Below are 55,035 nucleotides of genomic sequence, written 5' to 3' on the forward strand. Positions count from 1 at the left end.
ACGCCCGGCCTGGACCAGCTTCCAGATCGCCACCGTCTCCTTCGGGAAGGCGACGACAAGGCCGGCGACCCAGCCATGGGCACCCATCAGCAGGCTTTCGAGTGCCAGGTTATCTACGCCGGTGAAGCAGTCGAAGCGTTCGCCGAAGCGGGTCAGAACGTCGGTCACGCGGCGGATGTCGTCGGTCGATTCCTTCATCGCGACGACGAGTTCGTTTCTGGCCAGTTCATCGAACATCGAAAGCGTCACGTCGACGCCGTAGGCGACCGGGTTGTTGTAGACCATGATCGGCAGGCCTCCAGCGGCAGCGACCGCCTGGATATGGGCGAGCGTCTCCGCCGGCGCGGATTTATAAGGCACGCCCGGCAGAACCATGAAGCCGTCGGCCCCGGCCTTGGCTGCTGCCCTCGCCGCCGCTTCGCCGCGGCGCGTGGCGCTTTCGCAGATCGTCATCAGCACCGGCTTGCCGCCGGCGACCGACTTGGCGATCTTCAATATCTCGATTTTTTCCTCCGGTTCCAACGTCATGTTCTCGCCGAGCGAGCCGCAGACGATCATGCCGTCGACGCCTGCCTCGAACTGCAGCGCGAAGCAGCGCTCCATCTCGGCCTTGTCGAGACCACCTTCAGTCGTGAATTTCGTCGTTACTGCCGGAAATACGCCGCGCCACATGAGAAGCCTCCTTCGATCTGATATATCAGCCAACTTGCCATGATTTCGGAACTGTGTCAATCTCTGATATATCACAAGCGCAGGGACATTCATGCCGTCGCAGTCGCAGGCCCATCTCGCCTATCTGGCGCTCGAGCGCCTCATCGTCACCTTGAAGCTGAAGCCGGGAACGCTCGTCACCGAACGGCAGTTGCTCGAACTCGCCAATCACGGCCGCACACCGGTCCGGGAGGCGATCCAGAAACTCGCTTGGCAGGGCCTGATCGAGGTCCGCCCGAGGGTCGGTCTTGAGATCAGCCGCATCCGACCGGACGATCGGATCCATGTGATGCAGACGCGTCAACAGCTCGAACCGGTGGCGGCCGCGCTTGTTGCCGAACATGCAAGCGCCGATGCCCGCCGAGAGATGAGCGACTGCAGGCGGCAGATGCTGGACTGCGCCGCTCACGGCGATCTCGAGGGCTTTCTGGTGGCAGACAAGATGTTCGACGAGGTGATGGAAGAGGCCTGCCCGAACCGCTTCCTGACGGCGGCCCTGTCGCCGCTCCAGACCCATGCGCGCCGCATCTGGTTCGCATCGGCATCGCCGGAAAAGATGAAAGGCTCGGTGGAGCGCCACGTGAAGGTCATGCACGCGATCGAAGCGGCGGATGCTGCCGGTGCTTCCGCGTCCATGTCGCAGCTGATGGATTATTTGGCTGAGGGTTAGGCAGCATCAACTTTGCCGAGCCGTCAAAGAAAAGGAGGTGCACCGCTGGATGCACCTCCTTTTCAGATCAGATCGATTGCTCGGCGTGTCAGCCGACGAAGGCGCGCTCGATGACGAATTCGGCCGGCTTGTTGTTGGCGCCTTCCGTCAGACCGGCCGCTTCGAGGATTTCCTTGGTATCCTTCAGCATGGCGGTCGAGCCGCAGATCATGCCGCGGTCGATCGCCGGGTCGAGCGGCGGCAGGCCGAGATCGGCGAAGAACTTGCCGTTCGTCATCAGGTCGGTGATCCGGCCCCTGAAGGGATAATCCTCGCGCGTCACGGTCGCATAGTGGCGCAGCTTGTCACCGACGATCTCGTTCAAGAACTCGTGGTTGCGGATTTCCTCGACGAGATCGAAGCCGTATTTCAGCTCGGCCACGTCGCGGCAGGTATGGGTGAGGATGACTTCCTCGAATTTCTCGTAGGTTTCCGGGTCGCGGATCAGGCTCGCGAAGGGCGCAATGCCCGTACCGGTCGAGAACATGTAGAGCCTCCGGCCGGGCACGAGCGCGTCGAGCACCAGCGTGCCCGTAGGCTTCTTGCGCATCAGCACCTGGTCACCCGGCTTGATCGTCTGCAGATGCGAGGTCAGCGGACCGTCCGGCACCTTGATCGAGAAGAACTCCAGTTCCTCGTCCCAGGCGGGGCTCGCGATCGAATAGGCACGATAGACGGGCTTGTCGCCGACCATCAGGCCGATCATCGCGAACTCGCCGGAGCGGAAGCGAAACTCCTGCGGACGCGTCATGCGGAAGCGGAAGAGCCGGTCCGTGTAATGCTCGACGCTGGTCACCGTCTCGGCGAATACACCCGCCGGTACCTGTACAGCGAAATCTTCCTTTTTTGCCGGCGCATTCATTGTTGCTTCAGTCCTGTAATGGTGAGGCTTTTTATCAACTACGAGCGGATATTCCAAGCCTTGGCAAATTGAAAGGAATTCCCTTCCAAATATAGGCTCTTTCTGGGGTTGCGGCTTGCTTCACACTGTCGCGGGCCGCGTTTTTTAAGAGACGCGACGCCAGCTGTAGGATTTGGCGCCTGCCGACGGTTTTGCCGTCGGCTGGTAGTGATTGGCGATACCCGGCAGGCGCCCTTCCGAGAGCCTCTTGATCGCCGTTGCATTGGTGACCGCGAAACTGTCGATGCCACAACGCAGCATTAGCGGGATCTGGTCGATCAGCACGTCGCCGACGGCGCGGACTTCGCCTTCGAAGCCCAGCCGGCTGCGCAGCAGCGAAGCGTGGCTGAAAGCGCGGCCGTCATTGAAGGCCGGGAAGGCCAGCGCCACCAGGGCGATCTGGCTGAGGTGGGGCGCCAGACGCGTCACGTCGTCCGCAGGAGCGACCAGGACACCCAGGCCCGACGCGCCGGCCGCCGCCTGTTCCAGGAAGGCGTCGAGGCCGAGGACTGCCTTCTCGTTCGAGCCGGCCTTCGTCTCTTCGGTTTCGACGACCCAGGGATCATCGTTCAAGAAGCCGCTCTCATTCCAGATTTTCGTCATCTTCTCAAATCCTTGTGCGGCTTCGTTCACGCGGCTTCCTGGGCGCCGCCGCCGTAAAGGGCATCCTTGAAAGGCTGCGGCCCGACGCGGCGATAGGCTTCAAGGAAGGTTTCCGACTTGTCGCGGCGGAGGCCGAGATAGGTGTCGACGATCGTCTCCACCGCATCCGTCACCTTCTCCGGCTCGAAGCCGCGGCCGATGATCTCGCCGATCGAGGTGTTCTCGTCGCCGGAGCCGCCAAGCGTGATCTGATAGAGTTCCGCGCCCTTCTTCTCTACGCCGAGCAGGCCGATATGGCCGACATGATGGTGGCCGCAGGCATTGATGCAGCCGGAAATCTTGATCTTCAGCTCGCCGATTTCGGCCTGCCGCTCGGTCGAACCGAAGCGGCTGGAAATCTCCTGCGCGACCGGGATCGAGCGCGCATTGGCGAGCGCGCAGTAGTCGAGGCCGGGACAGGCAATGATATCGGTGATCAGCCCCGCATTGGCGGTGGCGAGACCGGCGGCGACCAGCGCCCGATAGACCGGCTCCAGATCGGCGAGCGCCACATGCGGTAGGATCAGGTTCTGCTCATGGCTGACGCGGATTTCATCGAAGGCGTATTCCTCGGCGATGTCGGCCACCACTTCCATCTGGCTGTCGGTCGCATCGCCCGGAATGCCACCGATCGGCTTCAGCGAAATCGTCACCATGCCGTAGTCCGGATGCTTGTGCGGCTGGACGTTCTGATGGACCCACTGAGCGAAAGCCCCATCGGCCTTCTTCCAGCGAGCGAGGTTTTCCCAGCCTTCGGCCCGGTTCGGCAGTGCAGGCGGCGCAAAATAGGAGGCGATCGCCTGGATGTCAGCGTCGGGCAGCTTCAGTTCGGTGTCCTTGAGGCTGGCGAACTCGACCTCGACCTGACGCGCCAGTTCCTCCGCGCCGGTCTCGTGCACGAGGATCTTGATGCGCGCCTTGTACTTGTTGTCGCGGCGGCCATAGAGGTTGTAAACGCGCATGATCGCCGTCGTATAGGAAAGCAGATCCTCTTCCGGCAGGAAGTCGCGGATCTTCTTGGCGATCATCGGGGTGCGGCCCTGGCCGCCGCCGACATAGACGGCAAAGCCGAGCTTGCCGTTCTCATCCTTCTTCAGGTGCAGGCCGATGTCATGAACCTGGATCGCGGCGCGATCGCGCTCGGCGCCGGTAACGGCGATCTTGAACTTGCGCGGCAGGAACGAGAATTCCGGATGGACGCTCGACCATTGGCGAAGAATCTCCGCAAAGGGGCGCGGGTCGGCAACTTCGTCGGCCGCGGCACCGGCGAAATGATCCGCCGTGACGTTGCGAATGCAGTTGCCGGAAGTCTGCAGCGCGTGCATTTCGACGCTCGCCAAGTCCTTGAGGATGTCCGGCGTGTCGGAAAGGCGCGGCCAGTTGTACTGGATGTTCTGGCGCGTGGTGAAATGCCCGTAGCCGCGGTCGTATTTGCGCGCGATATGGGCGAGCATGCGCATCTGACGGCTCGACAGCGTCCCATAGGGGATGGCGACGCGAAGCATATAGGCGTGAAGCTGCAGATAGACGCCGTTCATCAGGCGCAGCGGCTTGAAGGCATCCTCGGCCAATTCACCGGACAGCCGCCGCTGGACCTGATCGCGGAACTGCTCGACGCGTGCGGAAACGAAGGCGTGGTCGAATTCGTCGTAACGGTACATGAAAGCTCAGGTCCTCAGGCAGCAAAATTCTTGGGGCCGGAAAGCCCGTGATAACCGGCGGCATAGGAAATTGACGGGCCCTCGGCCCGGATCCGCTCGCGCATGCGCAGCGGCCGGAGTATGCCGTCGACCTCTTCCACGTCAACGACATTGACGTCGACGACCTTGTTGTCGGCGAAGGCGGTCTTGCCGGTCGCCTCGAGGGCGGCGACAGCCTCGGCGTGGCGGGCGACAAAAGCATCCTGCAGCGACTCCCCCCAGTTGCCGGAGGCGTCGAGCCAGACGGAGATCCCGTCCGCCAAGCGATTTGCCGTCAAAACCTTGCTCACCATCACGTCGTCCTCAATTCAAAATGTGTTCGGCGCGATGCGCGCCAGAAGCGCTCGGCCCGGCGCCCTTGCGCCGGCCGGCAGCGAGCGGCTCCGACCGGTCGAAATTCGCGCCGGCGACCGCGTCGCCGATGATCACCATGACCGGGCCGTCGAGTTCCGTGCGGTTCTCGAGATCCGGCAGCTCCCGGAGGATGCCGTGCAGCAGGCGCCGCTCGGGGCGGCTAGCATTCTCGATGACGGCGACGGTCGTTTCCGCCGGCAGCCCCGCCTGCATCAGCCGGCCCGCCACCGAAGCGGCGACCGAGCGGCCCATATAGACCGCAATCGTCGCGCCGGAAACGGCAAGCCGCGCCCAGTCGGGAAGCACGTCACCAGCTAGATCATGGCCGGTGGTGAAGACCAGCGACGATGCAACGCCGCGAAGCGTCAGCGGCAGCTCGAAATCCGCTGCGGCGGCAAAGGCCGACGTGATGCCGGGGACGATCTCATAGCTGACGCCAGCCTCGCGCATTGCCGCCATCTCTTCGCCGGCCCGGCCGAAGATTAGCGGATCGCCGGATTTCAGCCGCACGACGCGCTTGCCCTCCTTGGCGAGCTTCACGAGCAGATGATTGATCTCGTCCTGCGACTTGGTGTGGCAGCCCTTGCGCTTGCCGACCGAAAGCCGCTCGGCATCGCGGCGGCCCATGTCGACGATCGCCTGCGGCACCAGGGCATCATAGACGATGGCGTCCGCTTCCATCATCACCCGCTGCGCCCTCAGCGTCAGCAGATCCTCGGCACCCGGACCGGCGCCGACCAGCCAGACATGGCCGGAAACACGCTCGGCCGCGTCGAGCAGCCGGGAGGCCTCGCGGCGGGCGGAAGCGAGATCGCCGAGCGCGACATGATCCGCCACCGGACCTGAGAAGAATCGCCGCCAGAAGACGCGCCGCGCCACGCCGCGCGGGATGAGGCGATCGACCGCCTCGCGGTAGCTCGCGGCTAGCGTCGCCACGATCCCAAGCGAGGGCGACAGCAACTGGTCGATCTGGGCGCGAATCATCTGCGCCAGAACGGGCCCCGCCCCTTCCGTGCCGATGGCGACGGCGACGGGGGCACGGTTGACCAGCGCCGGCGTCAGGAAATCGCAATAGTCGGGCTGGTCGACGGCATTGGCCGGGACCTTGCGCTCGCGTGCCGCGGTCACGATCACCCGGTCGGCAGCCGCATCGCCGGTCGCCGCAAAGACCAGTGCGGCGCCTTCGACCTGATGATCGGCAAAGGCTTCGCGAACCGTCTCGATCCCCTTGTCCTCCAGGAAAGCCGCAAAAGCCGGCTCCGGATGATCCGCATAGGCGAGGATACGCGCCTCGGTGTTCAAAAGCAGCCGAACCTTGGCGAAGGCCTCGTCCCCATTGCCGAATACCGCCACGCTCTTCTGAGCGACGCGGAAAAATGCCGGGAAAACGGATAATTGCTGCGACATATCGAGGGGACGGCTCCTTCTACAGGCTGCGGCGAATATCCCTCATAGCCGCAGACAATTGAAGAAACAGAAATTTCTATGGCTTTCCGGCCACGTATTGTTTTGCTCGGTAGCCAATCTTTTTGAGCAAATATCTCCGGAGGATGATTGCGAACCACAGCGGCGCCGCCATTGCGCCGACCGCCGAACCTCCGTTAAATGCCCGCAGACATTTTCCGGGGAGTGCCAGGATGAAGACATCCGAACTGGCCGAGCGGCTGCTGGCGGTCATCGAAAACGACATACTCCCGCTGACGGAGAAGGGGGTGGCGGCCGGCAACAAGGTGTTCGGTGCGGCGATCCTGCGCAAGGCCGATTTCTCGCTCGTGCTGGCCGAGACCAACAACGAGACCGAAAATCCGCTGTGGCATGGCGAGGTCCATACGCTGAAGCGCTTCTACGAGATGGCGGAGAAGCCCGACACGCGCGAGCTCATCTTCCTGTCAACGCACGAGCCCTGCTCCATGTGCCTCTCCGCAATCACCTGGGCCGGCTTCGACAATTTCTACTACTTCTTCAGCCACGAGGATTCGCGCGACAGCTTCTCGATTCCGCACGACCTGAAGATCCTCAAGGAAGTCTTCCGGCTTGAACCGGGCGGCTACGCCCGGGAAAATGCCTTCTGGAAGTCGGCCTCGATCGCGGCCCTCATGCGGGATGTCGATCCAGAGACGACAAAGAGGCTCGCGGCACAGGATGCTCGGATCCGCGAGCGCTACAATCGCCTGTCGGCCGCCTATCAGGCGGACAAAGACAACAACGCCATACCGCTGAACTGAGTCCAATGGAACCTTCTCGCGATATTCAACGCCTCATCGACATCATGGCAGCACTTCGCGACCCGAAGACCGGCTGCCCGTGGGACATCGTCCAGACCTTCGAGACGATCAAGCCCTACACGATCGAGGAAGCCTACGAGGTCGCCGACGCGATCGAGCGCCGCGACATGGACGATCTTTGCGACGAGCTCGGAGACCTGCTGCTGCAGGTGGTCTATCACACGCAAATGGCGGAAGAGGTCGGCGACTTCTCCTTCGGCGACGTGGTGGAAGCCGTCACCCGCAAGATGATCCGCCGCCATCCGCATGTCTTTGCACGGTCGGATGCCGATACGCCAGAGGCGGTCAAGCTGCAATGGGACGAGATCAAACAGGCCGAGAAGGCGGATCGGCGCGCGCGCCGGATGCGGCGCGGCCTGCCGCTGGAAGAGAAGTCCGGCCATCTCGGTTCAGTGCAGCGCAGCTTTCCGGCACTCGTTGAGGCGCTCAAGCTTCAGGAGCGCGCAGCCAAGGTGGGTTTCGACTGGTCGGAGCCGGCACCGATTCTCGACAAGGTCGAGGAGGAAATCGGCGAGCTGCGCCAGGCGCTGAAGGATGGCGACCGACGAAAGATTGCGGACGAACTCGGCGACCTGATCTTCGCACTGGTCAACATCGGCCGCCATATTGGTACCGATCCGGAAATGGCGCTGCGCGGCACGAACACGAAATTCCGGCGCCGGTTCAGCCATATCGAGCAGGAACTGCATGCCGGCGGCGAGACGCTGGATGCCGCATCGCTGGAGCGGATGGAAGAACTCTGGCAGGCGGCAAAGGCGATTGAGAGGCAATTGACGTAGCGGCATGCCGTTACGTCAAGCTTTCCAATCTTCCGCAACTGGCTTGGGCCCGTTTCCCAGCCGTCTTTCAAGCTCGGCCGCCTCGGACTCTGTCAAGCGCAGGTCAAGGCTGATCCTTCCGTCTTCGAGATCGTCGCGGCCATCGACGATCGCGTGCTCATAGATCCAGGGCAAGAGCTGCAACTGGTCCAATCCCAAGGCGACAGTGCACTCGGTCAGCACGCCTGAAAGACGACGGCCGATTTCAGCGAGCAGATCGTCGACACCTTCGCCGGTGATCGCCGAAACGGCGACGGTGTTGTCGGTGCCCGCCGCTTTGTTCACCAGTGCCTCGCGCACCTCCGGCTCGAGCCTGTCGATCTTGTTCCAGACCTCGACGATGCGCTCGGAGCCTTCCTTCTCGTCGATGCCGAGATCGGCCAGGATACGCAGCACATCGCCTGCCTGCGCTTGATTGTCCGGGTCCGAGAGATCGCGGACATGCAGAATGAGGTCTGCCTCGAGTACTTCTTCCAACGTCGCGCGGAAGGCGGCGACGAGGTGCGTCGGCAGGTCCGAGATGAAACCGACGGTATCGGACAGAATGACCATTCGGCCATGCGGCAGCTTCAGCCGCCGCAGCGTCGGATCTAGCGTCGCAAAGAGCATGTCTTCGGCCAGCACGCCCGCGCCGGTCATCCGGTTGAAGAGCGTCGACTTGCCTGCATTGGTGTAGCCGACCAGCGCCACGATCGGGTGCGGTACCTTCTTGCGCTTCGAACGATGCAACTGACGCGTCCGGCGCACCTGCTCCAGCTCGCGCTCCAGCCGCACGATCCTTTCCTGCAGCAGCCGACGGTCGGCTTCGATCTGCGTTTCGCCCGGACCGCCCATGAAGCCCGCGCCCCCGCGCTGGCGCTCAAGGTGGGTCCAGCTTCGAACCAGCCTGCCCTTCTGGTAGTTCAGATGGGCGAGATCGACCTGAAGCGTGCCCTCCTTGGTGGAGGCGCGCCGGCCAAAAATTTCGAGAATGAGCCCGGTCCGGTCGATGACCTTGGCGTTCCATTCCTTCTCGAGATTGCGCTGCTGCACCGGCGTCAGCGGGTGATCGACGATAACGAGGCCCGCATCCTTCTCGTTGAGGATATGGCCGATCTCCTCGATCTTGCCGCTGCCGAGCAGGGTGCCGGGCTTCGGTTGCGCCACGGGAACGATCGTGCCGTGCACGACATCGAGATCGATGGCGAGCGCAAGCCCCGTGGCCTCTTCAAGCCGGCTCTCGTCCGAGCGCGTGCTGACCGCTGCCACATCAGCGGCCGGCTTGCCCGTCTTCTTCAAGACCGGCACGACGACGACGGCGCGCATGTCGTCGCGGCGCTTCTCAAGCTCCGGTATGATCGACGACGGCGATTTCGAATTGCGTTTGGTAATGGTCCTCAGGTCCCGTCAGGATGCCACTTCCTCATTCTCGAACATCTGCAGAGGCTGGCCCGGCATGATGGTCGAGATGGCGTGCTTGTAGACGAGTTGAGAATGGCCGTCACGGCGCAACAGGACGCAGAAATTGTCAAAAGATGTCACAACACCCGTCAGTTTCACGCCATTGATAAGGAAAATGGTCAAGGAAATTTTTTGCTTGCGAACCGTATTAAGAAAAAGATCCTGCAAGTTTTGAGAACGTTCCGCCATCGCGCCGCTTCTTTCTTATTTGCCGGCTTTGGCGCCGGTGCATTTTGTCAAATTTGCGATCAGACGTGTCACAGAAGCCTTCCCCCGACACCTCTTGAAGTTTGGTATCAAATCGCCGTCTTTTCCGCAACGTCGAAAAAGGCTTCACGAATATTCTGTGCTATGCTTCCCGGATGGCCGTTGCCGATCGGCTTTCCATCGATCGATACGACCGGAAAGCAGATGCTCGTGGCAGCGGTGACGAACACTTCCCGTGCGGCAAGCATTTCCTCGACAGAGAAGGCCTTCTCCTCGATCTTCAGGCCGAGCGGCTTTGCCACGTCCATCAGTGTCGTACGCGTGATGCCGCGCAGGATGCCGTGCTCGGCCGGGCGCGTGCGCAGCGTCCCCTCGCCGTCGACGATCCAGACATTCGTCGCCGCCCCTTCCTTGACCGTGCCGTCCGCGTCGACGAAAATCGCCTCTTGCGCGCCGACTTCCTTCGCCCTTTGGCGAGCGAGGACGTTCGGAAGCAGGCCGACCGTCTTGATGTCCACCCGGTCCCAGCGGTTTTCCGGCACCGTAATCGCGGCAATGCCTTCGGCATTCTTCCTGGCGATCGCGGCGGCATCGGTGCGCTTAGCCGTGACGACGACAGAGGGTGGCGTGCCCTTGGCCGGGAACACATGATCGCGCCGGGCGACGCCCCGCGTCACCTGAAGATAGAAGAGCCCGTTGAGGACGCGGTTGCGCCGCAGCACCTCGCGAATGACCTGGATCAGCGCAGCCCGGCTCATCGGCCAGTCCATCCTGAGTTCACTCAGCGACCGGTCGAGGCGGTCGAGGTGACGGCTGAGATCGACAATGAAGCCGTGCCGCACCTCGCAGACCTCGTAGACGCCATCGGCAAACTGGAAGCCGCGGTCCTCCACATGGATCGCGGCTTCGGAATGCGGGACATAGGCGCCGTTCACATAGGCGGTTCTTGGCATGGAGCTTCGCGGCCTCAGACGCCCAGCGACTTCAGCTTGCGATGCAGCGCCGAGCGCTCCATGCCGACGAATTCCGCCGTGCGGGAGATGTTTCCGCCGAAGCGGTTGATCTGGGCGATCAGATAATCCCGTTCGAACATTTCGCGCGCCTCGCGCAGCGGCAGGGTCATGATGTGCTGGTCGCCCTTGGCGGAAATCTTCGGCAGCGTGTCGCCCACCTCGTTCGGCAGCATGTCGGCACTGATCGGCGTATCCGGGCCGTCGCTGCGGGCGAGGATCATCAGGCGTTCGATGTTGTTGCGCAACTGGCGGATATTGCCCGGCCAGTCATGCGCCTGGAGCACGGCAAGCGCATCCTCGCCGATCTTGCGCGGCCGGATGCCGGCATGTTCGCTCACCTGGCGCATGAACATGTCGACAAGGAAAGGAATATCCTCGCGCCGCTCGGCGAGCGCCGGAACGCGGACGGGAATAACGGCAAGCCGGTGATAAAGGTCCTCCCGGAAGAGGCCCTCGGCGATCATGTTCTCAAGATTGTAGGCGGTCGAGGAAATGATACGCACGTCCACCTTGACGCGTTTCGAGCCGCCGACGCGCTCGAACTGCTGATCGACGAGCACGCGCAGGATCTTGTTCTGCGTCTCGCGCGGCATTTCGCCGACCTCGTCGAGATAGAGGATGCCGCCATGGGCCTCCTCGAGCGCGCCGGTGCGACGCGGCTGACCCGCGGTGCCCTCGGTGCCGAAAAGCGCGATTTCCATGCGGTCCGGCGTGATCGCGGCCGCATTCAAGGCGACGAAAGGACCGGTGGAACGCGTCGACTTGCGATGGATCATGCGCGCCACCAGTTCCTTGCCGGAACCGGAGGGTCCTTGGATCATGATGCGGCTGTTGGTCGGGGCGACCTTCTCGATCGTCTGGCGCAGCTGCGACACCGCGACCGAAGTGCCGATGAGCTCCACCGGATCGCCCGACCGCTTCTTGAGTTCCGACACTTCGCGCTTGAGCTTGGAATTCTCGAGCGCCCGCTCGGCAATCAGGATCAGCCGATCGGCCTTGAACGGCTTCTCGATGAAGTCGTAAGCGCCGCGCTTGATCGCGGAAACAGCCGTCTCGATGTTGCCGTGGCCGGAAATCATCACCACCGGCAGGTCCGGATGACGGCTCTTGATCTCGTCCAGCAGCGCCAGCCCGTCCAGCCGGCTGCCTTGCATCCAGATGTCCAGGAAGATGAGCCGCGGCACGCGGTCGTTGATCGCCGCAAGCGCGCTGTCGCTGTCGAAGGCCGTCCGCGTCTCGTGGCCTTCGTCCGACAGGATGCCCGAGACGATCTCGCGGATATCTTCCTCATCATCCACAACCAGAATATCAGCCGCCATTGGTATTACCCTTATCCTTCACAGTCTCATCGCCCCCGGTTTCGCCGGCGGGCGGCAGGATCACGCGGATCATCGCCCCGACACCGCCGTCGAAATCCGCCGGTGCATCGTGCAATTCCAATTGTCCGCCGTGGTCCTCGATGATTTTCTTGACGATAGCGAGACCCAGCCCCGTGCCTTTCTCTCGCATCGTCATGTATGGCTCCAAAATCCGGTGCCGGTTTTCGGTGGGGAGCCCCTTGCCGTTGTCGACAACGTCGACGACGAAGCGCCCGGTCGCGTCGTCGCGACGGGAGCGAACCAAGATCGTCGGCGCACCGCGCGCCGCCTCGGCCGGGACCGCCTCGATCGCCTCAACCGCATTCTTGACGACATTGCCAAAGGCCTGGCCGAGCATGCGCCCGTCGAACTGGCCCTCGAGCGCCTCGTCGCCGAAGTCGCGGATGAAGGTGATGTGGTTGTTGCCCATTTCGCGCAGGAAGACGGCGTCCTTGAGGATCGAGCGCAGGTCCGACTTTTCCTTCGTCGGTTTCGGCATGCGCGCGAAGGCTGAGAACTCGTCGACCATCCGGCCGATGTCTTCCACCTGGCGCACGATCGTATCGGTGCACTGGTCGAATACGGCCTTGTCCTGCTGGTCGATCTGCCTGCCGTAGCGCCGTTTGAGGCGTTCGGCGGAAAGCTGGATGGGCGTCAGCGGATTCTTGATCTCATGGGCGATACGCCGTGCCACGTCCGCCCAGGCGGTCGAGCGCTGGGCAATGACCAGATCGGTGATGTCGTCGATCGTGATGACGTAGGAGCCTTGCGAGCCCTCGCCCTCTTCCCGGGTCACCTGAACGTTCAGCGTGCGCTCGGTTCCGCCGCGCATGATGTTGATTTGTTTACGGTAGTCGTTGCGATAGCGGCTTTCCGCCTCGACCAGCACCTCCTCGATCTCCGGCGCCACCTCGCGAAGGCTGGCGCCGAGCAGTCCCGGAGCCGATTTCCGCAGGAATTCCTCCGACGAGGGATTGGCGATCGTGATGCGCCGGTCCCGGCCGACGCCGATCACGGCCGCGGTGACGCCGGAAAGCACGGCCTCGATGAAGCGGCGGCGCTGATCGACCTCGTCCTTGGCGACCAGGATCTGGTCCTGCTGCGTCCGGATCTCGCTGACCATCTTGTTGAAGGTGCGCGAGAGATTGCCGACGTCGCCGTCGACGGCACGCACCGGCACGACCACGTCGAGATTGCCGGAGGCGACGCTGTCGGCCGCGCCGATCAGTTGCCGAATCGGCCGGACGATGCGGTCGGCAACGGCTATTGCCGTCCAGATCGCCGCCAGAAGCACGATCAGCGCGAAGCCGATGTAAAGGACACCGAAGGCGATCTGCAACGAGGTGCGTCCCGCCTCAAGCGCCTTGTACTCGGCGGTGTTCTCCTCCATCAGCCGCATGGAGCGCATGACTTCGGGATCGACGTTGCGAAGCGTATAGAGGTAGATGCCGGGGAAATTCTCCAGCGGAACGACCGCTCCGACGAGATTGGTGACGCCGGGGGGGATAAGCGTCGGCTGGCCCGCGACGGTGCTCTTCAACGCGTCCTGCGGGATGGCAGGCAAGGGCCGTTCGGTCGAGATATTGGCCTGGAGGATGGCGCTGCCGTCGGCGCGAACGAGGAAGGCGCCGAGCATGCCGCGCCCCCTCGCCTGACGCGTCATCAGTTCGGTGAAGCCGGTGCGGTCGAGGGCGTAAAGCTGCCGGTTGCGCTCGAGGTCGTTGGCCATCGAGACCGTCTGGCCTTGAAGGTAGCTGGCATTCTCCAGGACATAGGCCTGGGCGACGTTCAGCGAGGAGCGCACGATCGCCTGGGTGCGCAGCGAGAACCAGCGGTCGAGGCCGACATCGAGGGTGATGCTGGCGAAAATCGCGACGAGGATGGCCGGCGTGATCGCGACGATCGAAAACAGAGCAACGATGCGCACATGCAGCCGCGCCGCCGCCCTCCCCTTGCTGCGGGCGCGAAGCAGCCTGATGATCTCGCGGGCGATCAGATAGATCAGGCCGACGACGAAGACGCCGTTGACGCCGGCGCAGGCAATGACGATGTTCCGTTCCGGCCTGACGGGGGTGAGGCCGAGAAGGACGAGCAGGGACAGGGTGGCGCAGACCAGAGCCCCGGTGGCCAGCATCAGGCCCGGGAACGCGAAGGAGGCCCGCCGATCCTGGGCAGCCGCAACACCCTCCTCCGTGCCCAATGGCAAGGCCATGCCATCCACCATAAAAAACTTCCCCCAAAACCGGCGCCCCGAAGACACCGGCACCCGCCTGCAATCCGGACCAGGATATTGAATGCCCTAGCCCGGACGGACGACGGCACATGCCGCGTCACGCGAGCCGCCATTGCCCGAGTCAGATCGAATCGGCCGCCCCGTGAGCCTTCAAGCAACGCATTGTGGCGAAAATGCAACGGTGTTGCAAAGCAGTCAAGCGGTGCGTGAGCTCCGATAGACGGAGACGCCCAGTTCGCGGATCTTCTTGCGCAGCGTGTTTCGGTTGAGTCCGAGGAGATCGGCTGCCTTGATCTGGTTGCCGCGTGTCGCCGTCAGGGCCGCGAGGATCAAGGGATACTCCATTTCCGCAAGCACCCGGTCGTAAAGGCCCGTCGGCGGCAACGCCTCGCCGAAGCTTGCGAAATACTGCCGCATGTTCTCCTCGACCGCCTGCGAGATCGACATCGAGCCGGGACGCGCGACGGCCTTGTCGATCGGGCTGTCCGGCACCTCCGATCGCAGCTCGTTTTCGATGATCTCGCGGGTGATCACATCCTGTGGATAAAGTGCGGTGAGGCGCCGCACGAGGTTCTCGAGCTCGCGAACGTTGCCGGGCCAGGGATGCGCCTTCATCAGTTCCAGCGCTTCCTGGTCGAAGCGCTTGACGTCGAGCCCCTCCTTTTCGGCCTGCTGGACGAAATGCCGAACGAGATCGGGAATATCCTCGGCACGATCGCGAAGCGGCGGCAGACGCAGCGGCACGACGTTCAGGCGATAGTAGAGGTCCTCGCGGAAAAGACCCTGGTTGATCGACTGCTTCAGGTCCTTGTTCGTCGCCGCGACGATGCGCACGTCGGAGCGGATCGGAGTGCGCCCGCCGACGGTCGTGTATTCGCCCTGCTGCAGCACGCGCAGCAGCCGCGTCTGCGCATCCATCGGCATGTCGCCGATTTCGTCGAGGAAAAGCGTACCGCCCTCGGCCTGTTCGAAGCGGCCGGTGGAGCGCGTCTGGGCGCCGGTGAACGCCCCTTTTTCATGACCGAACAGTTCCGATTCGATGAGGTCGCGGGGGATCGCGGCCATATTGATGGCGACGAAGGGCCCGTTCCTGCGCTTGCCGTAATCGTGCAGGGCGCGCGCGACCAGCTCCTTTCCGGTTCCCGATTCGCCAGTAATCATCAGCGTCAGATCGGTCTGCATCAGCCGGGCAAGGACGCGGTAGATTTCCTGCATGGCGGCGGAGCGGCCGACGAGCGGCATGCCGTCCTGCGAATCGTCATCCAGCTTGGAGGGGCGGCGTTTCGGCTCGGCCAGCGCCCGGCCGATGATGCCGATCAGCTCGGTCAGGTCGAAGGGTTTCGGCAGATAATCATAGGCGCCCTTCTCCGACGCCTTGATGGCGGTCATGAACGTGTTCTGCGCACTCATCACCAGAACCGGCAGGTCGGGTCGCGCCTTCTTGATCCGCGGCAGGAGATCGAAGGCATTCTCGTCCGGCATCACCACGTCGGTAACCACCAGGTCGCCGTCGCCGGCGGCGATCCAGCGCCAGAGCGTCGCGGCGTTGGAGGTGATGCGCACGTCGTATCCGGCACGGCTGAGCGCCTGGTTGAGCACGGTGCGAATGGCTGCGTCGTCATCCGCGACGAGGATCGTGGCGCCGGTCATGCAATGCTTCCTTTTGTAGTCGGAGTTACGTCATCCGCCGCCCGTCCCTTGGAGGCCGGCATCAGGACGCGAAAGGTCGTGCGGCTGTGCTGGCTGTCGCATTCGACGATGCCGCCATGGCCGCCGATGATCTTGGCCACCAGCGCCAGCCCGAGACCGGAGCCGTTCGTCTTCGTCGTGATGAACGGATCGAAGAGATGCGGCAGCAGGTCCGAGGGCACGCCCGGTCCGTTGTCGTGGACACAGAACTCCAGCGGCAGCGAGATCTTTTCCCGCGTTCCCGCCACCGAGAGCCGGATGCCGGGCCGATAGGCCGTCGTGAGCATGATTTCGCCTTCCGGCCGGTCGCCGATCGCCTCCGCGGCGTTCTTGACCAGGTTGAGGAACACCTGGACGAGCTGGTCGCGGTTGGCATAGACGGGCGGGAGCGATGGGTCGTAGTTTTCGGAGATCTTGATGGCGCGGGCAAAGCCCGCCTTGGCGATCGCCTTCACGTGGTCGAGCACCGAGTGGATGTTGAGCGGCACGCGATCGACCGGGCGCTCGTCAGAAAACACCTCCATGCGGTCGACAAGCGAGACGATGCGGTCGGTCTCGTCGCAGATCAGCCGCGTCAGCGCCCGGTCTTCGTCGTTCACAGAGGTTTCAAGGAGCTGCGCCGCGCCCCTGATGCCGGACAGCGGGTTCTTGATCTCATGGGCGAGCATCGAGGCAAGCCCCGTGACGGAGCGCGCGGCTGCCCGATGGGTCAGCTGCCGATCGATCTTGTCGGCCATCGAGCGCTCCTGGAAGACGATGACCACGGATCCCGGCTGCGACAGCACCGGCGCCACGTAAAGATCGACGAGCTTGTCGGCGCCAAGCCGCGGCGAGCTCAGGTCCACCCGGTACTCGTTGACCGGAGCGCGCCTTTCGCGCACCTGGTCGATCAGCGTCAGAAGCGGGCTGCCGAAGGGAATGAAGGCGCTGATATCGTGGCGGGCGAGATGGTTGGCGCTCGCCCCGAAGAAGGACTCCGCCTCCCAATTGGCGAAGGCGACATGGCCGTTTTCGTCGACGAGAATGACCGGGTTCTGTATGGCGTTCAGCACCGCCATCGAGAGGTCGTTCGCGGCCTCTGCCGGTTCCGGGACCATTGCCTTTTCGGTCATGCCGCAATCTCTCCCCTCGCCGGCTCCAAGCCGGAGCAAGCAATCGCGGCCGCGACCCGATCGCTCACAAGTTTCACATCCTTCGCCGTCAGGATTTCGGCCTTTTGCGCTGCCGGAAGCTCCGGCGCGAAACGCTCGAGATACCAGCCGACATGCTTGCGAGCATGACGAAGACCGATCTCCGCCCCGTAGAAGTCGAGCATCATCGCGTAGTGCTCGACAAACGTTTCCGCTATTCGCGTGGCATGCGGTTCATCTGCGGCACCGGCCAGCACGCCCGCATGCCACGGCCGGCCCTGGCAGGAGCGGCCGACCATGACGGCGTCGGCACCGGAGCGGCGCAGGATTTCCGTGGCATCGGCGATCGTATCGACATCGCCATTGGCGATCAGCGGCACGGAAATCGCCTCGCGAACCGCGCGGATCGCATTCCAATCCGCCCTGCCGGTATAGAATTGCATGCGGGTGCGGCCATGAATGGTGATCGCCTGGACGCCCGCCGCCTCGGCCCGGCGGGCGATCAGCGGCGCGTTAATCGAATTCTCGTCCCAGCCGAGCCGCATCTTCAGCGTTACCGGCACGCGGACGGCCTTGACGGTCGCCTCGATCAGCGACAAGGCATGGTCCGGATCGCGCATCAGTGCCGAACCGGAATAGCCGCCGGTGACCTTCTTGGCCGGACACCCCATATTGATGTCGACGATGTCGGCACCGTTGGCCTCGACAATCTTGGCGGCCTCCGCCATCCAGTGGGCCTCGCGCCCGGCCAACTGGACAATGTGGGGCTCAATGCCGGAATTCTTCAGTCGCGCCCAGGACTCGGCCGCATTGGCGACCAGTTCACGGCTTGCCACCATTTCGGTTACGACGAAACCGGCACCGAAGCGCCAGGCGAGCATACGAAAGGGCAAATCCGTCACCCCTGACATCGGAGCGAGCGCCACCCGATTGCGGATTTCAATTTTCCCGATCCGGAGTGACGATGACAGGGCCGGCAGTGGCAAATGCATATCTTTCGGGCACATGAATATCTTGCACTATTTTTAGACAGTATTGTTCGACTTGCCAAGCGATTTCCACACGCCCGACAAAATTCCTCGAAGCGCGTCGGCGCACTTCAAATCCGCATTTTCAGGCATGCCGATCACCTGAAAACCGCCGCACAGTCGGACTGCAGGGGACAGATGGCTGGCAATCACAGGACCTTCGCGGTACATGACGGCGTAGATTGGCGAATTGCGGGACCCCATACAGAAGATGCAGCCGGAAGAACAGTTCTCCTGTGGTGTTGTTGTCGTCGCGGCCGGCCGCGGCGAGCGCGCCGGTCAATCGGCGGAGGGACCAAAGCAGTATCGCAGGATCGGCAATCGCCCCGTTATCGCCCATACACTTGACGTTTTCGCGACATGGCCGAGCACCGGGCCGATGGTCGTCGTTATCCACCCCGACGATGAGGCGCTTCTCGCCGCGGCGCTCGGGCGCATGGGCGACTCGCTGGCCGTGTCGGTGGTTCACGGCGGCGCGACGCGTCAGCTCTCGGTTCTCGCCGGCCTCGAGGCGCTCGCCAAGGCCGGAGTCAAGCACGCAATGATCCACGACGCCGTGCGCCCATTCATCGACCATGCCCTGCTCGACCGCTGCCGGGCGGCGCTCGAAGGCGGCGCCGAGGCGGTCGTTCCGGCAGTTGCCGTCGCCGATACGCTGAAACGGGCGACCGGCGGCCGCGTCGAGGAGACGGTGCCGCGGACCGGCCTCTACGCGGCGCAAACGCCGCAATGTTTCCGTCTCGAGGCGATCCTCGCCGCCCATCGCGCCGCAAGCGCCAGCGGCCGCAGCGATTTTACCGACGACGCATCTATTGCGGAATGGGCCGGCATCCCGGTGGTCCTCGTCGAGGGAGCGCCGGATAATGTCAAGCTCACGCTTCAAAGGGATATATCGATGGCCGATGAACGGCTGAACCGGCATGCAATTCCCGACGTCCGCACCGGCAACGGCTACGACGTGCACCAGCTCGTCGAGGGCGACGGCGTCACGCTTTGCGGCGTGTTCATTCCGCATGACCGCAAGCTCTCCGGTCATTCCGACGCGGATGTCGCCTTGCACGCCTTGACCGACGCGCTGCTCGCCACCTGCGGCGCCGGCGACATCGGCGACCACTTCCCGCCTTCGGATCCGCAGTGGAAGGGTGCCCCCTCGCGTATCTTCCTGGAGCACGCCGCCCGGATCGTGCGCGAGCACGGCGGAGTGATCACAAACGCGGACGTTTCGCTGATCGCGGAAGCCCCGAAGGTCGGCCCCCACCGCCAGCAGATGCGCGAAAACCTTGCCGCCATGCTCGGCATCGCGCTCGACCGCTGCTCGGTGAAGGCGACGACCAACGAGAAGCTCGGCTTCGTCGGACGCCGGGAGGGTATCGCCGCAATCGCCACCGTAACGGTCGTCTATGTGCCGGAGAACAAAGCCTGATGTGGCCGGTCGACATCGAACAGGCGGCGCGCGCCATTATTGCCGATTTCACCGCGCGCGGGCTGAAGATCGCCACCGCCGAATCCTGCACAGGCGGATTAATCGCCGCGGCGCTGACCGAGATTGCCGGCTCGTCCGCCGTCGTCGACCGCGGCTTCGTCACCTATTCCAACGAGGCGAAAATCGACATGCTCGGCGTCGACGCAGCGACGCTCGCGGCCAACGGGGCGGTCTCTCACGAAACGGCTGCGGAAATGGTCCGCGGCGCCATCGCCCACTCCCGCGCCGATCTCGCGGTGGCGGTGACGGGCATTGCAGGCCCAAGCGGCGGCTCGGCGGAGAAGCCTGTCGGGCTCGTTCACCTCGCGGCTGCAACGCGGTCGGGCAATATCCTCCACCGAGAGATGCGCTACGGTGCGATCGGCCGCAATGCGGTGCGGCTCGCAACGGTGAAGACGGCGCTCGATCTCCTCAGGGAGATCGCTCAGGAGCCGTAGATCGCGTCGGCGCGTTTCTCGAAGGCCTCCGAGAACATTCGGAAGGCGCGATCGAACATCGAGCCCATCAGGGCGCCGAGAATGCGGCTCTTGAACTCGTAGTCGATATAGAAGTGGACGATCGACTCTCTCTCGTTCACCGGTTCGAAGCGCCAGACATTGTCGAGATACTTGAACGGTCCCTCGATGTAATTGACGTCGATCAGCCGCTCGGCCGGCTTCAGCAGAACCTGCGTCGTAAACGTCTCGCGGATGGCCTTGTAGCCCACCGTCATGTCGGCCAGCAGCAACGTCTTGCCGTCGCGCTCCTTGCGCGATCGCACGCTCAGCGCCTCGCAGAGCGGCAGGAATTCCGGATAGCGCTCGACATCGGCGACGAGGTTGAACATCTGTTCCGCCGAGTGCTTGACGACGTGGTTGGTTTCGAAATGCGGCATAGTTTGGAGTTAAGGCCGAGCCGAGAGAAGATCAAGGAGTTGGCGCATTTGTGCCCGGCTTCTTATCTGGAGAACGGGCACTGCGTGCTCACGGAGCCCGGCTTCGACCATGGGGGCAAATTTGCCTTCGAAGGTCCAGATGTAGCGAACGAATTCCAAGCTCAATCGCTCGGGGCAGCCGTCGGCCATTTCCGGCCGCGCCTGGCCTCGCCATTTCAACCAGCGGCGCACCGCCCCCCACAGACAAAGCAGGCGCGGCATACGCACCCAAAGAACGACCTCCGTGCGCGGCATCCTTAGATCGAAGCTCGAAGGGTTTGTTCCGTCCATGATCCATCGCGGCTGATCGACCTTGGCGGCGATCATTGCCCGCTGTTCCGCGCGTGGGCGCGAGTTCCAGCCGGGCAGCCAGAAGAATTCGCGGTCCATGGAGATGAAGGGTAGATCGAAGCGGGTGGAAAGCCACCGCGCGAGAGTGGTTTTGCCGCCGCCGGAGCAGCCGATCACGAGAATCCGCTTCGCCTGCGCGAGATGGCCCGCTGCCTCGGCAATATCTGTCAGATCCTGTGCCATGCCGTCTCCACAAAAGGAAAGCCGCGACATCGGAACGCCGCGGCTATTGATCCCGTATCGGCGGCCGGCGAAGAGCTACTCCGCCCCGAGCTTCTTCTCGCGCGCCGCCTTCAGCCGTGCGAAATCGTCGCCGGCATGGTGCGAGGAGCGGGTCAGCGGGCTCGACGCAACCATCAGGAAGCCCTTGGTATAGGCGACCGTCTCGTAGGACTTGAACTCCTCGGGGGTGACGAACTTCTCGACCTTGTGATGCTTGCGGGTCGGCTGCAGGTACTGGCCGATCGTCAGGAAATCGACGTCGGCGGTGCGCAGGTCGTCCATCAGTTGCAGCACCTCGTTCCGCTCCTCGCCGAGACCGACCATGATGCCGGACTTGGTGAACATCGTCGGATCGAGTTCCTTCACCCGCTGCAGGAGACGGATCGAATGGAAGTAGCGGGCGCCCGGGCGCACCGTGAGGTAGTTGCCCGGCACGGTCTCGAGATTGTGGTTGAAGACGTCGGGCTTGGCGGCGACCACCCGCTCCAGCGCACCTGGCTTCTTGAGGAAGTCGGGCGTCAGGATTTCGATCGTCGTCGTGGGCGAGGCCTCGCGGATCGCAAAGATCACCTTCTCGAAATGCTCGGCGCCGCCGTCCTCCAGGTCGTCACGGTCGACCGAGGTGATGACGACATGGCTCAAGCCCATCTGCTTGACGGCCTTGGCGACGTTGGCGGGCTCTTCGAGGTCGAGGGCGTTCGGCTTGCCGGTCGCCACGTTGCAGAAGGCGCAGGCGCGCGTGCAGATCTCGCCCATGATCATGAAGGTGGCGTGCTTCTTGTCCCAACATTCGCCGATGTTCGGGCAGCCGGCCTCCTCGCAGACGGTGACGAGCTTGTTGCTCTTCACGATCGAGCGGGTCTCCTGGTAACCCTTCGAGGTCGGCGCCTTCACGCGAATCCAGTCCGGCTTGCGCAGCACTTCCGTATCCGGGCGGTGCGCCTTTTCCGGATGGCGAATGCGCTGAGCCCGATCCGAGACCGCGTCGAAAACCGTTACCATGTTTCTTCCTTCGTCTTATCGAGCATGCGGCCAGAAGCCGTCGGCGATTTCGATCTATATAAACAGCCGGACATGAAAAGTCAGGCCACCATTTGCATGGCAGCCCGACCGCGATTGAATGGCGAATGGACTTCTATCCTCGAACGGCGCGGCCCGCGGCGATCAGCAGGCAGGCGCCGATGAAGCCGACGACCAGATAGGCGATCCAGCCCGTATAGGCCATGCCGAATGCCGCCAGGATGAAGTTCAAGACGACCGCGCCGATGATGCCGAGGATGATGTTCATGAACAGGCCCATCTGGCTGTTCATGAATTTCTCCGCCAGCCAGCCGGCCAGCCCACCGATGATGATCGCTGCCAAAATGCCCACGCCATTGACGCTCATGACGACCTCCGCGCACTGAAGATGCTACGCAATCAATGCGTGAGCATACCGCAAGTTCCGAACGGTCGCACGTCATCAGGCGTTCAGGACTTTTCCGTAGGCGTCGAGCACGCTTTCCTTCATCATTTCGGAGAGCGTCGGATGCGGGAAGATCGTGTGCATCAGCTCTTCCTCGGTCGTCTCCAGATTCATGGCAACGACGAAGCCCTGGATGAGCTCGGTGACTTCCGCGCCCACCATGTGCGCGCCGAGGAGCTCGCCGGTCTTCTTGTCGAAGATCGTCTTGATCAGGCCCTGGTCTTCGCCAAGCGCTATCGCCTTGCCGTTGGCGCCGAAGCTGTAGCGGCCGACGCGAATGTCGCGGCCGAGCTCCTTCGCCCTCGCCTCGGTGAGGCCGACGGAAGCGACCTGCGGGTCGCAATAGGTGCAGCCCGGGACCTTGCCCTTGTCAAGCGCATGGACGCCCGGGACGCCGGCGATCTTCTCGACGCAGATGACGCCCTCATGCTCGGCCTTGTGCGCCAGCATCGGCGGACCGGCAACATCGCCGATCGCATAAATGCCGGGGACATTCGTCTTGCCATAACCGTCGGTGACGATGCAGCCGCGGCTGGTCTCGATGCGCAGCGCCTCGAGGCCGAGGTTCTCGATGTTGCCCTGAACGCCGACGGCCGAGATCAGACGGTCCGCCTTGATCGGCGTGACCTTGCCGTCCTTCGTCTCGACATGGGCCGTGACATCGTTGGCGCCCTTTTCGACCTTCGTCACCTTGGCGTCGGTGAAGATCTTCATGCCGCGCTTTTCGAGCTGCTTGCGGGCAAAGGCGGAAATCTCGGCATCCTCGACCGGCATGACCTGCGGCAGGAGTTCGACGACCGTGACGTCGACGCCCATGGAAAGGTAGAAGCTGGCAAATTCGATGCCAATCGCGCCGGAGCCCATGACCACCATGGTTTTCGGCAGCTCCTCGGGCTTCATCGCCTCGAAATAGGTCCAGATCAGCTTGCCGTCCGGCTCGATGCCGGGCAGCGCCCGCGGCCGGGCGCCGGTCGCGATGATGATGTGCTTCGCCGTATAGGTGCCCTCGCCCTTGACACCCTTCGGCACCGGGTTCTGCGGCTGGACGGCCGGCTTCGACGGCGCGCCGACGACGATCTCGCCGGGCTTCGTCAGCTTCGCCTCGCCCCAGATCACGTCGATCTTGTTCTTCTTCATGAGGAAGGCGACGCCGCCGTTCAGCCGCGCCGAGACGCCGCGCGATCGGGCCACGACATCCTTGACGTTGGCGGTGATCTTGCCTTCGAGCGTCAGGCCGTAGTTCTTGGCGTGGTTGGCATGGTCGAGGATCTCGGCGGAGCGCAGCAGCGCCTTGGTGGGGATGCAGCCCCAGTTGAGGCAGATGCCGCCCAGGTGCTCGCGTTCGACGATCGCCGTCTTCAAGCCCAGCTGCGCCGAGCGGATGGCGGTGACATAGCCGCCCGGGCCCGAACCGATAACGATGACGTCGTAATTCTCAGCCATGTGTTTCCTACCTTTGTTTCAAGCGACCTTGCGGGTGAAGAGCACCCAATCATGTTTCCTGCTGTCTTCGAAAGGCGGCACGGCTTCGCCGCGCGCCCTCTCTTCGAAGCCGTTCACCCTGTAGAGCGACTGCGCCTTGTCGTTGTGGCCCTCGGTGATCAGGCTTACAGGCGCTTTGCCAGCTCGGCGAAATTCGTTCTCGAGCAGCGCCCGGCCGATCCCCTTTCCGCGATGCGCCCTGTAGACGCCAAGGCTGTCGACAAACCAGTGACCGACCACCTCTCTCTGCAGCGCCAGCAAGGGCGCAAGGACAGGATGCTTCGGCTCGATCTCTGCAATCGACGCGTCGATAGCGTAGGAGACCGAAGCGCCGACGATCTCGTCTCCGAGGACCGCAACGACCGCATCGCTCCACGTTCCCAAACCCTCGTCCTGCCGGAGCCGGTTTCGGCCGTGTTCGAAGGCCGTCTCCGCCGACCGGGCCAGGACACCGCCGTACCACAGCCACGAAGCAAAGCCATGCGAGGCGATATCGACGAGGATCGCCAGTTCCGCCGCCTCGCTTCGCATAGCGGGCCTGAGGGTTGCGCCAGCCGCCATCGTCAAAGCCCGAGCAACATCCGGACGACCGGCTCCACGCCGCGGCCGATCGCACGGGTATTCTCGGCGTCGAGATGAACCCCATCGAGCGGCGTCGTCCGAGCGACCGAGCCGGCGTCGAAGAAGCCGCAATCGAGTTCGTCGGCGAGATCGCGATAGAGCGAGGCCAGCATCGCCGACTGCTCGACGCCGCCGGCAAACATCGCCGCGAAGTCGCTGTCGGCGGTTTCGCAAAGCGGTGGCGGCGAGACGATCAGGATATCCGGGCCCTCCTCCGTCTCCGTCGGCCAGTCATGCTTGCGAACCAGATTGACCAGGCGCTCGACACCCTTGACGGCGCCGAAGGCGGTGCCGTGAATGATTGGCTTCATGTCGTTCGAACCGAGCATGAAGACGACAAGATCGAGCGGTGCGTGGCTGTGCAGCACGGTCGGAAGGACACGCGCGCCGTTACGGTCGCAATCGGCGAGATGATCGTCATAGGCTGTGGTGCGGCCGTTCAGCCCCTCGGCGATGACGTTGACGCCGGAACCCAGCGCCTTCTGCAGCACGCTCGGCCAACGATCCTCCAGCGCATGCCGACCCGGACCCTCCGCATCATAGCCCCAGGTCAGACTGTCACCATAGCAAAGGACTGTCTTCATCTGCCTACTCGCATGTGATGCATGTCGCCCAAAAGTGTGCAGCGGTTGAGGCAATGACACGCACAAGACGTCAGGAAAGGAAGGACCGGCGGAAGCGCCGGTCCGGATCGCATCAGACGAGCATGCCCATCGGGTTTTCGATGTAGCGCTTGAAGGCGCCGAGCAGTTCGGCACCAAGAGCGCCATCGACGCAGCGATGGTCGGTCGAGAGCGTGACGGTCATCATGTTGGCGACGACCATCTCCTTGTTCTTGACGATCACCCGCTCCTCGCCGGCGCCGACCGCGAGGATCGTCGCGTGCGGCGGGTTGACGACGGCTGCGAAGTCCTTGACGCCCATCATGCCCATGTTGGAGACGGCGGTCGTACCGCCCTGATATTCTTCCGGCTTCAGCTTGCGCTCTTTCGCGCGCTTGCCGAGATCCTTCATCTCGTTGGAGATGGCCGAAAGGCTCTTCAACTCTGCCTGGCGGACGATCGGCGTAATCAGGCCGCCCGGAATGGACACGGCAACGCCCACATCGGCGTGCTTGTGCTTGACCATGTTCGTATCGGTCCAGGAAACGTTCGCATCCGGAACGTCGCGCAGCGCCAGCGCCAGCGCCTTGATCACCATGTCGTTGACCGAGAGCTTGTAGACTGGCTTGCCATCCTTCTCCGGTGCTGCCGCGTTAAGCTGGGCACGCAGTGCCAAGAGAGCATCGAGCTGGCAATCGAGGGAAACGTAGAAGTGCGGGATCGTCTGCTTCGATTCCTGCAGGCGCTTGGCAATCGTCTTGCGCATGCCGTCATGCGGCACGAGCTCGTAGGAGCCCGGCTCGAAGAGCTTGAGGACGGCGTCTTCCGACATGCCCTTGGCAAGCGGTGCCGCGGCCGGCGCTTGCCCGGCTGCCGGCGCCGCGGCCGGCTTGGCGGTGCCGCCGGAAACTGCGGTTTCGACATCCTTCTTGACGACGCGGCCATAGGGACCGGAACCGGCAATGGCCGAGAGATCGATGCCCGCTTCCTTGGCGAGGCGGCGGGCGAGCGGCGACGAGAAGACGCGCTTTGCATCACCGGCCGCCGGTGCCGGCGCAGTCGATGCGGCCGGAGCCGCAGGCGCTGCGGCCGGTGCCGGTGCAGCGGCAGGTGCTGCCGGAGCCGGTGCTTCCGCCTTGGCGGCGGAGGCCGGCGCGGCCGCGCCATTACCGCCCTTGGCCGCCGTTGCGACATCCTCGCCGTCCGCGGCCAGAACCGCGATCAACGCATTGACCTTGACGCCTTCGGTGCCGGCCGGAACGACGATCTTGGCGACGGTGCCTTCATCGACGGCTTCGACTTCCATGGTCGCCTTGTCGGTCTCGATCTCGGCGATGACGTCGCCGGACTTGACCTTGTCGCCTTCCTTGACGAGCCACTTGGCGAGATTGCCTTCTTCCATCGTCGGAGAGAGGGCAGGCATTGTGATGTTGATTGGCATCGAACGTCCCTCTCTTATTTGTAGCAGACGGCTTTCACCGCATCGACGACCTCGGCGACGTTTGGCAGAGCAAGCTTCTCCAGGTTGGCCGCGTAAGGCATCGGCACGTCCTTGCCGGCGATCGTCAGGATTGGCGCATCGAGATAGTCGAACGCCTGCTGCATGACGCGGGTGGCGATCTCGGTGCCGACGGAGGACTGCGGGTAGCCTTCCTCGACGGTGACGAGGCGACCGGTCTTCTTGACCGATTCGATGACCGTCGGCAGGTCCATCGGGCGGATGGTCCGAAGGTCGATGACTTCGACATCGATGCCCAGCGCCTCGAGCTCGGCGGCGGCCTTGACCGCATAGGTCATGCCGATGCCGAAGGAGACGATCGTCGCATCCTTGCCGACGCGGTGAATGCGAGCCTTGCCGATCGGCAGAACGAAATCTTCGAGCTTCGGTACTTTGAAGGACTGGCCGTAGAGGATTTCGTTTTCGAGGAAGATCACCGGGTTCGGGTCGCGGATCGCGGCCTTGAGCAGGCCCTTCGCATCCGCCGCCGTATAGGGCATGACGACCTTCAGGCCCGGAATATGGCTGTACCAGGCGGCATAGCACTGCGAGTGCTGCGCGGCCACGCGGGCTGCCGCACCGCTCGGGCCGCGGAAGACGATCGGCGCGCCCATCTGGCCGCCGGACATGTAGAGCGTCTTGGCGGCCGAGTTGATGATGTGGTCAATCGCCTGCATGGCGAAGTTGAAGGTCATAAACTCGACGATCGGACGCAGGCCGGTCATCGCCGCACCGACGCCGATGCCGGCAAAACCATGTTCGGTGATCGGCGTATCGACGACCCGGCGGGGGCCGAATTCCTGCAGCAACCCTTGCGTGATCTTGTAGGCGCCCTGGTATTCGGCAACCTCCTCGCCCATGACGAAGACGTCGTCATTGGCGCGCATTTCCTCCGCCATTGCATCGCGCAGCGCTTCGCGGACGGTGATCGTCACCATCTCGGTGCCGGCCGGAATGGCGGGATCGGACGGGACTTCCGCCTTCGGCTGGGCCGCTACGGGCGCCGCGGCCGGCGCCGGAGCTTCTGCCGCTGCCGGCTTCGGCGCTTCCGTCTTGCCGCTGGCAATATCGCCGGCGCCCTCGCCGTCCTGAAGCAGCACGGCGATCGGCGTATTGACCTTTACGCCTTCGGTGCCGGCGGCGATCAAGAGCTTGCCGATCGTGCCTTCGTCGACGGCTTCGACTTCCATCGTCGCCTTGTCGGTTTCGATCTCGGCGATGACGTCACCGGAGGCAACCTTGTCGCCCTCGTTCTTCAGCCACTTGGAGAGCGTGCCTTCCTCCATCGTCGGGGAAAGGGCAGGCATAAGAATTTCTACTGGCATATTCGTCCCTCCCCGGATCAAAGCAGGATGTCGGTATAGAGCTCGGACACATCCGGCTCCGGATCAGACTGGGCAAAATCCGCGCTGTCCGCAACGATGTCGCGAACCTCCTTGTCGATCTGCTTCAGTTCGTCCTCGCTCGCCCAGCCCTTTTCGACAAGGCGGGCCTTCACCTGCTCGATCGGATCATGCTCCGAGCGCATCTTCTGCACTTCGTCCTTCGAGCGGTATTTCGCCGGGTCGGACATGGAGTGGCCGCGGTAGCGGTAGGTCAGCATTTCGAGGATGATCGGCCCCTTGCCGGAGCGGCAATGTTCGACAGCGTCGTCGGCTGCCGCCTTGACCGCGCGCACGTCCATGCCGTCGACCTGATAGCCCGGGATGCCGAAGGAAGCGCCGCGCTGCGAGAAATCGGTCTGTGCCGAGGCGCGCGACACGGAGGTGCCCATCGCATAGCGATTGTTCTCGACGATGTAGATCACCGGCAGCTTCCAGAGCGCTGCCATGTTGAAGCTTTCGTAGACCTGGCCCTGGTTGGCGGCGCCGTCACCGAAATAGGCGAGGCTGACATTGTCGTTGCCGCGATACCGATTGGCGAAGGCAAGGCCGGTGCCGAGCGATACCTGCGCGCCGACGATGCCGTGGCCGCCGTAGAAGTGCTTCTCCTTGGAGAACATGTGCATCGAGCCGCCCTTCCCCTTGGAAAGACCGCCGCGGCGACCGGTAAGCTCGGCCATCACGCCGCGGGCGCTCATGCCGCAGGCGAGCATATGGCCGTGATCGCGGTAACCGGTGATGACCTGGTCGCCCTCTTTCAGCGCCAGCTGCATGCCGACGACGACGGCTTCCTGGCCGATATAAAGGTGACAGAAGCCGCCGATGAAGCCCATGCCGTAAAGCTGGCCGGCCTTCTCCTCGAAACGCCGGATCAGCAGCATTTCGCGATAGGCCTTCAGTTCATCTTCCTTGGAGAATTCGGCGATCGTGCCGCTGGTGAAGTCCTTCTTGGCCGGCTTGGCGGCGGCCTTGCGGCTGGAGACGGACGCGGTTTTTCGCGGAGCCATTCATTCCTCCCAATGGTTAGCCTTTGGTGGGCTACCATAGGCAAAGAAGCGCGCCGCAGCAATGCCATATTTGCATGGCTATCATTCAAGGCAAATAGCTGAATTTAAACGTTTATTTGTGATTAACCGAATTTCAGTTAATTCGCTGGGCGATGAAAAATGACGATCTCGTCGCTACGCGACATATTGAGCGCGAGGCGAGCCTTCTCATCCAGCATGTCTCTTTCCAACGAACCGTCACTCATCAGCTCGACCTCCTTTTCCAGGATTTGCCGCCTTTGAGTGAGCTCGTCGAGCCGTGCCTGCCGCTCGGCGATCTGGCGGTCGAACTCCTCCGTCGCCCTTAAGCCGTAACCGCCATGGATCGAATGATAGCCGAAGTAGGAAAGAAAGGCGACTGCGATCACCGGCACTACCAGCCGCCCCAGTCTCCGCTTCTTGTGATGCCGTGTCCACATCGTCGATGCCCTGCTACGCAATACCAAGGCAGACTAGCGCCGATTGATTAACCGACCGTTGACCATGAATGGCAGGGAAAAGGAAACCCGCCGGCCGTGAGGCAGGCGGGTTTGGAATATTGCGGGTTGTCGGCAGGCATTTTGGCTTAATTTGCCCTCACCTCAGTCCCCTCTCCCCGCACGCGGGGAGAGGGGACTGACGTGGCACCCGCGAGTCCCTTCTCCCCGCGAGCGGGGAGAAGGTGCCGCTAGGCGGATGAGGGGCAGCCGCTGCGCCGCTTAGCCAATAATCACCCCCGCAGGATCGACCGACCCGCGTAGGCCGCCTGCAGGCCGAGCTGTTCCTCGATGCGGATCAGCTGATTGTACTTGGCAAGCCGGTCGGAACGGGCGAGCGAACCGGTCTTGATCTGACCGCAATTGGTGGCAACCGCCAGATCGGCGATCGTCGAATCCTCGGTTTCGCCGGAACGGTGCGACATGACGGCGGTGTAGCGGGCCTTGTGGGCCGTCTCGACGGCATCGAGCGTCTCGGAAAGCGAGCCGATCTGGTTGACCTTGACGAGGATCGAGTTGGCGACGCCCATCTTGATGCCGTCGCGCAGCCGCGCGGAGTTGGTGACGAAGAGGTCGTCGCCGACGAGCTGGCACTTGTTGCCGATGAGGTCGGTCAGCGCCTTCCAGCCGTCCCAGTCGTCTTCGGCCATGCCGTCCTCGATCGAGATGATCGGATACTTGGCGGCAAGCTCTGCGAGGTATTCGGCCATGGCACCCGGCTCCAGCGTCCGGCCCTCGCCTTCGAGCACGTATTTGCCGTCCTTGAAGAACTCCGTCGAGGCGCAGTCGAGCGCGACATACATGTCCTCACCCGGCTTGTAGCCGGCTTTCTCGATCGACTTCATGATGAAGTCGAGGGCCGCAGGCGCGGAAGCCAAGCCCGGCGCGAAGCCGCCTTCGTCGCCGACATTGGTGTTATGGCCTTCGGCGGCGAGCTGCTTCTTCAGCGTGTGGAAGACTTCCGAACCCATGCGGACGGCATCCTTCAGCGTTTCGGCGCCCACCGGCATGATCATGAATTCCTGGAAGTCGATCGGGTTGTCGGCATGCGCGCCGCCGTTGATGATGTTCATCATCGGCACCGGCAGGAGATGTGCGTTCGGGCCGCCGACGTAACGGTAGAGCGGCAGGCCGGCCGCTTCCGCCGCAGCCTTGGCGACGGCGAGCGACACGCCGAGAATGGCGTTGGCGCCGAGGCGCGACTTGTTCGACGTGCCGTCGAGCTCGATCATCGTCTTGTCGATCTGGATCTGGTTCTCGGCATCGAGACCGCCGATCGCCTCGAAGATCTCGCCGTTGACGGCGTCGACGGCTCGCTCTACGCCCTTGCCGAGATAGCGGGTGCCGCCGTCGCGCAGCTCGACCGCTTCATGCGCGCCGGTCGAAGCGCCCGAGGGAACGGCGGCGCGGCCGAAGCTGCCGTCCTCGAGATGAACATCGACCTCGACGGTCGGGTTGCCGCGGCTGTCGAGGATCTCTCGGCCGATGATGTCGATGATCGCAGTCATGATCTCTTCCCTGCTTGTGGACGTTGGTGATGGTCGGCCTGTCTTAATGGATGGCCCTGAAATTACAATGGCGCTGGGCGCCGGGAGCACGGGGTGCCGTCGTGCGTCATGAGAATTTCACGCGCGGCGCGGCACCTGCTCTTTCAAGTCTTGGCGATGGCATCGAAGGCGAGCAGTTTCTCGAGGAGCCGCGGCATGTCCTTGAGCGGCACCATGTTCGGGCCATCGGAGGGAGCGTTATCCGGATCCTCATGCGTCTCGATGAAGACGCCGGCAACGCCGACGGCAACGGCGGCGCGTGCCAGGGTCTCGACGAACTCCCGCTGGCCGCCTGAGGAGCCGCCCTGCCCACCGGGCTGCTGCACCGAATGGGTGGCGTCGAACACGACCGGGGCCCCGAGCGCCGCCATGATCGGCAGCGAGCGCATGTCGGAAACGAGCGTGTTGTAGCCGAAGGATGCGCCGCGCTCGCAGAGAAGGACGTTCGGGTTGCCGCTCATCGTGAATTTGGCGAGCACGTTCTTCATGTCCCAGGGCGCCAGGAACTGGCCCTTCTTGACGTTGATGGCGCGCCCGGTCTTGGCGGCCGCTACGAGAAGATCGGTCTGACGCGACAAGAAGGCCGGGATCTGCAGAATGTCGACGGTCTCGGCGACCGCGGCGCACTGCTCTTCCGTGTGGATGTCGGTCAGCACCGGGAAGCCGAATTCACGCTTGAGGTCGGCAAAGATTTCCATCGCCTTTTCAATGCCGATGCCGCGCTTGCCGGAGAGCGAGGTGCGGTTCGCCTTGTCGAAGGACGACTTGTAGACGAGGCCGAGACCGAGCGACTTGCAGAGTTCGACCAGCCTGCCGGCGATCATGAAGGCATGCTCGCGGCTTTCCATCTGACAGGGGCCGGCGATCAGCGTCAGCCGCTCCTGTTGGGAGAACACCACCTGGCCGGCACCCTCGCCGACGACGACCCTTGCATTCGTTTCCATCATCATACTCCAAATGCGAAAATCACCCCCTGCCCCGGCGCTTCCGGGACAACGAGGCGTCCGCCCATTTCTGAAAATTCAATGTCGTTCTGCGCAAACAGCGCGCGCGTCGCTTCGAGATCGGCGACGCGGAACACCACGGCACGGCCGCGCAAGCCGCGGTCGGTCGCACTGACGGAGCGGCCATAGAAGGCCTCCATCCCTGCAGGGTTCAAGACCGACAGTTTGACGCTGCCGGCCTGGATGTCCATGCCGAAGGAATGGGCCGAGACCTCGCGCTCGTCGACCGCTTCCTGCAGCAGATATTGGAAATCCGTCGGATTGGGTTCGGAAAGAACAACCTCGCCGATGCCGGTCACGCCGTTCTCGTGATTGGTGAGCGCGCCGTCGACAGGCAGGGCGCGGATCCGCTGGCAACTGAACAGGAAGAAGTCGGGCGCGCGCAGGTCGGCGGCAAATGCCAGGCGGAAGGAGCCGAGCGCCTCGCGTCCGTCCGGCAGGCGCATGGGCCGCGAGAATTCCAGCATCTCGCCGCCGGAGATGCCGCAGGACCGATAGCGGATGTGGTCGGTGGCGGCATCGGGCGTCCCGAGCACGACCGCCGAGAGACCCTCGGGCCCTTGCCGGAAACGGAACGCCTGATCGCGCGCCACAAAGGCGTTGCCTCCAAGCGCGGCGGCCTCGCACTCTTCACGCGAGGCGATGGCGAGCGGCTCGATGTATGTATCGCCGGGGAAGAAGACACAGGCGTTCTCGGTGCCGAAGGGATGGCGCGCATCTCCTGCCACGGTGAAGCCGAGATCGCCGAGGCGCCGCCTCGCCTGCCCGAGTTCCGCCACCGGCAGCACGAGATGATCGAGCGGGCGGGCGGTGCGGGTAGGCAGGTTCATGGCGATTTCCCTGGTGACCGGTTTGCCGCTGTTTGCAACTTTTGACCGATGATTGCAAGCGGCAGCGGGACAGGCGTCGAATGCAGCCACCTCACGCAAGCATGCGAGGCGCCAATAGGCGCACGGCCGGCCTTGGGGACCGGCCGCGAAATCGGGACATGCGGGGTGAAGGCTACACTAGCCGCGACTGTTCGAGCGCTGCCTCGATGAAGCTCGCAAACAGAGGATGCGGATCAAGTGGCCGGGACTTCAGCTCCGGATGGTACTGAACGCCGATGAACCAGGGATGATCCGGATATTCTACCGTCTCCGGCAGCACGCCGTCCGGTGACATGCCGGAGAACACGAGGCCGCAGGATTCCAGTCGCTCCTTGTAGTCGACATTGACCTCGTAGCGATGGCGATGGCGCTCGGAGATATCCGGAGATCCATAGATCCCGGCGATCTTCGTATCGGGCTTGAGGGCTGCACGGTAGGCACCGAGGCGCATGGTGCCGCCGAGATCGCCGGAGGCCGAGCGCTTCTCGAGCGCGTTGCCCTTCACCCATTCGGTCATCAGACCGACGACTGGCTCCTTGGTGGGGCCGAATTCGGTCGAGGATGCCTTGTCGATGCCGGCGAGATTGCGGGCGGCCTCGACCACGGCCATCTGCATGCCGAAGCAGATGCCGAAATAGGGCACCTTACGTTCGCGGGCAAAGCGCGCCGCGTTGATCTTGCCCTCCGAACCGCGTTCGCCGAAGCCGCCGGGAACCAGAATGCCGTGGACCTTCTCGAGATAGGGCGCCGGATCCTCCTTCTCGAAGACCTCGGACTCGATCCATTCGAGCTTGACCTTGACGCGATTGGCGATGCCGCCGTGATAGAGCGCCTCGATCAGCGACTTATAGGCATCCTTAAGGCCGGTATATTTGCCGACGATCGCGATCGTCACTTCGCCTTCCGGCGTGCGGATCCGGTGCGCCACATTCTCCCAGGCTTCCATGCGCGGCTTCGGCGCCGGCTCGATGCCGAAGGCGGCGAGCACTTCGTTGTCGAGGCCTTCCTTATGATAGGCGATCGGCACGTCGTAGATCGACGCCACGTCGAGCGCCTGGATGACTGCCGATTGCCGCACATTGCAGAAGAGCGACAGCTTGCGGCGCTCCGCTTCCGGGATCTCCCGATCGGCGCGAACGAGCAGAATGTCGGGGTGGATACCGAGCGCCTGCAACTCCTTGACCGAGTGCTGGGTCGGCTTGGTCTTGAGCTCGCCCGCCGCCGGAATATAGGGCATCAGCGTCAGGTGGACATAGACGGCGGTGCCGCGCGGCAGGTCGTTGCCGAGCTGGCGGATCGCCTCCATGAAGGGCATTGCCTCGATGTCGCCGACGGTGCCGCCGATTTCGCAGATGACAAAGTCGTAGTCTTCGTTGCCTTCGGTGACGAAGTTCTTGATCTCGTTGGTGACGTGCGGGATCACCTGAACCGTCGCCCCGAGATAGTCGCCGCGCCGTTCCTTGTCGATGATGTTCTTATAGATCCGGCCCGTGGTGATGTTGTCGGTCTTCGTCGCCGATCGGCCGGTGAAACGCTCGTAGTGGCCGAGATCGAGGTCGGTTTCGGCCCCATCGTCGGTGACGAACACCTCGCCATGCTGCGTCGGGCTCATCGTGCCGGGATCGACATTGAGATACGGGTCGAGCTTGCGCAGCCTCACGCGGTAGCCACGCGCCTGCAGCAGCGCTCCGAGAGCGGCCGCAGCGATGCCTTTTCCGAGGGAGGAGACCACGCCGCCAGTGATGAATACATATCGCGCCATGGGAGTCACCGGATACCTTTTCACAAACGATTCCGCCACCGAAAAAATTCGTCTTCCCGAATTTTTCCGTTTCTCGGTGCGGCAGATTTCACACAAAACAAAACCGGCGGATGAAACATCCGCCGGCGGGTTCTTCTGAACTTCGGCCTTACTGGCCGCTCGGAACTTGCGATCCGGTATTGCCGTTGGCGCCGGGGGCCGGAGCCGGGGCGGCCGGCTGAGCAGCCGGAGTGGCGGGCTGGGCCGCGCCTTCTGCCGGAACCGCGTTGTTGGCGCCATTGCCGTTCGCCGGAGCCCCAGTGTTGCCGCCGGCTGGCGCCGTCTGGCCGCCGCCGAGCGAATCCAGCACGCCGCCGCTCGAGCTCGTGCCCGGAATACGCTCGAGAATATCGGTCGCCTGCGGCTCGTAGCGCGCGAGGATGCCCATCGCCAGCGCCAGAGCGAAGAACAGGAAGGCGAGGACCGCAGTCGTGCGGGTCAGCGCATTGGCCGTGCCGCGGGCGGACATGAAGCCCGAACCGCCGCCTATGCCGAGACCGCCACCTTCGGAGCGCTGAATGAGGACGACGCCGATCAGGGCGACGACGACCATGAGATAAACGACGAGGAGTACGGTCTGCATCAGCTTCCAGTCCTGCCCTCTTCGGGGCATTCGAATCGAACGATCGCGGCCACATCAGGGGCCGCGCCAAATTTCGCGCCTCTTTATACCAAGCCGCCGGCTATTCCAAGCCCCTGCCCGCCGTACGCGGCGGTCAGGCAGTCAATTCTTCATAGGCCCCGTAGATGGCGAGGAAGTCTTCCGCTTTCAAGCTGGCGCCGCCGATCAGCGCACCGTCGACATTGGCGACGCCCATCAATTCCTTGGCATTGGAAGGCTTGACGGAGCCGCCATAGAGGATGCGCATTTTGCCGCCCTCGGAACCGAAGCGGGAGACAAGCTCGGCACGCATGAAGGCATGCGCCTCTTCCACGTCTCCGACGGTCGGCGTCAAACCGGTGCCGATCGCCCAGACCGGCTCATAGGCGATCACCGTGCTCTCCGCCGTCGCGCCATCCGGCAGGCTGCCGGCGAGCTGGCGCTTCAGGACGTCGAGCGTCTTGCCGCCTTTGCGTTCCTCTCCCGTCTCGCCAATGCAGACAATGGCGACGAGGCCCGCCGCATGCGCGGCTTCGGTCTTCGCCCTTACCAGTGCGTCGGTTTCGGCGTGATCGGTGCGGCGTTCGGAATGACCGACGATCACATGGGTGCCGAAGCAGTCGGCGATCATCTCGGCAGAAACATCGCCGGTGTGGGCGCCCGATTGCTTCTGGTGGCAGTTCTGCGCGCCGATCATCAGCGGGCTGTCGTCGCAAAGCGCAGTCGCAACGTAAAGCAGCGTCGCCGGCGGGCAGATCAACGTCTCGACCCTGGCGGAAAGCTCGCCCTTGACGCCCTCGGCCATAGCCTTGATCTGGTCCAGCGATGCACGCGTACCATTCATCTTCCAGTTGCCGGCAACGAGCGGGCGAATGTCAGGCGTCATCAGTTCTTCCTCCGGGATCCAAGCCTCTCGGGCAAGCGGCCTAGCAAATCGGTTAGGCAAATGAAAGCACCTCGCCGCAGATTCCGGCGCCATCCGGCCAATAGGTGCTGCGCGTATGAACGATCCCGGAGCGAACTTTGGACTGGAGCATTTCGAATAAAACGAAGCCTTGGGGCGTCTCACGTCAACGGCAGACAGCTGGTCAAGTCACCCAATGCTGCGCAACCGCGAGAACGGCTTCGGAACGGTAACGATCGTGCTGCACTGGACGATCGCGCTGCTCATCCTCGGCCTGATGCTCGTCGGCTTCGCCATGCGGCGAACCGAGCTCGATCCGGCGCTGCAGTTCTCGCTTTACCAATGGCACAAGTCGCTCGGCTTGACTGCCTTGGGGCTCGCGCTCTTGAGAGCCCTCTGGTGGCTGGCAGAGCGGACCCCGCAGCCCGTTCCGGGCCTCCATCCGTTTGAATATGCCGCGGCGCGCCAAACGCACAGGATATTGATCCTCCTTGGGGTCATCGTGCCGCTGGCCGGCTGGGCCGTCGCCTCCGCCTCGACACTGAACATGCCGAGCTTCTACTTCAACATCATCGTCATACCGCATCTACCGCTGCCGCAATCGGAAAGCGCCGAGGCGTTCTGGGCCCGCACTCACGCATTGCTCGCCTATGTCATGCTCGTTTTGGTGGCCATCCACGCTGTGGCGGCGCTCTATCATCAGTTCGTCCGAGGCGACGAGGTGTTGATCCGCATGCTGCGCTCCGCCTCCAGCAGGAGCGATGCGGGGCCAGTCCCGGGTGGAGAAACCAACAGGCCCCTTGCCGGGAGGAATGATCCATGAGCGCTCATCGCCATCTCGCCCTGACTGCAGCCTTCGCGTTGATCGCTGCTGCTCTACCGGCCAACGCACAGGCGCCGTCGCTCGCGGATGCGGCCGGAAGCTACAGCATCTCCAACTCCTCGCGCATCCATTTCAGCATCGGGCAGACGGGCGGCGGCGGAATCGCCGGCAACTTCGCAAAGTTCTCCGGCAAGTTTCGGATAGATGGCGGCAACGTCTCGCGTTCGTCGGTCGAGTTCACGCTCTTTCCGGAGAGCGTCAGGGCCAGGGAGCGCCGCATCGAGAATTTCCTGCGGTCGAGCGCGGTCTTCGACACGGCCAATTTTCAGACGGTGACCTTCCGCTCCACAAACGTCACCCAGACCGGCCCCGGTAGCGCGACGGTAGAGGGTGCACTGACGGCGCGTGGCAAGACGCGCAAGGAACGCTTCGCCGTCACCCTGATCGACTGGGACAAGCGCTCGATTTCCTTCACCATCCGCGGCAGCATCCGCCGCTCACCCTACGGCATGGACGTCGGCACCCCCATTTATTCCAACGTGGTCGAGTTCGACATGAACATTAAGGGAGTGAGGCGTTGACCGTCGTCAGCCCTTGAAAGCAAGCGCCGTGCGCCTCCAGAAATCCGAAACGATAGCCGGATCTCGCAGCGCTTCGAGTTTTTGCCAGGACGGGAAGGAGGCCTCGAAAACCGCGGGGCTCATGCGGAAATCCGCGCTCGGATTCACCGCCCCGCCGACTTCGACGGCAATGCGGTCCAAAGCGTCGAACAGTTTTACGGTCGCTTCGCCTTGATAGGCGAAGTCCAAGGTCAGTGCGAAACCCGGCCGAGGAAAGGAAAGCAAGCCTCGCCCTTCGGCGTCCCCGAAACGGTGCACCGCAGTCAGGAAGGAGGCGTGGCCGTGTTCGCGCGCGGTCTTCAAGAGGCGAAGCGTCGTCTCCTCGGCATTCTCGGCCGGATAGACGCTTTGGTGCCGACAAGGACCCAGCGGCCCGTAGAGCCGGTGCCAGGCACCGAGCCGGTCAAGCGGATGGAAATAGGACGTCCATTTTACCGTCGAGACCATTTCACCGGGCGCTTCGCTGCGAAAGCGATATTCGTTAAGGGCCTTCACCGTCAGGGAATTCAGCGGATTGAACGGCGGGGACAGGGGCAGCGAAGGCTTTGGTCCCTTGGGGATGTCCGGATATTCGCAGGATGCGTCGGCGTGATCGGCAGCCCAGAGCACGCCCCTGCCCGTCCGCCGGCCGCCGGCCATTTGATCGATCCAGGCGACGGAATATTCATGCTCTTCGCCGACACGGTCCACCAGTGCGAAATAGTCCTCGAGACATTCGAAGCGAATGGTGTGCTGTTGGACATGCGGCGAAGGCACTTTCATCAGCCGCAGTTCGGCATCGAGGATCAGTCCAGTCAGGCCCATGCCGCCGATCGTGGCGGCAAAGAGCTCGGCGTTCTCCTCGGCGGAACAGACCAGACGTTCGCCGTCCGAGCGCAGCAGCGTCAGGCGCCGGACATGATTGCCGAAGGCGCCGCGGGCATGATGGTTTTTGCCATGAACGTCATTGGCGATGGCGCCGCCGACCGTGACGAGACCCGACCCCGGTGTCACCGGCAGGAAGAAGCGATGCGGTATGACCTTGACGAGAATGTCGCGCAGCGTGGCGCCGGCCTCGCAGGTCATCACCCCGGTCCCCGGATCGAAGGCGAGGATGCGGCCGTGCCTGGCGCCGTCGATCAACGTTCCTCGATCATTACGGCAGACATCGCCATAGCTCAGGCCGTTGCCGAAGGGCAGATAGGCCAGGGGCGCGCCCGTACCGAGCCGATCCTCGTAGTCGTCCGGCGAGATGGCGCCTTGGGGATGCTCCTGCAGCCAACGCCAGCTTTCAACCTTGTTCATGCGGAATTTCCATTAACGACCGCGAGCATTCGGCTAACGCTCAAGAATCCAGTTCAGCGCATCCCGCCAGTCGGTCATGCGCACCGGTGTCCCATGCGAACCGGTCTCAAACAGCACGAAGCGAGCGGGATAGTCCTTGCTCTTCAGCGAGCGATAGAGCGCAACCTGCGCCTCGGCGGCATAGACGCTGTCATTGCTGCCATGGCTGAAGAACATCGGCAGCCTTGCCTTGTAGGCGGCACTCTCCTGAAACGCTGGGTCCGCGACCCCGCCCATCACCATCATGCCGCTCAATACCGCGGTCGCCTGCTGATCGCGCGATATGCCCCAGCAGATGAAACTGCCCATGGAAGCGCAGGCCAAGACGACCGGCCGGTTGCCGGATCGCTCGGCGGCAAAGTGGATCAGCGCCGCAATATCAGCCACGCCTGCCGCATCGAAGGAGCGCACGCTTGGCGCATAATAAGTACCGCCATTGTTGACCGCCAGATTTTTCAGCCGGTTGAAATTACCGCCGAAGGAGAAGTCGTTGGCGCCGAGGCGGCGGTCGCCGCCGCGCCCGTGAATGAAGATTACCGTGAAGGCTGCCCCACGATTCCCGCCGACGCGCGTGACGTCGAGAGAACGGCTGTCGAGGTCGAGCGTCTCGTTGGCCTGGGAACTCTTGACGCCGAGCGATAAATAGGCCCGCTTGACGCGCCGCTCCGGAATCTGATCGCGACCGTTGATATCCCTGATCTCCTGGTAGTCGATAACGCGGAAATCGCCGCCATCCTCCTCCCGCAGGATTCCGGGATAGCCGAACAATGCATCCTTGTAGGGCTGCAACGGTTTCGCCTCGGCGGCGAGGACAACGCTTGAAAGGAGCAGCGCGGCAATCAGGCACCGGACGGAGAAAACAATTGTGGACATAGACACCCGACGGGCTCCCTGGTTCGGCTCATGCCTTGCCATCGGCACCTTCGCGACGCAACACTCAAGCCGCAATTCACCGCATTGTCGGGCCTTCACATCCGCAAATTCGCCTTTTGTTCGCGCTTTCAGCAAGACTCTGGCAGAATTCCGGTGATTCGGACGCCAGGGGATGGCGACGGCGACGCGGTCTTGCTATTGCCTTGCCGATAGAGACGACAGGAACGATCTAACCACTCCATGGACGACAGCAGCGACCTCTTTTCCGCCATGCCCTTGCAGCCGAAGCCGGCCGATGCCGGCGCGCCGCGCAAGCCGACGGCGCCTGCCGCCGGCAACGATGTAGCGCGGCCCGCACCGAAGAGCAGCGATGGCAGCGATTACGACGCTTCGGCAATCGAGGTCCTCGAGGGGCTGGAACCGGTACGCCGGCGGCCGGGCATGTATATCGGCGGAACGGACGAAAAGGCACTGCACCACCTCTTTGCCGAGGTGATCGACAACTCGATGGACGAGGCGGTCGCCGGCCACGCCAACTTCATCGAAGTCAACCTCGATGCAGAAGGCTTCCTGACGGTGACCGACAACGGCCGCGGCATTCCGGTCGAAAACCACCCGAAATTCCCTAACAAGTCGACCCTCGAAGTGGTCATGACGGTGCTGCATGCCGGCGGCAAGTTCGACGGCAAGGCTTACGAGACTTCGGGCGGCCTGCATGGCGTCGGTGTTTCGGTGGTCAATGCGCTGTCGGACTCGCTCGAGGTCGAGGTGGCGCGCAACCGCAAACTCTACCGGCAGCGCTTCTCCCGCGGCATTCCGCAGGGCGGACTCGAAGAGCTCGGCGAAGTGCACAATCGCCGGGGCACCAAGGTCCGCTTCCATCCGGACCCGCAGATTTTCGGCCCGCATGCCCGCTTCGAGCCGGCGCGGCTCTTCCGCATGGCCCGCTCCAAGGCCTATCTCTTCGGCGGCGTCGAGATCCGCTGGTCCTGCGACCCATCGCTGTTGCCGGAAGGCTCGGAGACCCCGGACAGGGCAGTGTTCCACTTCCCCGGCGGTCTCAAGGACTATCTCGCGGCGACGCTCGGCAAGGAATTCACCGTCACCCGCGAGATCTTTGCCGGCAAGTCTGAAAAGGCGGGCGGCCACGGCTCGCTCGAATGGGCGGTTACCTGGTATGGCGGCGACCAGCAAATCCACTCCTACTGCAACACGATCCCGACGCCCGAAGGCGGCACGCACGAGGCGGGGCTGCGCATCGCGCTGACCAAGGGCCTGAAGAACTACGCCGAACTCACCCAGAACAAGCGGGCCGCGATCGTCACGACCGACGACGTGATGATCTCGGCAGCAGGGATGCTCTCGGTCTTCATCCGGGAGCCGGAATTCGTTGGGCAGACGAAGGACAAGCTGGCGACCGTCGAAGCCCAGCGCATCGTCGAAAATGCGCTCCGCGACCCCTTCGACCACTACCTTGCCGACAATCCGGCGGAAGCCGCAAAGCTTCTCGACTGGGTCATCGAGCGGGCCGAAGAACGCGTCCGCCGGCGCAAGGAAAAGGAAGTCAACCGCAAGACCGCGGTGCGCAAGCTGCGCCTTCCCGGCAAGCTCGCCGACTGCGCGCAGAACACGGCGGAAGGCGCAGAGCTCTTCATCGTCGAGGGTGACTCGGCCGGCGGCTCGGCCAAGCAGGCGCGCAATCGCGCCAACCAGGCGATCCTGCCCTTGCGCGGCAAGATCCTCAACGTCGCCAGCGCCGGCCGCGAGAAGCTCGGCGCCAACCAGCAGATCACCGATCTCGTCCAGGCGCTCGGCTGCGGCACGCGGTCGAAGTACCGCGAAGAGGACCTCCGCTACGAGCGCGTCATCATCATGACCGACGCGGACGTCGACGGCGCCCACATCGCCTCGCTGCTGATCACCTTCTTCTATCAGGAGATGCCGGAGCTTATCCGCAGCGGCCACCTCTATCTCGCGGTGCCGCCGCTCTACCGCTTGAGCCAGGGTTCGAAGACGCTCTATGCCCGCGACGACGCGCATCGCGAAGAACTGATGCGCACCGAATTCAACGGCCGCGGCAAGGTCGAGATCGGCCGGTTCAAGGGTTTGGGCGAGATGCTGCCGGCGCAGCTCAAGGAAACGACCATGGATCCGGCCAACCGGACCCTGCTCAAGGTCGAGATCGACGACGTCGATTTCGAGGGCACGCGCGAGGCCGTCGACAACCTGATGGGCACAAAGGCCGACGCCCGCTTCCGCTTCATCCAGGAGCGCGCCGTGTTCGCGGAGAATCTGGATATTTGAGGCGCTTGCCGGTCATTGGCGCAATGCATAGATGCCCCTCACCCTAGCCCTCTCCCCGCGCGAGGAGACTGCGCGGCATCGCCCCTTCTCCCCGTCAGCGGGGAGAGGTCGCGGCAGCGGGATGAGGCGCAACAGCCGCTCCCGCTCAAGTCGTCGTCTGCCCCACGCTTTTCTCCATGAACAGGCTAAGCGGATCGGGCAGATAGCTGCCGAAGGGCGGCCGCTCGACGTAACCGAACGATCTGTAGAGGCCGATCGCCTCCGGCTGGTAGATGCCAGTCTCCAGTCGAATCGTGGAGAGGCCCAGTTTTTCCGCCTTCGCTTCCAGCGCAGCGAGAAGCCGTTTGCCGACTTTCAGCCCCCTCGCCTCCGGATCGACGAACATCCGCTTGATCTCGGCCGTCCCGTCGCCGGCGTCCACGAGCGCGCAGCAGCCGACGATCGTGCCGTTAGATCGTGCGACAAGGAAGGACACCGTCGGCTTTTCCAGGATCGAGACGTCGACCAGATGGTTGCTTTCAGCCGGATAAAGCGATGCCGCGTAGGCATCGGAGAGTTCGAGCAGGCGGACGATGGCCGGCTGGCGCGGTGGTTCCTCGGCGATGGTGATGGGGGTCATTTCAAGCCTCAACGCGGATCCTATCGATCCGTATGATCGATGCGACGAAACTAACGGCAATGACGAACGGCGCCAATACGTCAAACGGCGCAGGAAGAGCTGCAATCAATCCGGGTGACGGGACGAAACAATTTGTTTTGTGGGGCGGCGATTTTGCCCTACTTCGGAAACAATCGAAGCTCCATAAGATAGGGGGCAACAGGCATCTGAACGGACCCAAGACATGAAAGCCGCCCTGATCGTCATGACCATTCTCGGTTGCGATGACAATGTCACGCAGTGCCACTACATCTCGACGGTGAACGGCAGCTGGCCGTCGATCGCTCAATGCGACACGGAATCGCAAAAGGAACTGCCGAAGTTTTCCAACAGGAGGTATCCGGTCGTCGTTGCCGTTTGCGAAACCTCGGGATCGGACATGACGGCGTCCACCGAACCTGCTCCCAAGATCGCCCCGCAGACCGATGCAGCGACACAGCAGGCGGCAATGCCCCCGGCGACGCCAGAGGAAAAGCCGGGCCTGCCGAAGCGCGCCCTGACATGGCTGAGCGGCGCAGTGCCGGATCGCCAAAAGCTGCAGGCGATCGTCAGCGCCCCGGTGCATTACATGGAAGACGGCTATTCCTGGGTGGCGCGCCGGTTCGGCAACTGAGACGCCGATCAGGCCGCCTGCCGCGCGGCAAGCAAGGCATAGTCCCGGGCGACTTGCCGTTGCTCGGCAAAGCCCAGTCGCTCCACGAGTTCGGCGACGGAGGCCGATGTGGAGCACGGGTTCCGGCGAAGACGTTCAAGGAGAGCGGCAAGCGATGCCGGCGCGCCCTCGCTTGTCTGGGCCTGCCAGTGGAGGACGGCTTGCGCGAAGGCTTCGCTGACGTCGCGCCCCAGCCCCGCGCTCTCGAAGAGAGCGCGGATCGAATGGACGCGCCCCCCAGAAAGGATCGAGCGTACGCGCTTTTCGGCAAGGCCGGAAAGATCCGCCATGGCCAGGACGAAGAAGTCCGTGGCGCCGCTGCAGAGGGCGCTCATCAGAAAGGCTGGGGTCAAGCGCCCAGTCTCGCGCAAATGGGCAACCATTTGCGACAGGTCGTCCGGCGACGCGATTGCCGTCATCGCGAGCGCCGTAGCGTCGCATGCCTCTCTCGTGACCCGCGCCACGCGCGCCGGGCCGATGACCGCCTGGACGAACCCGGACGCCGCGAGTGCCGCACCGATCTTCTCGGCGAGCGCATGCCGCACGTCGCTCGGCAGGTCGGCACGGGCCAGCAACCGGTCGCGTACCGCTGCAACATGCCCGAGCCGGCAGGCGATCCTTCTGAGAGAACCCTGCAGGAGCATGGCGCCGCTATTCTCGAGGAGAATGGTAACCTCCTCCTCGTCGCCGATCTCCGCAATCGCCGCAGCAACGGAACAAGACACCGCCCCACGCGCCGCGATCAGCGCCCGCGTCTCCGCCGTGCCGCGCGCGGCAAGATCGACGAGATCCGCATCGGTAAGCACCGGCGAACGCGCGATTGCCGCGAAGGCGATTTCGGGCTGATCCTCCGCGAGCGCCCTGACGATGGCTCGCGGCGCCGATGGGCAATCGGCGAGCGCCTCGACCAGCGCCAATCGCACCTTCGGCGAAGGATCGTCCAACAGGAAGGTCATCGCCATTTCCGCGGCATGCCGATCGAGGCCGTTCATCTCGGCTTGAGCATAGGATCGCCCGAGCGCATTGGCAGCGCGTGCGCGGTCGCTGGTTCTCGCCGTTTCCACCCAGCGAAGAAATGCTTGTATGATCACCTATGCCCCACTAGACACCCGACAGCCCCAATGTCCGAATATTAGCGGTCAAAGGTTTAAGATTGGTTCACCATGTCCGTTAACCGCGCGCAAACCATGAAACCTCTTCTGTACCTCGCAGCCGGCGAACAGTTCCCCGCGGAAAAGCTGCTGCAGGCCGTTGAAGCGATCGTCGTCGATGCGTGGGCACTGCAAGGCGCGGCAAGCCTGCGGCGACCAGACAGGGGGCAAGCGCCCTGCCTCCTTCTGGCGCGGACCGGGCCGGCGGAAACGATCGACGAAGAGGGTCTTGCGAGCCTCCTTCCCGATGTCGACGGCATCGTGGTGATGGCATGCCGAGGACCGGCCGATATCCAGAAGCTCGACGTGATGCTGAAGGTCGCCGAGGCGATCGCAGGCGTACCCCAGGGTCGAACGGCGCTGCTTGCGGAATATGCCACGGTTGCCGAAAGCGTGCTCTCGCCCCACTCGATGGCGGGCGTTTCTCCGCGCCTCTCCGCATTGGTCTTCGACGCCTCGGCGCTCGCGGCAGCATGCCGCTGCCAGCGCGTCACCGGGACAGGCGATGCGCCGGCCGTTATCCGGGCCGGGCGCGCCGCAGCTGTGCTGCGGGCCAGCGAGGCCGGCATCGCTGCCTATGAGATGCTGCCCGCCGATGCCCTGGACAAGGCGGCGGTGCGGCGGCTTTGGACAAACAGTCTCGATAACGGCTTCTCGGCCGTCGCCGCCGGCTCGCTGGAGCAACTCGAGCTTCTCGCCGACGCAGGCGCTTCGGACGAAATCTAGCGAAACGGCCGCGTCATCTCGAAGACGTCGCCGCCATCGCAATAATCCATGTAGCCGAGGCGTGCGAGCGGCTTGACCGTGGTCACATCGAAGCGTCCGTCGCGAATGGCCTCGTCGCGGATATGAATGCCGACGACCGCGCCGATGACGACATAGCTGTCGGATTCCACGCCATCGAGACCCTTCGGCTGGAACATCTCCGTCATCCGGCACTCGAGCGCCGCAAAGGCCTCACCGACGAAGGGCGCCCTGACGAGCGTTCCCTCGACCGGCGTCAATCCGGCGATCTCGAACTCGCTCTCGCCGTGCGGCGCTGCCAACGAGGTCCTGTTGACGGCCTCGCTCAGGTTGCGGCTGGCAAAGCTTGCCGTGAACTCGCCGGTCGCTTCGATATTGCGCACGGAATCCTTATAGCCGCTCGAGGAAAACATCACGAGCTTCGGCCGGTCGCTGATCGCATTGAAGAAGGAATAGGGCGCGAGGTTCAGCGAACCGTCCATGGCGCATGTACCGATCCAGCCGATCGGCCTCGGCGACACGATCGCCTTGAAGGGGTCGTGCGGCAAGCCATGCCGGTTCGTGGCCGTTTCGTAAAACATCAGGCCTCTTCCCCGACCCAGGTGACGATCTCGGCGAGCTCCGGCCGCGGCCGCTCGGTCGGCGGTACCAAGGCCGTGCCGATGTGAATGAACCCGGCGATCCTTTCGCCGGGTGCGACACCGAGCAGAGGATAGGCTTTCTCGTCGAAGGCGTACCATTCGGTCAGCCAGTTGGATGCATAGCCGAGCGCGTTCGCCGCCATCAAGAGATTGAGGCACACGGCGCCGGCCGACATCATCTGCTCCCATTCGGGGATCTTGAAATGCGGCGCGGCCTTGCTGACCACAGCAATCACCACCGGGGCGCGGGTCAGCCGCGTCTCCTCCACCTTGATCAGCTCTTCAGAGAGATCCGGCTTGGCGGCTAGCGCCATCCTCTTCAACTCGCCGCTGATCCGCGCCCTCTCCTCGCCGCGATAGACGATGAAGCGCCAAGGCGCCAGCTTGCCGTGGTCCGGTACGCGGGTGGCGAGCCTCAGCATTTCCTCCACCTCGGCCTTGCCGGGCCCCGGCCGCCCCATCTGAAAGGCCGGAATGGACCTGCGCGAGGCGAGATAGTCGACGAGCTTAATTTCGGTTTTCATATCGAGCGAATTCCACTAACTTGCCGCCGGATCGACAGCCACGAAAATGCCATACCGGCGTTTCAAGTGGAGTCACCCAGTCAGGAAGTCAACTGCCCTCATGCGCATCCGCACTCGTATTTTGCTGAGAACCGCCTTGGCGACCATGCTCGCCGGTTCTGCTGCGGAGCGGACGGTTGCGCAGGACGCCACCGATGCCTTCAAGAGCTTTCCGTCGATCTCCGGCAGCCGGAAGATGCCGAAGCTCACGAGTTTCAATCCGCTCGTCAGCGACCCCACCCAGAACGGCGAACTGAAGGACGTGAAACTCGAGGCCCTGCTGACGAGCGACGGCCAGCCGGTGGAGTCAGGCCTGAGTTGGCGGGTCTTCAGCCCGATCCCCGGAGGCGACGGCAAGCTCCCGCTGCTGGCCACTTCCGAAGGCGGCTCCACGGCCTTCAATCTCGTGCCCGGCGAATATTTCGTCAATGTCGCCTTCGGTCGCGCGGCAGCCACCCGCAAGATTCGCGTGCCCGAGCAAGGCGAATTGGACAAGCAGGTGCTGGTGCTGGATGCCGGCGGCGTCATGCTGAACGCCGTCTCCGGCAGCGATGTGCGTATTCCACCGAACGAGCTCAGCTTTTCGATCTTCTCATCCGACGTGAAGGAGGATGGCGAACGCGCCCTTATCGTCGCCGACGTGAAGCCGAACACGGTGGTCCGGCTCGGCGCCGGCACGTATCACGTGGTCTCCGACTATGGCGCGGTCAATGCGGTGATCCGCGCCGACATCCAGGTGGAAGCCGGCAAACTGACCGAAGCAACGATCCAGCACCGCGCCGCGAAGCTGACATTGAAGCTCGTCTCGGAACCCGGCGGCGAGGCGATCGCCGACACCGCCTGGTCGATCCTGACGTCCTCGGGCGACGTCGTCAGCGAAAGCGTCGGCGCGTTTCCGACGCTCGTGCTTGCCGAGGGCAGCTATACGGCCGTGGCGCGCAACAAGGACAAGATCTACCAACGCGACTTTGCCGTGAAGGCCGGCGTGAATACCGATGTGGAAGTGCTGCTGGACGGCAGCAGCGCTCCCGGCGAGACCGCCAATGCCGACGCGCTCGACTGATGTCACCGCCTTGGCCTGAGGCAGCGTCAAGCGATCACGATAGGGAAGGCTCAGGCCGCCGAGGTCTCACCCAGCAGTTTGTCGGAAATGTCGCGGCAGCCGAAGTCGTCGAGAGCGAACTTTATGCCGGAGCACTTCAGCTTTCGGATGGCGGCACGCGCCTTCAGGCGCGTGCCCACCGCAGTTCGAAACACCGCTCAATCGGCGCTCAGGCAGCCCGGGCGCTCCGTTCGGCCTTGCGCTTGAGGTCGGGCGCCATGGCTTCGCTCGAGAGCGCAGCGACCGCCTCGTCCAGAGACATTGCCGTCTGCGCCTGGGAGCCGAGCCGACGGATGTTGACCGAACGTTCCTCCGCCTCGCGCTTGCCGCAGACGACGATCACCGGAACCTTCGTCACCGAGTGCTCGCGTACCTTGTAATTGATCTTCTCGTTGCGGAAGTCGGTTTCGACGGTAAGCCCGGCCTCGCGCAGCCGCGCCGCGACTTCCCGGCCGTAATCGTCGGCGTCCGAGGTGATGGTGGCGACCACCACCTGCAGCGGCGAGATCCACAGCGGCATATGGCCGGCATAGTTTTCGAGCAGGATGCCGAGGAACCGCTCCATCGAACCGCAGATGGCGCGATGGATCATCACCGGCTGGCGCTTCTCCGAATCCTTATCGATGTAGAAGGCACCGAAACGCTCCGGCAGGTTGAAGTCGACCTGAGTCGTTCCGCACTGCCATTCGCGGCCGATCGCGTCCCGCAGCGTGTATTCGAATTTCGGCCCATAAAAGGCGCCCTCGCCCGGCAGGATGCCGGTCTTGATGCGGCCCCCGGATTGCGCCTCGATCGTCTTCAGCACCTCAGTCATCACCGCCTCGGCACGGTCCCAGAGCGCATCGGAACCGACGCGCTTGTCCGGCCTGGTCGAAAGCTTGACGACGATCTCCTCGAAGCCGAAGTCCTCATAGACCGAGAGGATCAGATCGTTGATCTTCAGGCATTCGGCCGCCATCTGCTCGTCGGTGCAGAAGATGTGCGCGTCGTCCTGCGTGAAGCCACGCACACGCATCAGTCCGTGCAGCGCGCCGGACGGCTCGTAGCGATGCACGGCGCCGAATTCGGCCATTCGGACAGGCAGTTCGCGGTAAGACTTCAGACCATGCTTGAAGATCTGGATGTGGCCCGGGCAGTTCATCGGCTTCAGCGCGAAGACCCGGTCGTCGTCCGTCTCGTCGCCGGCAACCGTCACCTTGAACATGTTGTCGCGGTACCAGCCCCAGTGGCCGGAGGTCTCCCAAAGCGACTTGTCGAGAACCTGCGGCGCGTTGACCTCCTGGTAGTCGACCTCGAGCCTGCGGCGCATATAGGCGACGAGGCTCTGGAACATGCGCCAGCCCTTGCCATGCCAGAAGACGACGCCCGGACCTTCTTCCTGGAAATGGAACAGATCCATCTCGCGGCCGAGGCGGCGATGGTCGCGCTTCTCGGCTTCGGCCAGCACGTGCAAATACTGGTCCAGTTCCTCCTGCGTATGCCAGGCCGTACCATAGATGCGGGTCAGCATCGGATTGTTGCTATCGCCGCGCCAATAGGCGCCGGCCACCTTCATCAGCTTGAAGGCCGTACCGATCTGGCCCGTCGAGGCCATGTGCGGGCCACGGCAGAGGTCGAACCAGTCGCCCTGGTAGTAGATCTTCAGGTCTTGGCCTTCCGGGATCGCGTCGACGAGTTCGACCTTGTAGCTCTCACCCTTGGCGGCGAAGACCTCCTTCGCCTTTTCTCGCGACCAGACCTCCTTGGTGAAAGGGTTGTTGCGCGCGATGATCTCCTTCATCTTCTTCTCGATGACCGGCAGGTCATCGGGCGTGAAGGGCTCGTTCTTGGCGAAGTCGTAGTAGAAGCCGTTGTCGATGACCGGACCGATCGTCACCTGCGTTCCCGGCCACAATTCCTGCACGGCTTCGGCCATCACATGGGCCGCGTCGTGGCGGATCAGTTCCAGCGCCCGCTTGTCTTCACGCGTGACGATCTCGATCTTGCCGTCGGCGACCGGATCGGAAAGGTCGCGCAGGTCGCCGTCGAGAGCGATGGCGACAGCCTTCTTGGCGAGCGACTTCGAGATCGACTCGGCCACGTCACGGCCGGTCGTGCCCGCGGCAAACTCACGGACGGAACCATCAGGGAATGTAAGGGAAACGGAATGCGACATCGTGATCTCCTATCCAGTCCCGCCAACGAATGCGGGTGGTATGGTTGCCGGCGGGGCCGGTGAATTGACGCGGGCCTGATAAAGGTTTTTGGCGGACGAGTAAAGGCGCGCCGGCCGCTCAACCGACAAGCATGACGCGCAAACCCTTGACCCTGTTCCAGTTGCGCCACGTGCCGATGCCGAGCCGTTTCGTCGTCGAGGCCCCGAGCAATTTCGACCCGCTCGCCTTGCCGCCGAAATCCGCCCAGAGATCGCCACCGACGACGGCGACACGTTCGCCTCTCGTACAATAGCTCCGAAGTCCGTCGAATGCGTCCGGCCGAAGCGGAGAGCGCATGACGCGAATATGGACTCGAGCCGGATCCTCCTCGCCCGCCGCAAGGAACGGATTGCCGGCGGCAAGCCTCAGCCAGTCATCGGCCGAACGCGCGATGATGTCCACGTGTCGGTCGAACGTCTGGAGGAATGCCTTTTCAAGCGCCGATTCGATCTCTGCGAGCGGCTGCTCGGGCGCCTCGAAGATGAGATTGCCGGTGGCGACAAGGGTGCGCGGCAAGCGATAGCCGAGCCGCTCGGCCATCTGCCTCAGATCGCTCATGACGACACGCCGGCCCTCGCCCAGTACGATGCTGTGGAGCAGCGCGACGTAACGCGTCATTTCCCCTCCGAATCACGCCCGCCAGAAATCGACGGCACCCTGGGGCAACCGCGCGAGCACGCGATCGAGCTTTGCTTCGTCAACGTTTCGCCGAAGGGCCGCGGCGACGTCCGCGATGGCCGAAGCCGGCGAGACATTGTGGTCGCCGCGGAAAGCCTGCACCTCACGGGTCATCGCGAGCCGACCGGAGAAAGGCACGGTCGGCTCCTCGAGATCCCAATCCGTAACGAAGATCGCCCGCAGCACCGGGGGCAGGACGCTGGCGAAGAGCAGCGCCTCGGAAATGTCGAGCCGGCGTCGAAAGGCCTGAAGCACCGCCTGCACCATCGTATAGGCCTGATTGGTCGTCTGCAGGCCGGCCGTGTCGCGCGCATCGAGGATGAAGTGGTCAAAATCGGCGGACGCCTGCCGGTATTCCATCGGGATCGTCATGATGATCACGCATCCTTTTGCCGGCGCTGCCAAAAGCGCCATGGCGCATACCAGCGCTGGCGCGGCGCAAGCCGCTCCGGCACCGGATCGAAGCCGTGCGTTCCGCCGGGACCGCAGCGCAGAACGCGGAACAGCGCCAGCCATCCGCCGGCCCAGAGGCCGTGCCGAGCGATCGCCTCATAGGCATATTCCGAACAGGTGGGCAGATGCCGGCAGGAATTGCCGATGAAGCTCGACAGCGTCAGCTGATAGGTGCGGATGGCCGCCATGCCGAAGAGACGGCCAGGAGTCTTGCGAAACGGCCCCGACCAGTTGCGGCCGCGGCCGGCGATGACTCTTCGGCTACCTCGAAGAAGGCGGTCTGACTGCGGCTTTCCGCACATCGTTCATACTGCAGTTGCGAGGCGCTTGGCCTCGATCTGGCCGATCGCATCGACGACCGCGTCGAAGGTCAGCATCGTCGAGGCATGGCGCGCCTTGTAGTCGCGAACGGGCAGCAGAAAGCGCATGTCCTCGAAGCGGCCGCAAGGCCCCTCTCCGTCCGCTTTCAGCATGCTCAGCATGTCCTGGCGCGCCTGACGGATTTCCGCCGCATGCGCGCCAACGACATGGCGGGCCATGATCGAGGACGAGGCCTGGCCGAGGGCGCAGGCCTTCACATCATGGGCGAAGTCCGTGACGACATCCCCATCCATCTTCAGCCAAATTCTGACTTTCGACCCGCAGAGCTTCGAATGCGCCGCAGCTTCCGCATCGGCATCGGCGAGCATGCCGACCCTCGGAATGTTGCCGGCAAATTCGAGAATCCTGCTGTTGTAAATGTCATCCATCATTTGACGCGATCCGGCTGATTTTTCGCGGTTTTGAGTGATCGGCGCATGATTTTCTCCGGTACAGGGGAAAAAAGCACGGCGCGCTCGCCTGGGCCTCTTTCATCCATGTGGCGCCATACTATATGCTATGTCGTGTTGGGGCGACAGTTCCGCAAGAGGATAAGTGTCGCCTGTTGTTTGGGAAACCGTGCTGGACGGTCCAGTGCACTGCTAAGCCAGGACCCGAAAGCCCCGGAGCCCGCCAACGGAACCCAAGCCTGCAGGGTTAGGCGAATGGCCAATGGCGAGTTGTCCGAAAGATAAAACGTCAGCGATTCCGCTCGCGCATCAAGAGGCCATATGGACGCCATAGTAAAGAATTTCCCCGTGCTCGATGACACCAGTGGTCGTCCGACGCAGAAAGAAGCCGAGGAAGCCGTTCGCGTACTGCTGCGCTGGGCCGGCGAAGACCCGACCCGGGAGGGCCTGAAGGACACGCCCGCGCGTGTCGTCAAATCCTATCGGGAAATCTTTGGCGGCTACGACCTGGTTGCCGAAGACGTGCTTGGACGCACCTTCGAGGAGGTTTCGGGCTACGACGATATCGTGCTTGAGAAGGACATTCCGTTCTATTCGCATTGCGAACACCACATGGTGCCGATCATCGGCAAGGCACATGTCGCCTATCTGCCAAGCGGCCGCGTCCTCGGCTTGTCGAAGATCGCCCGTGTCGTCGACATCTATGCGCGCCGCCTGCAGACGCAGGAGTCGATGACGGCGCAAATCGCCAAAGCGATCGACGAGACGCTCGCTCCGCGCGGCGTCGCCGTGCTGATCGAGGCGGAGCATCTGTGCATGGCGATGCGCGGCATCAAGAAGCAGGGCGCGACGACGCTGACGACCACCTTTACCGGTGCCTTCAAGAAGGAGCCGGCCGAGCAGGCCCGCTTCATGACCATGTTGAGGGGCTTCAAGTAAGCTCCAGCAAGGCGCTTTCGCGATGACGCTGACTTTTGCTGCTCCCTCGAACGACAAGGCCGAGCTTGAGATTGGCTCGGCCTTCACGCCCCGCTTCGACGAGAAGGGCCTGGTCACCGCTGTAGTGACCGACGCCCGCGACGGCGAATTGCTGATGGTCGCGCATATGAATGCCGAGGCACTGGCACTGACGATCGAAACCGGTATTGCCCACTATTTCAGCCGCTCGCGCAACAGCCTGTGGAAGAAGGGCGAGAGTTCCGGCAACGTGCAGGCCGTCCAGGAAATCAGGACCGATTGCGATCAGGACGCCGTCTGGCTGAAGGTTACCGTTGCAGGCCATGACGCCACCTGTCACACGGGACGCCGCTCCTGCTTCTACCGCACGGTTGGGGTCGAGGGCGGTGAGCCGAAAGTAACCATTTCGGATGAACGCAGATACTTTGATCCGAAGCTTGTCTACGCCGAAAAATAGCGCCTGGCTGAAATCATCTGGATTTTCCTGGGGCACCCCCATGTTATATTCATACTTTAGAAACTAAACGGGCGCTTAATCATTTATCATACAATCGGTTCCTGCGGTAACTGCGGCGTTCCGAGCTGTGTTGCAGATTGTATCCAATGTTTACTGGGCCAGCCGCATTGGCGACAGGTTCGGTGCTAAATTTCAATTCTGGTGCCAGTCTTTCAGCCATGAATGTGACAAGGCCGACACCACGCCGGCTTGGCAGGGGTCTCCTTCAAGACGCGCGCTTCAGATTAATCGGTTCGGCGGTGTTGGAGGTGCCGGATGTTGAACTGGACGTTCACGCGCAATACTCAAATAGCCGACCTGTCCGGCCCCAATGGCACATCGCTGACGACCACACCTTCTGAACCCGTCCCACTCCCGGCGAAGCCGAAGATCGCCATAGCACTTGGCGGCGGCGCGGCGCGCGGCTGGGCCCATATCGGCGTCTTGAGAGCGCTCGACGAAGAGGGAGTCGAGGTCGGCATGATCGCGGGCACGTCGATCGGCGCGCTTGTCGGTGGCTGCTATCTCTCCGGCAAGCTTGACGAGCTCGAAGACTTCGCCCGTTCCCTCACCGTCCGCCGCATCGCCAGCCTGCTCGATTTCGCCATCGGCGGCGGTGGCCTTTTCGGTGGCCTGCGGCTCACCAAACGCATGCAGGAGCACCTCGAGAACATCAGCATCGAGGATCTCGACCGTCCCTTCATCGCAGTCGCCACGGAAGTCCACAGCGGTCACGAGGTGTGGCTGGAAAAGGGATCGCTGATCACCTCGATACGCGCTTCATATGCGCTGCCGGGGATTTTTGAACCGATCCATGCGAATGGGCGCACCCTCATCGACGGCGCCCTCGTCAATCCCGTTCCCGTCTCCGTTTGCCGCGCCTACGAGCAGCAACTCGTCGTCGCCGTCAACCTCAACTACGATCTCTACGGCCGTTCCGCCGTCGTCAAGCACAACGCCGGCATGGAAGCCCCCGACGCTCCCGCCAAGCCGGGCAGTGCCTATTCGGCGCGTCTCGGCATGACGAGCGTCATGGTTCAGGCCTTCAACATCATCCAGGACCGCATATCGCGCGCACGCCTGGCCGGTGACCCGCCGGATCTGGCGCTCCATCCCAAGCTCAACGATATCGGACTGTCGGAGTTTCACCGCGCCGGCGAAGCGATCGAACGCGGCTACCTGGAGGCGAAAGCCAAGCTTGCCGAGATCAAGCGAATGCAGGAAGCGCTTACCCGATAGTGATAACCAGGCGCATCCCAAAACCCGTCAGTGCTTTGAGACGCTCCCGCAGCCTGTTTCGCGCGCCCTTAAGGACGCGCGAAGGAGGTGACCCTCTCGCCTCTAGCCGGCGATGTATGCCTTGATTTCTTCGGTCTCCCGCTCGATGGCGCGAATATGGTATTTCACCACGTCGCCGATCGATATGATACCCGCCAGGCGGCCCTCGCTTTCGACCGGGAGATGGCGCGCGCGGAATTTGCTCATCATCTCCATCAGGCTCTGCACCGTCATTTCCTCGCCGCAGCAATAGACGTTCTGCCACATGA

At 63.2% G+C, this 55,035-nt stretch carries 58 protein-coding genes (2 of these 58 running past the window's edge); 14 read left to right on the forward strand and 44 right to left on the reverse strand.

Features of this window, described 5'->3' with window-relative positions; genetic code table 11:
* Positions 1–672: the 5' portion of a dihydrodipicolinate synthase family protein gene (locus tag CO656_RS19770; RefSeq protein ID WP_097526837.1), read on the reverse strand. It extends 222 nt beyond the left edge of the window; 672 of the gene's 894 nt are visible here — the first part of the coding sequence; the start codon lies at positions 670–672; its stop codon lies off the left edge, out of view.
* Positions 673–763: 91 nt separating this feature from the next.
* Here CO656_RS19770 and CO656_RS19775 point away from each other — a divergent pair, with 91 nt between their 5' ends.
* A complete protein-coding gene (locus CO656_RS19775; RefSeq protein ID WP_097526838.1) occupies positions 764–1,381 on the forward strand; it encodes a GntR family transcriptional regulator in 618 nt (205 codons plus the stop codon).
* A gap of 88 nt (positions 1,382–1,469) precedes the next feature.
* On the opposite strand, the gene CO656_RS19780 is transcribed toward CO656_RS19775, so the two are convergent.
* The 5 genes from CO656_RS19780 to cysG all read right to left on the reverse strand — a co-directional run bounded on the left by CO656_RS19780 (position 1,470) and on the right by cysG (position 6,424).
* A complete protein-coding gene (locus CO656_RS19780) occupies positions 1,470–2,282 on the reverse strand; it encodes a ferredoxin--NADP reductase (protein ID WP_097526839.1) in 813 nt (270 codons plus the stop codon).
* A gap of 144 nt (positions 2,283–2,426) precedes the next feature.
* Positions 2,427–2,924, reverse strand: coding sequence for a DUF934 domain-containing protein (locus CO656_RS19785; RefSeq protein WP_097526887.1), 498 nt, complete (start codon positions 2,922–2,924; stop codon positions 2,427–2,429).
* A gap of 26 nt (positions 2,925–2,950) precedes the next feature.
* Positions 2,951–4,624: a nitrite/sulfite reductase gene (locus tag CO656_RS19790; RefSeq protein WP_097526840.1), complete on the reverse strand. Its 1,674-nt coding sequence runs from the start codon at positions 4,622–4,624 to the stop codon at positions 2,951–2,953.
* Between the two features lie 14 nt (positions 4,625–4,638).
* A complete protein-coding gene (locus CO656_RS19795) occupies positions 4,639–4,956 on the reverse strand; it encodes a DUF2849 domain-containing protein (protein ID WP_037423085.1) in 318 nt (105 codons plus the stop codon).
* Between the two features lie 10 nt (positions 4,957–4,966).
* Positions 4,967–6,424, reverse strand: coding sequence for a siroheme synthase CysG (gene cysG / locus CO656_RS19800; RefSeq protein ID WP_097526841.1), 1,458 nt, complete (start codon positions 6,422–6,424; stop codon positions 4,967–4,969).
* Positions 6,425–6,654: 230 nt separating this feature from the next.
* Between cysG and CO656_RS19805 the strand changes: the two genes are divergently transcribed.
* Both CO656_RS19805 and mazG read left to right on the forward strand, forming a co-directional pair.
* Positions 6,655–7,242, forward strand: a complete 588-nt coding sequence (locus CO656_RS19805) for a nucleoside deaminase (RefSeq protein ID WP_037423089.1) — start codon at positions 6,655–6,657, stop codon at positions 7,240–7,242.
* A gap of 5 nt (positions 7,243–7,247) precedes the next feature.
* Positions 7,248–8,081, forward strand: a complete 834-nt coding sequence (gene mazG, locus CO656_RS19810; RefSeq protein ID WP_097526842.1) for a nucleoside triphosphate pyrophosphohydrolase — start codon at positions 7,248–7,250, stop codon at positions 8,079–8,081.
* Positions 8,082–8,096: 15 nt separating this feature from the next.
* On the opposite strand, the gene hflX is transcribed toward mazG, so the two are convergent.
* The 8 genes from hflX to dusB form a co-directional block, all read right to left on the reverse strand.
* Entirely contained in the window at positions 8,097–9,425 is a 1,329-nt protein-coding gene (gene hflX, locus CO656_RS19815) for a GTPase HflX (RefSeq protein WP_179864799.1), read from the reverse strand.
* A gap of 81 nt (positions 9,426–9,506) precedes the next feature.
* Positions 9,507–9,749 carry an RNA chaperone Hfq gene (gene hfq, locus CO656_RS19820; protein WP_037423095.1) on the reverse strand — a complete coding sequence of 81 codons (243 nt, stop codon included), beginning with the start codon at positions 9,747–9,749 and terminating at the stop codon, positions 9,507–9,509.
* Between the two features lie 107 nt (positions 9,750–9,856).
* Positions 9,857–10,720: a D-amino-acid transaminase gene (locus tag CO656_RS19825; RefSeq protein ID WP_037423097.1), complete on the reverse strand. Its 864-nt coding sequence runs from the start codon at positions 10,718–10,720 to the stop codon at positions 9,857–9,859.
* 14 nt (positions 10,721–10,734) lie between these two features.
* Positions 10,735–12,099, reverse strand: coding sequence for a two-component system response regulator NtrX (ntrX, locus tag CO656_RS19830; protein ID WP_037383220.1), 1,365 nt, complete (start codon positions 12,097–12,099; stop codon positions 10,735–10,737).
* Positions 12,089–14,362 (reverse strand): PAS domain-containing sensor histidine kinase, encoded by a 2,274-nt coding sequence (locus CO656_RS19835; protein ID WP_037423099.1) that lies wholly within the window; start codon positions 14,360–14,362, stop codon positions 12,089–12,091. The genes ntrX and CO656_RS19835 overlap by 11 nt, the downstream gene beginning before the upstream one ends.
* Before the next feature lie 204 nt (positions 14,363–14,566).
* Positions 14,567–16,021 carry a nitrogen regulation protein NR(I) gene (gene ntrC / locus CO656_RS19840; protein ID WP_097526844.1) on the reverse strand — a complete coding sequence of 485 codons (1,455 nt, stop codon included), beginning with the start codon at positions 16,019–16,021 and terminating at the stop codon, positions 14,567–14,569.
* Entirely contained in the window at positions 16,018–17,172 is a 1,155-nt protein-coding gene (locus CO656_RS19845; RefSeq protein ID WP_097526845.1) for a nitrogen regulation protein NR(II), read from the reverse strand. Before CO656_RS19845 ends, ntrC begins: the two co-directional genes overlap by 4 nt.
* Positions 17,169–18,197, reverse strand: coding sequence for a tRNA dihydrouridine synthase DusB (dusB, locus tag CO656_RS19850; RefSeq protein ID WP_097526846.1), 1,029 nt, complete (start codon positions 18,195–18,197; stop codon positions 17,169–17,171). Before dusB ends, CO656_RS19845 begins: the two co-directional genes overlap by 4 nt.
* 232 nt (positions 18,198–18,429) lie before the next feature.
* Between dusB and CO656_RS19860 the strand changes: the two genes are divergently transcribed.
* Positions 18,430–19,641 (forward strand): bifunctional 2-C-methyl-D-erythritol 4-phosphate cytidylyltransferase/2-C-methyl-D-erythritol 2,4-cyclodiphosphate synthase, encoded by a 1,212-nt coding sequence (locus CO656_RS19860; RefSeq protein WP_097526848.1) that lies wholly within the window; start codon positions 18,430–18,432, stop codon positions 19,639–19,641.
* Positions 19,641–20,138 (forward strand): CinA family protein, encoded by a 498-nt coding sequence (locus CO656_RS19865; RefSeq protein WP_097526849.1) that lies wholly within the window; start codon positions 19,641–19,643, stop codon positions 20,136–20,138. Before CO656_RS19860 ends, CO656_RS19865 begins: the two co-directional genes overlap by 1 nt.
* Here CO656_RS19865 and CO656_RS19870 read toward each other — a convergent pair.
* From CO656_RS19870 to tpiA, 17 genes are all read right to left on the reverse strand, one after another.
* Entirely contained in the window at positions 20,126–20,575 is a 450-nt protein-coding gene (locus tag CO656_RS19870) for a type II toxin-antitoxin system RatA family toxin (protein WP_097526850.1), read from the reverse strand. The two genes, CO656_RS19865 and CO656_RS19870, sit on opposite strands and share 13 nt — an antisense overlap.
* Positions 20,576–20,584: 9 nt before the next feature.
* On the reverse strand, positions 20,585–21,148 hold the full coding sequence (locus CO656_RS19875) for an AAA family ATPase (RefSeq protein WP_097526851.1): 564 nt from the start codon (positions 21,146–21,148) through the stop codon (positions 20,585–20,587).
* Positions 21,149–21,223: 75 nt separating this feature from the next.
* On the reverse strand, positions 21,224–22,189 hold the full coding sequence (gene lipA / locus CO656_RS19880; RefSeq protein ID WP_097526852.1) for a lipoyl synthase: 966 nt from the start codon (positions 22,187–22,189) through the stop codon (positions 21,224–21,226).
* 133 nt (positions 22,190–22,322) lie between these two features.
* Entirely contained in the window at positions 22,323–22,574 is a 252-nt protein-coding gene (locus CO656_RS19885; protein ID WP_037383196.1) for a GlsB/YeaQ/YmgE family stress response membrane protein, read from the reverse strand.
* A gap of 75 nt (positions 22,575–22,649) precedes the next feature.
* The gene (gene lpdA, locus CO656_RS19890) at positions 22,650–24,095 is read right to left on the reverse strand and encodes a dihydrolipoyl dehydrogenase (protein ID WP_037423130.1); all 1,446 of its coding nucleotides are present in this window, start codon (positions 24,093–24,095) and stop codon (positions 22,650–22,652) included.
* Between the two features lie 18 nt (positions 24,096–24,113).
* Complete coding sequence (locus tag CO656_RS19895; RefSeq protein ID WP_097526853.1) at positions 24,114–24,695, reverse strand: GNAT family N-acetyltransferase; 582 nt, start codon at positions 24,693–24,695, stop codon at positions 24,114–24,116.
* A gap of 2 nt (positions 24,696–24,697) precedes the next feature.
* The gene (locus tag CO656_RS19900; RefSeq protein ID WP_037423135.1) at positions 24,698–25,339 is read right to left on the reverse strand and encodes an SGNH/GDSL hydrolase family protein; all 642 of its coding nucleotides are present in this window, start codon (positions 25,337–25,339) and stop codon (positions 24,698–24,700) included.
* 112 nt (positions 25,340–25,451) lie between these two features.
* The gene (locus CO656_RS19905; protein ID WP_097526854.1) at positions 25,452–26,798 is read right to left on the reverse strand and encodes a pyruvate dehydrogenase complex dihydrolipoamide acetyltransferase; all 1,347 of its coding nucleotides are present in this window, start codon (positions 26,796–26,798) and stop codon (positions 25,452–25,454) included.
* A gap of 14 nt (positions 26,799–26,812) precedes the next feature.
* Entirely contained in the window at positions 26,813–28,180 is a 1,368-nt protein-coding gene (locus tag CO656_RS19910; RefSeq protein ID WP_097526855.1) for a pyruvate dehydrogenase complex E1 component subunit beta, read from the reverse strand.
* Between the two features lie 17 nt (positions 28,181–28,197).
* Positions 28,198–29,244, reverse strand: coding sequence for a pyruvate dehydrogenase (acetyl-transferring) E1 component subunit alpha (pdhA, locus tag CO656_RS19915; RefSeq protein WP_037423144.1), 1,047 nt, complete (start codon positions 29,242–29,244; stop codon positions 28,198–28,200).
* Positions 29,245–29,381: 137 nt separating this feature from the next.
* Complete coding sequence (locus CO656_RS19920) at positions 29,382–29,702, reverse strand: septum formation initiator family protein (protein WP_097526856.1); 321 nt, start codon at positions 29,700–29,702, stop codon at positions 29,382–29,384.
* 290 nt (positions 29,703–29,992) lie between these two features.
* The gene (gene eno, locus CO656_RS19925) at positions 29,993–31,267 is read right to left on the reverse strand and encodes a phosphopyruvate hydratase (protein WP_037423149.1); all 1,275 of its coding nucleotides are present in this window, start codon (positions 31,265–31,267) and stop codon (positions 29,993–29,995) included.
* 143 nt (positions 31,268–31,410) lie between these two features.
* Complete coding sequence (kdsA, locus tag CO656_RS19930; RefSeq protein ID WP_176536522.1) at positions 31,411–32,253, reverse strand: 3-deoxy-8-phosphooctulonate synthase; 843 nt, start codon at positions 32,251–32,253, stop codon at positions 31,411–31,413.
* The gene (locus CO656_RS19935; RefSeq protein ID WP_037423152.1) at positions 32,253–33,140 is read right to left on the reverse strand and encodes a VOC family protein; all 888 of its coding nucleotides are present in this window, start codon (positions 33,138–33,140) and stop codon (positions 32,253–32,255) included. Before CO656_RS19935 ends, kdsA begins: the two co-directional genes overlap by 1 nt.
* Before the next feature lie 172 nt (positions 33,141–33,312).
* Positions 33,313–34,950: a CTP synthase gene (locus CO656_RS19940; RefSeq protein ID WP_162109154.1), complete on the reverse strand. Its 1,638-nt coding sequence runs from the start codon at positions 34,948–34,950 to the stop codon at positions 33,313–33,315.
* Positions 34,951–35,089: 139 nt separating this feature from the next.
* Positions 35,090–35,563, reverse strand: a complete 474-nt coding sequence (secG, locus tag CO656_RS19945; RefSeq protein ID WP_037423158.1) for a preprotein translocase subunit SecG — start codon at positions 35,561–35,563, stop codon at positions 35,090–35,092.
* Between the two features lie 133 nt (positions 35,564–35,696).
* A complete protein-coding gene (gene tpiA / locus CO656_RS19950; protein ID WP_037423160.1) occupies positions 35,697–36,467 on the reverse strand; it encodes a triose-phosphate isomerase in 771 nt (256 codons plus the stop codon).
* Between the two features lie 214 nt (positions 36,468–36,681).
* Between tpiA and CO656_RS19955 the strand changes: the two genes are divergently transcribed.
* Positions 36,682–37,308, forward strand: a complete 627-nt coding sequence (locus CO656_RS19955) for a cytochrome b (protein ID WP_097526857.1) — start codon at positions 36,682–36,684, stop codon at positions 37,306–37,308.
* The gene (locus tag CO656_RS19960) at positions 37,305–37,889 is read left to right on the forward strand and encodes a YceI family protein (protein WP_037423164.1); all 585 of its coding nucleotides are present in this window, start codon (positions 37,305–37,307) and stop codon (positions 37,887–37,889) included. The genes CO656_RS19955 and CO656_RS19960 overlap by 4 nt, the downstream gene beginning before the upstream one ends.
* Before the next feature lie 6 nt (positions 37,890–37,895).
* Here the strand turns inward: CO656_RS19960 and CO656_RS19965 are convergent, their stop codons facing one another.
* Positions 37,896–39,212: an FAD-binding oxidoreductase gene (locus CO656_RS19965; RefSeq protein WP_097526858.1), complete on the reverse strand. Its 1,317-nt coding sequence runs from the start codon at positions 39,210–39,212 to the stop codon at positions 37,896–37,898.
* Between the two features lie 33 nt (positions 39,213–39,245).
* Positions 39,246–40,166 carry an alpha/beta fold hydrolase gene (locus CO656_RS19970; RefSeq protein WP_097526859.1) on the reverse strand — a complete coding sequence of 307 codons (921 nt, stop codon included), beginning with the start codon at positions 40,164–40,166 and terminating at the stop codon, positions 39,246–39,248.
* 198 nt (positions 40,167–40,364) lie between these two features.
* On the opposite strand from CO656_RS19970, the gene parE reads away from it, so the two are divergent.
* Positions 40,365–42,428: a DNA topoisomerase IV subunit B gene (gene parE, locus CO656_RS19975; protein WP_037423167.1), complete on the forward strand. Its 2,064-nt coding sequence runs from the start codon at positions 40,365–40,367 to the stop codon at positions 42,426–42,428.
* Positions 42,429–42,573: 145 nt separating this feature from the next.
* Here the strand turns inward: parE and CO656_RS19980 are convergent, their stop codons facing one another.
* Entirely contained in the window at positions 42,574–43,047 is a 474-nt protein-coding gene (locus CO656_RS19980; protein ID WP_037423170.1) for a GNAT family N-acetyltransferase, read from the reverse strand.
* A gap of 223 nt (positions 43,048–43,270) precedes the next feature.
* On the opposite strand from CO656_RS19980, the gene CO656_RS19985 reads away from it, so the two are divergent.
* Complete coding sequence (locus CO656_RS19985) at positions 43,271–43,699, forward strand: hypothetical protein (RefSeq protein WP_097526860.1); 429 nt, start codon at positions 43,271–43,273, stop codon at positions 43,697–43,699.
* Between the two features lie 8 nt (positions 43,700–43,707).
* Here the strand turns inward: CO656_RS19985 and CO656_RS19990 are convergent, their stop codons facing one another.
* Complete coding sequence (locus CO656_RS19990) at positions 43,708–44,829, reverse strand: DUF2336 domain-containing protein (RefSeq protein WP_097526861.1); 1,122 nt, start codon at positions 44,827–44,829, stop codon at positions 43,708–43,710.
* Between the two features lie 72 nt (positions 44,830–44,901).
* Here CO656_RS19990 and CO656_RS19995 point away from each other — a divergent pair, with 72 nt between their 5' ends.
* Positions 44,902–45,615 (forward strand): aldolase, encoded by a 714-nt coding sequence (locus tag CO656_RS19995; protein WP_037423177.1) that lies wholly within the window; start codon positions 44,902–44,904, stop codon positions 45,613–45,615.
* Here CO656_RS19995 and CO656_RS20000 read toward each other — a convergent pair.
* Together CO656_RS20000 and CO656_RS20005 are read right to left on the reverse strand one after the other, a co-directional pair.
* The gene (locus tag CO656_RS20000; protein ID WP_037423180.1) at positions 45,612–46,214 is read right to left on the reverse strand and encodes a flavin reductase family protein; all 603 of its coding nucleotides are present in this window, start codon (positions 46,212–46,214) and stop codon (positions 45,612–45,614) included. The genes CO656_RS19995 and CO656_RS20000 overlap by 4 nt on opposite strands.
* The gene (locus CO656_RS20005) at positions 46,214–46,798 is read right to left on the reverse strand and encodes a nitroreductase (RefSeq protein ID WP_037423183.1); all 585 of its coding nucleotides are present in this window, start codon (positions 46,796–46,798) and stop codon (positions 46,214–46,216) included. Before CO656_RS20005 ends, CO656_RS20000 begins: the two co-directional genes overlap by 1 nt.
* Positions 46,799–46,898: 100 nt before the next feature.
* Here CO656_RS20005 and CO656_RS20010 point away from each other — a divergent pair, with 100 nt between their 5' ends.
* Entirely contained in the window at positions 46,899–47,900 is a 1,002-nt protein-coding gene (locus tag CO656_RS20010) for a hypothetical protein (RefSeq protein WP_037423185.1), read from the forward strand.
* Positions 47,901–47,950: 50 nt separating this feature from the next.
* Here CO656_RS20010 and CO656_RS31265 read toward each other — a convergent pair whose 3' ends face one another.
* The 6 genes from CO656_RS31265 to CO656_RS20035 form a co-directional block, all read right to left on the reverse strand.
* On the reverse strand, positions 47,951–48,079 hold the full coding sequence (locus CO656_RS31265) for a hypothetical protein (protein ID WP_272938869.1): 129 nt from the start codon (positions 48,077–48,079) through the stop codon (positions 47,951–47,953).
* Positions 48,080–48,108: 29 nt separating this feature from the next.
* Positions 48,109–50,094, reverse strand: coding sequence for a threonine--tRNA ligase (thrS, locus tag CO656_RS20015; protein WP_097526862.1), 1,986 nt, complete (start codon positions 50,092–50,094; stop codon positions 48,109–48,111).
* A 118-nt stretch (positions 50,095–50,212) separates the two neighbouring features.
* Positions 50,213–50,752 carry a DUF1697 domain-containing protein gene (locus CO656_RS20020; protein WP_097526863.1) on the reverse strand — a complete coding sequence of 180 codons (540 nt, stop codon included), beginning with the start codon at positions 50,750–50,752 and terminating at the stop codon, positions 50,213–50,215.
* Positions 50,753–50,764: 12 nt separating this feature from the next.
* Positions 50,765–51,193 (reverse strand): DUF2267 domain-containing protein, encoded by a 429-nt coding sequence (locus tag CO656_RS20025; protein WP_176536541.1) that lies wholly within the window; start codon positions 51,191–51,193, stop codon positions 50,765–50,767.
* A complete protein-coding gene (yidD, locus tag CO656_RS20030) occupies positions 51,190–51,567 on the reverse strand; it encodes a membrane protein insertion efficiency factor YidD (RefSeq protein WP_097526865.1) in 378 nt (125 codons plus the stop codon). Before yidD ends, CO656_RS20025 begins: the two co-directional genes overlap by 4 nt.
* A 3-nt stretch (positions 51,568–51,570) precedes the next feature.
* A complete protein-coding gene (locus CO656_RS20035) occupies positions 51,571–52,014 on the reverse strand; it encodes an iron-sulfur cluster assembly scaffold protein (RefSeq protein WP_176536542.1) in 444 nt (147 codons plus the stop codon).
* A 342-nt stretch (positions 52,015–52,356) separates the two neighbouring features.
* Here CO656_RS20035 and folE point away from each other — a divergent pair, with 342 nt between their 5' ends.
* The 3 genes from folE to CO656_RS20050 all read left to right on the forward strand — a co-directional run bounded on the left by folE (position 52,357) and on the right by CO656_RS20050 (position 54,727).
* Positions 52,357–52,974, forward strand: a complete 618-nt coding sequence (gene folE / locus CO656_RS20040) for a GTP cyclohydrolase I FolE (protein ID WP_097526867.1) — start codon at positions 52,357–52,359, stop codon at positions 52,972–52,974.
* 22 nt (positions 52,975–52,996) lie between these two features.
* Positions 52,997–53,449 carry a phosphoribosyl-AMP cyclohydrolase gene (gene hisI, locus CO656_RS20045; protein ID WP_037383125.1) on the forward strand — a complete coding sequence of 151 codons (453 nt, stop codon included), beginning with the start codon at positions 52,997–52,999 and terminating at the stop codon, positions 53,447–53,449.
* A 315-nt stretch (positions 53,450–53,764) separates the two neighbouring features.
* Positions 53,765–54,727 (forward strand): patatin-like phospholipase family protein, encoded by a 963-nt coding sequence (locus CO656_RS20050; protein ID WP_037423199.1) that lies wholly within the window; start codon positions 53,765–53,767, stop codon positions 54,725–54,727.
* Positions 54,728–54,829: 102 nt separating this feature from the next.
* Here CO656_RS20050 and CO656_RS20055 read toward each other — a convergent pair whose 3' ends face one another.
* Positions 54,830–55,035, reverse strand: the final stretch of a protein-coding gene (locus CO656_RS20055) for a CBS domain-containing protein (protein WP_037423202.1). The gene runs 223 nt beyond the window's last position; 206 of the gene's 429 nt are visible here — the last part of the coding sequence; its start codon lies beyond the right edge, outside the window; its stop codon occupies positions 54,830–54,832.

Source organism: Sinorhizobium sp. FG01, assembly GCF_002531875.1.
Taxonomy (GTDB): domain Bacteria; phylum Pseudomonadota; class Alphaproteobacteria; order Rhizobiales; family Rhizobiaceae; genus Sinorhizobium; species Sinorhizobium fredii_C.

Bases quoted from the DNA above. Each gene is read 5' to 3' on its own strand.
- CO656_RS19910 (WP_097526855.1), bottom strand. From the start codon at position 28,180: ATGCCAGTAGAAATTCTTATGCCTGCCCTTTCCCCGACGATGGAGGAA.
- thrS (WP_097526862.1), bottom strand. From the start codon at position 50,094: ATGTCGCATTCCGTTTCCCTTACATTCCCTGATGGTTCCGTCCGTGAG.
- CO656_RS20005 (WP_037423183.1), bottom strand. From the start codon at position 46,798: ATGAAAACCGAAATTAAGCTCGTCGACTATCTCGCCTCGCGCAGGTCC.
- CO656_RS19965 (WP_097526858.1), bottom strand. From the start codon at position 39,212: ATGAACAAGGTTGAAAGCTGGCGTTGGCTGCAGGAGCATCCCCAAGGC.
- CO656_RS19900 (WP_037423135.1), bottom strand. From the start codon at position 25,339: ATGAAGACAGTCCTTTGCTATGGTGACAGTCTGACCTGGGGCTATGAT.
- CO656_RS19875 (WP_097526851.1), bottom strand. From the start codon at position 21,148: ATGGCACAGGATCTGACAGATATTGCCGAGGCAGCGGGCCATCTCGCG.
- CO656_RS20010 (WP_037423185.1), top strand. From the start codon at position 46,899: ATGCGCATCCGCACTCGTATTTTGCTGAGAACCGCCTTGGCGACCATG.
- mazG (WP_097526842.1), top strand. From the start codon at position 7,248: ATGGAACCTTCTCGCGATATTCAACGCCTCATCGACATCATGGCAGCA.
- kdsA (WP_176536522.1), bottom strand. From the start codon at position 32,253: ATGATGGAAACGAATGCAAGGGTCGTCGTCGGCGAGGGTGCCGGCCAG.
- CO656_RS19885 (WP_037383196.1), bottom strand. From the start codon at position 22,574: ATGAGCGTCAATGGCGTGGGCATTTTGGCAGCGATCATCATCGGTGGG.
- CO656_RS20035 (WP_176536542.1), bottom strand. From the start codon at position 52,014: ATGGATGACATTTACAACAGCAGGATTCTCGAATTTGCCGGCAACATT.
- CO656_RS19870 (WP_097526850.1), bottom strand. From the start codon at position 20,575: ATGCCGCATTTCGAAACCAACCACGTCGTCAAGCACTCGGCGGAACAG.
- CO656_RS19795 (WP_037423085.1), bottom strand. From the start codon at position 4,956: ATGGTGAGCAAGGTTTTGACGGCAAATCGCTTGGCGGACGGGATCTCC.
- CO656_RS20050 (WP_037423199.1), top strand. From the start codon at position 53,765: ATGTTGAACTGGACGTTCACGCGCAATACTCAAATAGCCGACCTGTCC.
- CO656_RS19955 (WP_097526857.1), top strand. From the start codon at position 36,682: ATGCTGCGCAACCGCGAGAACGGCTTCGGAACGGTAACGATCGTGCTG.
- CO656_RS19980 (WP_037423170.1), bottom strand. From the start codon at position 43,047: ATGACCCCCATCACCATCGCCGAGGAACCACCGCGCCAGCCGGCCATC.
- lipA (WP_097526852.1), bottom strand. From the start codon at position 22,189: ATGGTAACGGTTTTCGACGCGGTCTCGGATCGGGCTCAGCGCATTCGC.
- CO656_RS19935 (WP_037423152.1), bottom strand. From the start codon at position 33,140: ATGAACCTGCCTACCCGCACCGCCCGCCCGCTCGATCATCTCGTGCTG.
- CO656_RS19860 (WP_097526848.1), top strand. From the start codon at position 18,430: ATGCAGCCGGAAGAACAGTTCTCCTGTGGTGTTGTTGTCGTCGCGGCC.
- folE (WP_097526867.1), top strand. From the start codon at position 52,357: ATGGACGCCATAGTAAAGAATTTCCCCGTGCTCGATGACACCAGTGGT.
- parE (WP_037423167.1), top strand. From the start codon at position 40,365: ATGGACGACAGCAGCGACCTCTTTTCCGCCATGCCCTTGCAGCCGAAG.
- pdhA (WP_037423144.1), bottom strand. From the start codon at position 29,244: ATGGCTCCGCGAAAAACCGCGTCCGTCTCCAGCCGCAAGGCCGCCGCC.
- CO656_RS19775 (WP_097526838.1), top strand. From the start codon at position 764: ATGCCGTCGCAGTCGCAGGCCCATCTCGCCTATCTGGCGCTCGAGCGC.
- CO656_RS19905 (WP_097526854.1), bottom strand. From the start codon at position 26,798: ATGCCAATCAACATCACAATGCCTGCCCTCTCTCCGACGATGGAAGAA.
- CO656_RS19985 (WP_097526860.1), top strand. From the start codon at position 43,271: ATGAAAGCCGCCCTGATCGTCATGACCATTCTCGGTTGCGATGACAAT.
- CO656_RS20020 (WP_097526863.1), bottom strand. From the start codon at position 50,752: ATGACGCGTTACGTCGCGCTGCTCCACAGCATCGTACTGGGCGAGGGC.
- CO656_RS19960 (WP_037423164.1), top strand. From the start codon at position 37,305: ATGAGCGCTCATCGCCATCTCGCCCTGACTGCAGCCTTCGCGTTGATC.
- dusB (WP_097526846.1), bottom strand. From the start codon at position 18,197: ATGTGCCCGAAAGATATGCATTTGCCACTGCCGGCCCTGTCATCGTCA.
- yidD (WP_097526865.1), bottom strand. From the start codon at position 51,567: ATGTGCGGAAAGCCGCAGTCAGACCGCCTTCTTCGAGGTAGCCGAAGA.
- CO656_RS19805 (WP_037423089.1), top strand. From the start codon at position 6,655: ATGAAGACATCCGAACTGGCCGAGCGGCTGCTGGCGGTCATCGAAAAC.
- CO656_RS19995 (WP_037423177.1), top strand. From the start codon at position 44,902: ATGTCCGTTAACCGCGCGCAAACCATGAAACCTCTTCTGTACCTCGCA.
- CO656_RS19825 (WP_037423097.1), bottom strand. From the start codon at position 10,720: ATGCCAAGAACCGCCTATGTGAACGGCGCCTATGTCCCGCATTCCGAA.
- CO656_RS19865 (WP_097526849.1), top strand. From the start codon at position 19,641: ATGTGGCCGGTCGACATCGAACAGGCGGCGCGCGCCATTATTGCCGAT.
- tpiA (WP_037423160.1), bottom strand. From the start codon at position 36,467: ATGACGCCTGACATTCGCCCGCTCGTTGCCGGCAACTGGAAGATGAAT.
- secG (WP_037423158.1), bottom strand. From the start codon at position 35,563: ATGCAGACCGTACTCCTCGTCGTTTATCTCATGGTCGTCGTCGCCCTG.
- CO656_RS19920 (WP_097526856.1), bottom strand. From the start codon at position 29,702: ATGTGGACACGGCATCACAAGAAGCGGAGACTGGGGCGGCTGGTAGTG.
- CO656_RS19970 (WP_097526859.1), bottom strand. From the start codon at position 40,166: ATGGCAAGGCATGAGCCGAACCAGGGAGCCCGTCGGGTGTCTATGTCC.
- ntrC (WP_097526844.1), bottom strand. From the start codon at position 16,021: ATGACCGGCGCCACGATCCTCGTCGCGGATGACGACGCAGCCATTCGC.
- CO656_RS19895 (WP_097526853.1), bottom strand. From the start codon at position 24,695: ATGGCGGCTGGCGCAACCCTCAGGCCCGCTATGCGAAGCGAGGCGGCG.
- hisI (WP_037383125.1), top strand. From the start codon at position 52,997: ATGACGCTGACTTTTGCTGCTCCCTCGAACGACAAGGCCGAGCTTGAG.
- CO656_RS19785 (WP_097526887.1), bottom strand. From the start codon at position 2,924: ATGACGAAAATCTGGAATGAGAGCGGCTTCTTGAACGATGATCCCTGG.
- CO656_RS19790 (WP_097526840.1), bottom strand. From the start codon at position 4,624: ATGTACCGTTACGACGAATTCGACCACGCCTTCGTTTCCGCACGCGTC.
- eno (WP_037423149.1), bottom strand. From the start codon at position 31,267: ATGACTGCGATCATCGACATCATCGGCCGAGAGATCCTCGACAGCCGC.
- CO656_RS20000 (WP_037423180.1), bottom strand. From the start codon at position 46,214: ATGTTTTACGAAACGGCCACGAACCGGCATGGCTTGCCGCACGACCCC.
- hfq (WP_037423095.1), bottom strand. From the start codon at position 9,749: ATGGCGGAACGTTCTCAAAACTTGCAGGATCTTTTTCTTAATACGGTT.
- hflX (WP_179864799.1), bottom strand. From the start codon at position 9,425: ATGCGCGCCGTCGTCGTCGTGCCGGTCTTGAAGAAGACGGGCAAGCCG.
- lpdA (WP_037423130.1), bottom strand. From the start codon at position 24,095: ATGGCTGAGAATTACGACGTCATCGTTATCGGTTCGGGCCCGGGCGGC.
- CO656_RS19845 (WP_097526845.1), bottom strand. From the start codon at position 17,172: ATGACCGAAAAGGCAATGGTCCCGGAACCGGCAGAGGCCGCGAACGAC.
- cysG (WP_097526841.1), bottom strand. From the start codon at position 6,424: ATGTCGCAGCAATTATCCGTTTTCCCGGCATTTTTCCGCGTCGCTCAG.
- CO656_RS19835 (WP_037423099.1), bottom strand. From the start codon at position 14,362: ATGGTGGATGGCATGGCCTTGCCATTGGGCACGGAGGAGGGTGTTGCG.
- CO656_RS19780 (WP_097526839.1), bottom strand. From the start codon at position 2,282: ATGAATGCGCCGGCAAAAAAGGAAGATTTCGCTGTACAGGTACCGGCG.
- ntrX (WP_037383220.1), bottom strand. From the start codon at position 12,099: ATGGCGGCTGATATTCTGGTTGTGGATGATGAGGAAGATATCCGCGAG.